Raw genomic sequence first — 56194 nt, forward strand, 5'->3', positions numbered from 1 at the left:
CACGTCCAGCACAGCGAGGAGCGTGTCTTCTACGCGCTGGAGCGCCTGTGGAAGGACTGCCCCGAGATCGAGCTCCCCGAGGACGCCAAGCTCACCATCGGCAAGGCCGAGGAGCACGCCAAGCTGCGCGAGGCGGCCGGCGACGACGAACTGGACGGTGATCTGTTCTGAGCACGAGCACCACGCGCACGACCAGCAGGAAGATCGTCCTCTGGCGGCACGGCCAGACCGCGTGGAACCTGGAGCGGCGCTTCCAGGGCTCCACGGACATCGAGCTGACCGAGACGGGTGTGGCGCAGGCGCGCCGCGCCGCTCGGCTGCTCGCCTCGCTCCAGCCGGACGCCATCGTGGCCTCCGACCTCCGGCGGGCCGCGAACACGGCGGCCGAGCTGGCGGCCGTCACGGGGCTGCCCGTCCAGCACGACGAGGCGCTGCGCGAGACCTACGCCGGCGAGTGGCAGGGCCTCACCCACGACGAGATCCTCGAGAAGTACGGCGAGCAGTACGCCGCGTGGAAGCGCGGCGAGCCCGTCCGCCGCGGCGGCGGTGAACTGGAGACCGAGGTCGCCGACCGCGCCGCACCGGTGGTGCTGGGTCACGCGGACCGGCTGCCCGAGGGCGGCACCCTCGTGGTCGTCAGCCACGGCGGGACCATCCGTACGACGATCGGCCGTCTGCTCGGCCTGGAGTCGTACTACTGGGAGGGCCTCGGCGGGCTCTCCAACTGCTGCTGGTCCGTCCTCGGTGAGGGCGCGCGCGGCTGGCGCCTGCTGGAGCACAACGCCGGCACGCTGCCGGAACCGGTGCTCGGCGACGACGACTGAGCCCCGTCCGAGCCCCGGCCGGAGGCCGGCCGGCGCGGGTCGAGCGCGCCGGGACGGGGGCTCCCACCCGGATTTCACTTTCCGGCTGGTCACAGGCTAGAGTTCTTCTTGTTCGCAGCGAAGAACACCGGAAACGGGGGGAACGCGGCGGAGAGCGGGGCTATAGCTCAGTTGGTAGAGCGCCTGCATGGCATGCAGGAGGTCAGGAGTTCAATTCTCCTTAGCTCCACAATCAGGATCCCGTCCCCAACAGGGGGCGGGATCCTTGCGTTTGTTCCTTTTGCGACGGCTGCCCCCGCCGGTACCGGCATGGCAGAATCGGACGGCCGGAGGGGGTCACGACGGCCCGACGCGGGAGGGAGTCGCTGACGGATGGGTGCACACCGGCGGCGGTGCGACTGGTGCGACAACGGCACGCCGATCGTGCGGGACATGGAACCGGTCAACCCCGACTACCAGTACTGGTGCGAGGAATGCGCGCGGGCGCTGATCATAAAGGGCGACCCGATCGAGACCTACCGGGAACTGGAGGGCGAACCGATCTACGGGCGGCTGCTCGACGAGCACTGCACGTTGAAGCGGTTCTACCAGTTCGCCCGCGCCTGACAGATCAGTAGCAATCCATCCCAAAACGGACATGGCCCGTGGTCGGCGGAAACCGATTTTTGGACCAGGGCCATGACCGTGTAATGTTTGGGACGTCGCCAAGGGGAACCGGCAAGGGACACCGAAGCGGCAAGCAGGGCAAGGGGCTATAGCTCAGTTGGTAGAGCGCCTGCATGGCATGCAGGAGGTCAGGAGTTCAATTCTCCTTAGCTCCACAGTGAAGAAGCGGACCACCCGGATCGGGTGGTCCGCTTCTCGTTGTGGCCCGCTTCCCGTGCTGTGCGGGTCCCCGCGGTGTGCGGGGCGACCACCGGTCGGAACGGTCGAGCGGCCGTGGGGGCCGCTGCGGTACCCTGACGCCATGCGTGCCGTACGCCTTCTGCTTACCGAGCCGCGCTGATCAGTACCGACCCTTCGAGATGGTCGGCATCGGCGCGGCGTCCCCTCCTGTGCGAGGGGTTTTTTCGTTTGGGCAGGCAGAGACGGCAGAGACGATCGATGGAGCTTCAGAAATCATGAGCGAGACGAACACCCCGGCCCCCGAGGCGGCCGAGGCGCACCGCTACACGGCTGCCATGGCCGCCGACATCGAGGCACGCTGGCAGGACGTTTGGGACGCCGAGGGCACCTACGAGGCCCCGAACCCGACCGGTGACCTGGCCGGAGACCCGGCGGTCGTCGCGCGGCCCAAGAAGTTCATCATGGACATGTTCCCGTACCCGTCCGGTGCCGGCCTGCACGTCGGGCACCCGCTCGGGTACATCGCCACCGACGTCTTCGCCCGTCACCAGCGGATGAGCGGCCACAACGTCCTGCACACCCTGGGCTTCGACGCCTTCGGCCTGCCGGCCGAGCAGTACGCCGTGCAGACCGGAACGCACCCGCGCGTGTCGACCGAGGCGAACATCGAGAACATGAAGGTCCAGCTGCGCCGCCTGGGCCTGGGCCACGACAAGCGCCGTTCGTTCGCCACGATCGACCCCGAGTACTACAAGTGGACCCAGTGGATCTTCCTGCAGATCTACAACTCCTTCTACGACGCGGACGCGCAGAAGGCCCGCCCGATCTCCGAGCTGGTCGCCGCCTTCGAGGACGGCAGCCGTGAGGTCCCCGGCGGCCGCGCCTGGGCCGGGCTGACCGCGGCCGAACGGGCCGACGTGCTGAACGGCTTCCGGCTGGCCTACGCCTCGGACGCGCCCGTCAACTGGTGCCCCGGGCTGGGCACCGTACTGGCCAACGAGGAGGTCACCGCGGACGGCCGCTCCGAGCGCGGCAACTTCCCGGTCTTCAAGGCCAAGCTGAGCCAGTGGAACATGCGGATCACCGCGTACGCCGACCGCCTGCTGGACGACCTGGACGCGCTGGACTGGCCCGAGGCCATCAAGCTGCAGCAGCGGAACTGGATCGGCCGCAGCGAGGGCGCGCGCGTCGACTTCGCCGTCGGCGACGCCGGTGCGATCACCGTCTTCACCACCCGCCCCGACACCCTGTTCGGCGCGACCTACATGGTGCTGGCGCCCGAGCACGAGCTGGTCGGCTCGATCGTCCCCGCGGCCTGGCCCGAGGGCACCCACTCGGTGTGGACCGGCGGCTACGCCACCCCGTCCGAGGCCGTCGACGAGTACCGCAAGCAGGCCGCATCGAAGTCCGACGTCGAGCGGCAGGCCGAGGCCAAGGACAAGACCGGCGTCTTCACCGGCGCGTACGCCACGAACCCCGTCAGCGGCGAGCAGGTCCCCGTCTTCATCGCCGACTACGTCCTGATGGGCTACGGGACCGGCGCGATCATGGCCGTTCCGGCGCACGACAGCCGCGACTTCGAGTTCGCCCGGGCCTTCGAACTGCCCATCCGCTGCGTCGTCCAGCCCACGGACGGCCGCAGCACCGACCCGGCCGAGTGGGACGCGGCGTTCGTCTCCTACGACGCCACCCTGATCAACTCCTCCGGCGAGGGCATCTCCCTGGACGGCCTGGGCGTCGTCGACGCCAAGGCCGCCATCACCGACTGGCTCGACGGGCGCGGCATCGGCGAGGGCACCGTCAACTTCCGCCTGCGCGACTGGCTGTTCAGCCGTCAGCGCTACTGGGGCGAGCCCTTCCCGATCGTCTACGACGAGGACGGCGTCGCACACGCCCTCCCCGCGTCGATGCTGCCGCTGGAACTGCCCGAGGTCGAGGACTACTCGCCGCGCACCTTCGAGCCGGACGACGCCGCCTCCCAGCCCGAGACCCCCCTGTCGCGCAACGAGGCATGGGTCAACGTGGAGCTGGACCTGGGCGACGGAGAAGGCGTCAAGCGCTACCGCCGCGAGACCAACACCATGCCGAACTGGGCCGGCTCCTGCTGGTACGAGCTGCGCTACCTGGACCCGAACAACGCGGACGCGCTGGTCGACCCGGAGATCGAGCAGTACTGGATGGGCCCGCGCGACGGCGCCCCGCACGGCGGCGTCGACCTGTACGTCGGCGGCGCCGAGCACGCGGTACTGCACCTGCTGTACGCCCGCTTCTGGTCGAAGGTGCTGTTCGACCTGGGCCACGTCTCCTCCGCCGAGCCGTTCCACAAGCTGTTCAACCAGGGCATGATCCAGGCGTACGCCTACACCGACGCGCGCGGTGTGTACGTCCCGGCGGCCGAGGTCGAGGAGCGCGACGGCGGGTACTTCCACCAGGGCGAGCCGGTCAAGCGTGAGCACGGCAAGATGGGCAAGTCCCTGAAGAACGCCGTCACCCCGGACGAGATCTGCGAGGAGTACGGCGCGGACACCCTGCGCCTGTACGAGATGGCGATGGGCCCGCTGGACGTCTCGCGTCCCTGGGACACCCGCGCCGTCGTCGGCCAGTACCGCCTGCTGCAGCGCCTGTGGCGCAACGTGGTGGACGAGGAGACCGGCGCGGTCACCGTCGTCGACGAAGAGCCCGGCGAGGACACCCTGCGCGCGCTGCACAAGGCGATCGACGGGGCCGGCGCGGACATGGCGGCCCTGCGGTTCAACACCGCCATCGCCAAGATCACCGAGCTGAACAACGCCCTGACGAAGGCGGGCCGCCCGCTGGAGCGCTCCGTCGCCGAGCGGCTGGTCCTGCTGGTCGCTCCGCTGGCCCCGCACATCGCGGAGGAGCTGTGGCACCGCCTGGGCCACACCGACTCGGTCGTCCACCAGGACTTCCCGGTCGCGGACCCGGCGTACGTCGTGGACGAGAGCGTCACGTGCGTCGTCCAGGTCAAGGGCAAGGTCAAGGCGCGCCTGGAGGTGCCGCCGTCGATCTCCGACGCGGACCTGGAGCAGCTGGCCGTCACCGACGCGGGCGTGGTCGCGGCGCTGGGCGGTGCCGAGATCCGCAAGGTGATCGTGCGGGCGCCGAAGCTGGTGAACATCGTCATCTGACGCCTTCGGCGCCTTCTGCGGGGAGGTGTCGCACGGGTCCGTTCCCGCGTAGGGGACATCCCGTACGGGCAGGTTGGGGGTTCATCGGGAACCCCCGACCTGCCCTTGGCGTTTACGGTGGAGGGGACGGATCCAGGCGGAGGAAGGGAACCTCATGGAGGTGGGCGCTTTGATCATCTTTGCCCTGTTGATGCTGTTCGCCTTCTTGGGGCTGGGCGCCTGGGCCACCGTGAAGGCGGTCGGCGCGGCGAAGCGCGGCGTGGACCGTACGATCACACAGGCCCGCAGGACGGTCGAGGACACCACCCTGAAGGCGAAGAGCTTCGGTCAGGTCGGAGTCACGGGGGCACTGGCACAGCTGCGGCTGGACCTGCGCAACTCCATGCGGGCCACGCAGCAGGCGCTGTACCAGGGGGTGCAGGTGGACAGCTCGCTGCGGGAGTCGATCGGCCTCTTCGAGCGGCTGAGCGCCCACGGCCACGAGCTGGACGACGAACTGAAGCGGCTGGAGCACGACCCGGACCGCAAGCGGATCGCGGACAACCTTCCCGACCTGCGGGAACGCACCGCCAAGATCACGAAGGCCGCGGACGCGCTGCGCTGGGCCGCGCGGGACCGTGCCCGTCGCTTCGCGGAAGACGAACTGGACGTGCTGTCGGCGCAGATCGAGGTGGAATCGACCGCGCTGCGGGACTGGTCCCCGGAATCCGTCGACGAGCTCGCGGCCGCCGCGGCCGCCTGGGACGCGCAGCAGACCGCCGCGCCGGGCCGGCCGGCCCCGGCCGCCCCCGCCCAGAGCCGGGCCCAGCAGGCGGCGGCGCCCGCCGCGCTGAACCCGCCCGCCCCCGAGGTGCGGTACCCCTGGCAGAAGGCCCCGAGGCCGGAAGCGACCACCTGAGGCGCCTCCCGGTCCCCCGGCCCTCGGTCGCCTGCGACCGGTGGAGGTCCGGCACGTCTGTCTTCGGCCGGTGTCGGGAGCTCCGTGTCTTCGGGCCCGGACCTGCCCTTTCGTGTGAGCGGAGGGGCCGGGCTGCCGGATCACCCCCGGTGGCGGTAACCTCCGGCTCATGTCCCGCCATGTCGCGATCATCACCGATTCCACGGCCTATCTGCCCCCACCGGCGATGGCGCGGCACGGGATCAGCTCAGTCCCCCTGACCGTGGTCCTGGGGGGCGAGGCCCTTGAGGAGGGCACCGAGATCTCGGCGCGCAGCCTGGCCGTCGCCCTCCAGAAGCGCCGCTCGGTCACCACGTCCCGGCCGGGCCCGGAGGAATTCGTACGGGCCTACCGGGCGGCCGCGGACGCCGGTGCGACCGGCATCGTCAGCCTGCACCTCTCCGCCGAGTTCTCCGGCACCTACGACGCCGCCGTGGTCGCGGCGCGGACGGCCCCCGTCCCGGTGCGCGTCGTCGACACCGGCATGGTCGCGATGGCCCTCGGCTTCTGTGCGCTCGCGGCCGCCGAAGCGGCCGACGCGGGCGGCTCCGTAGACGAGGCCGTGGCCGCCGCCGAGAAGCGGGCCGGGGACATGTCGGCGTACTTCTACGTGGACACCCTCGACTACCTCCGCCGCGGCGGCCGGATCGGGGCCGCGCAGGCGCTCCTCGGCTCGGCGCTGGCGGTCAAGCCGCTGCTGACGCTGGACGGCGGGCGGATCGAGATGCTGGAGAAGGTGCGTACGGCCTCCAAGGCCATCGCCCGCCTGGAGGAGCTGGCCGTCGAGCGCGCGGGTACGCGCAGCGTCGACGTCGCGGTGCACCACCTGGCGGCTCCCGAGCGGGCGGAGAAGCTCGCACAGCGGCTCCGGGAGCGCATCCCGGGGCTGGTCGAACTGCACGTCAGCGAAGTCGGCGCGGTCATCGGCGCGCACACCGGGCCGGGCCTGCTGGCGGCGGTCGTGTCGCCCCGGTAGGGAGGGGCGGGGTCGCGGAGGTGGGGGTCGAGGCGGTGGAGGCGGCGGAGGCCGAGGCCTAGGGCCTGTTCCGTCGGGCGGGTGGGCGGTCGGCGCCCGAGCCGGCTGGGCGGGGGCTCACCGGAACGGGTGGTGGGGTTGTCCACAACGGGCCTGGTATCCACCGGAATTGAAGGCTCCGAGCGGGGGGTCGGGATGCGCCCCTAGCGTCGGGGCATGACTCTGCGAACGCGCTCCGTGCGCCACTCCGAAGCCTCCGGTGCCACCAGCGGGCCCGGCCGGCGCCGCTGCTCCGACGGCCGCCTCCGCGACCGACGGCGCGCCCATCCCGACCCCGACCGGATGCGACGCCGCGCCGAGGCGCTGCTGGCCGGCGGCGTACCTCCGGCGGGGCGGGCGCCCGGGGCCCGGCGGGCGCCCGATCCACCGCCCGATGTCCGGGGCGTCCCGGGCGATTCGGGTGTCCCGGGCGTCCGCGAAGCTCCCGATGACTCCGGCGCGTACGACGGGCCCGGCCGTTCCGGCCTTCCCGATGTCGCCGGCGGTGCCGATGCGCCCGACGGGCCGGGCGCCGGGTCCTGGGGTCGGGGGCGAGCGGGGGCCGCGGGGGAGCAGGCCGGTGGGCTGAGCGGGCCGGTCGTGCGGCGGCTGGCCGTGCGGGAGCGGTTGCCGGTCTGGGTGCAGGCCCGCTGCGGGGTGGAGCCGCGCACGGTCGCCGCCGTCGCCGTCGTGCTGGCCGCGGCGGTGGGGTTCGCCGCCCAGCAGTACTGGTCGGCCCGGCCGCAGCCGGTGACCGCGCCCGCCGTGGTCACCCCGGCGCCCGCACCGGCTCCCGGCGCGGCGCCCGTGCCCGCTGCTGGAGCGGGGACCGGCGGGCCGGGCGGCCGCATCGTGGTGGACGTCGGCGGCAAGGTCCGCGACCCCGGCGTGCGCAGGCTGCCCGCCGGTTCGCGGGTGGAGGACGCACTGGCGGCCGCCGGGGGAGTGCGGCCCGGCACCGACACCACCGGGCTCAACCGGGCCCGGATCCTGGTGGACGGCGAACAGGTGGTGGTGGGCGCGCCCGCGCAGCCCGCCCCCGCCGTGGGCGCCCCCGGTACCGGGGCCGGGACGGGGTCCGCTGCCGGGCCGCTCAGCCTCGCCAGCGCGACCGTCGAGCAGTTGGACGGGCTGCCCGGAGTGGGTCCGGTGCTGGCCCGGCACATCGTCGACTTCCGCACCGCCCGGGGCGGGTTCCGGGCCGTGGAGGAACTCCGGCAGGTCAACGGCATCGGCGAGCGGCGGTTCGCCGACCTGCGCCCCCTGGTGCGGCCGTGAGCGGCACCGGCGGGCACGGCCCCGAGGGTCCCGGTCCGGTGGACCTGCGGCTCGCCGTACCGGCGCTGGCCGCCTGGGCTGCGGCCGCCCTCGCCCTCACGGCGCCGGGTGGCCGGACCGCCGCCGGGGCAGGGGCCGCGGTGGTCGCGGCGGGGGCCCTGCTGGCGGCCGGCTCCCGCAGGGCGCAGCCCCTGTGGCGGGTCGGGGTGGCCGCGGCCGCCACCCTGCTGTGCGCGGCCGCCGGGGCGGGGGTGGCCGGGCTGGAACGGGCCGAGGCGCGGGCCGGCCCCGTGCCCGGGCTCGCCCGGGACCACGCCCGGGTGCTGGCGGAGCTCACCGTCGGGTCCGACCCCCGGACCGCCCGCACCGGAACAGGGCCGCCGCTGCTGGTGCTGGACGCGGTGGTCACCCGGGTGACGGGCCCGGACGGGACGGGGAGCCTGGTCCGGACGCCGGTGCGGGTGCTGGCCGCGCATCCCGGATGGGCCCGGCTGCAGCCTTCGACCCGGATCACGGTGGTGGCCCGGCTCTCCCCGGCCCGGAGCGGGGAGCGGGCCGTGGCGCTGCTCCGCCCGGCGGCCGGCACGCCGCCCCGGGTGACGGGCGGCCCGGACACCGCGCAGCGCGTCGCCGGGAGCCTGCGGGCCGGCCTGAGGGAGGCCACCGACGGCCTCGCACCGGACGCCAGGGCCCTGCTGCCGGGCCTGGTGGTCGGTGACACCTCCCGGGTCCCGCCCGACCTGCACGACGCCTTCAGGGCCACCGACCTGTTGCACCTCCTCGCCGTCTCCGGGTCGAACCTGACGGTCGTGCTGTACCTGCTCATCGGGCCGCCGGCCCGCGCGCAGCACGCCGAGCGGCGGGGGCTCGCGCCCCGTCTGGGGCTGTCGCTGCGCGCCACCGCGCTGTGCGGGGCGGCGCTGACCCTGGCCTTCGTGGTGGTGTGCCGGCCGGAGCCGAGCGTGCTGCGCGCCGCCGCCTGCGGGGCGATCACCCTGCTGGCCCTCGCCACCGGGCGGCGACGCTCCCTGATCCCGGCCCTGGCCGGGGCCGTGCTGCTGCTGGTGCTGTACGACCCGTGGCTCGCCCGCAGCCCCGGGTTCCTGCTCTCGGTCCTGGCCACCGGGGCGCTGCTCACCCTCGGGCCCCGCTGGAGCGAAGCCCTCCAGCGGCGGGGGACGAGGCCGCGCCTCGCCGACGCACTGGGGGCCGCCGCCGCGGCGCAGGCCGTGTGCGCCCCCGTGGTGGTCGTGCTCTCCGCCCGGGTGAGCCTGGTCGCCGTGCCGTGCAACCTGCTGGCGGAGCTCGCGGCCGGCCCGGCCACGGTCCTCGGCTTCGCGGTCCTCGCCGCGGCCCCGCTGTGCATGCCCGTGGCGGAGGTGCTCGCCTGGTGTGCGGGCGTGCCCGCCGGGTGGATCGCCGCGGTGGCGCGGACCGGGGCGCGGCTGCCGGGGGCGGAACTGCCCTGGCCGGGCGGGCTCGGCGGAGCCCTGCTGCTGGTGGCCGCCACGCTCGCCCTCGTCGGACTCGGCGTCAGGTTCGGCCGGCGGCGCGGGGTCTGCGCGGCCGTCGCCGTGCTGCTGCTGATCGCCGTGCTGCGGCCGCCGCAGCTGATCCGTACGTTCACCGGCTGGCCGCCGCCCGACTGGAGCTACGTGCAGTGCGCCGTGGGCCAGGGGGACGCCGCAGTGCTCGCCGTCGGCCCGGGTGCCGCCGTCGTCGTGGACGCCGGGCCCGAACCGGGTCCGGTGGACGCCTGCCTGCGGACCCTGGGTGTGAATCGCGTCCCACTCCTGCTGCTGACGCACTTCCACGCCGACCACGTGGCCGGCCTCCCCGGGGTGCTGAAGGGCCGGTCCGTGGGTGTGATCCAAACCACCACCGTGCGCGAGCCTCCCGGGCAGGCGGCGTTCGTCAAGCGGGTCGCGTCGGCGGCCGGGGTGCCCGTCGTCCAGGCCGTGGCGGGGGAGCGGCGGCGGGCCGGGAGACTGGAGTGGCAGGTGCTGTGGCCGTCCGCCGCCGGGCCGCCGCCCGAGGGGGCCAACGACGCGAGCGTGGCCCTGCTGGTGCGCACCTCCGGGCTGACGTTCCTGCTGCTGGGAGACCTCGAACCACCTTCCCAGCAGGCCCTCTTGAGGGAACATCCGGAGCTGGGCCCGGTGGACGTGCTCAAGGTCGCCCACCACGGTTCGGCCCGTCAGGACCCGGCCCTCCACGACCGGGTGCGGCCGCGGATCGCGATCGTGCCGGTCGGTGCGGACAACCGGTACGGGCACCCCGCGGCGAGCGCGCTCGCACGGCTGCGGGCCTCCGGGACGACCGTCCTGCGCACCGACACCGACGGTTCCGTGGCGGTTTCGGGAAGCGGTCCGGGGCTGCGGGCGTTTCCCGCCGGACGCCGCCGGAACGGCTCCGGGCATACCGGGCGCGACCATTCTGTTTGCCCACAACCCGGCAGCATGATCGAATGCGTCTTCGCCAGAGCGGTCCAAGTCCACACAGCACGGGGGTGCGTCAGCCATGTTCGGTCGCCGACGGGGGATGGAGTCGGCCGGCAGTGTCGACTCGCAGAGATCCGCGACGCTCACGCTGCCGCCAACGGCGCGGCTGTTGAGCTGTCGGGTTCTCGACACGGTCCACCAGCCCATCCGGCAAGCGAAGTTCGAGGTCACCGACCCGATCGGCAGACGGGTCGTCAGCGGCGAGACGGATCCGTACGGAGGGTTCACCGCGGCCATGCCGGAGGGCGAGTACCGCCTCTCCGTCACCGCCGAGGGGTACGCGCCGTTCCACGGGGCGATGCTCGTGGGCGACCCGGCGCAGCTGGGCACCGCGGAGATCATCCTGGACGCGGTGGAGCCGCCGCGGCTGCCGCAGCCGGGGCACTGGGAGCTCGACCCGTCGCACTCCTCGATCGGCTTCACCGCCCGGCACATCGGCTTCGCCCGGATCCGCGGCCGTTTCAACACCTTCGCCGGCGCGGTACGGATCGCGGAGCGCATGGAGGACTCCTCGATGCACGTCATCATCGACGCGGCGAGCATCGACACCGGGATGCGGCTGCGGGACGACCACCTGCGGTCCGCGGACTTCCTGGACGCCGCCCGGCATCCGACGGTGGAGTTCTACAGCGAGCGGTTCATCCACCGCTCGGGCAGCCGCTGGGCGGTCGCCGGAGCCCTCACCCTCCACGGCGTCAGCCGCTCCGTCACCCTGGACACCCAGTACCTGGGCCACGGCACGGGGCTGGAGGGCGAACCGCGGGCCGCGTGCCGGGCCACGGCGGAACTGCACCGCGAGGACTTCGGCCTGAACTGGCAGTCGATGCTGGCGCAGGGCGTCGCGGCGATCGGTGCGAGCGTAGACGTGACGCTGGACGTACAGATCGTCCACAAGGCCTGAAGCCGTACGTCCCCCGCCCGGTGGGGACCGGGCCGGGGTCAGGGGGCTTCCAGCCAGCCCTCGTACTCGGCGGCGAGGTCGTCCAGGGCGCCGGCGTCGAGCCGTTCCCGCGGGTCCTCCACGACCACCAGCCACTGGGCGTCCTCGGCGTCGTCCTCGCCGGCGAGGGCGTCGCGCACCAGCTGGGGTTCTTCGGGCAGGCCGAAGCGGTCGACGGCCTCCTGGGCCACCTCTTCGGCGGCGTCGCGGTCCGGAAGGACCAGTACATGTCGCACGTTCACCCGACCATTCTCGGGTACCGGACGCGGGGGACTGTCGGTGCGTCGTGGGATGCTGGAGCCGATGGCCACCAGGAAGAACTCAACCGACGACCTGCTCGCCCCGTTCACCCTCGCGGTGGGGCAGGAGGACCTGCTGCTCGACCGCGTCGTGCGGGACGTCGTGACGGCGGCCCGCGCGGCCGACGCCGACACGGACGTGCGGGACCTCACCTCCGACCAGCTCCAGCCGGGCACCCTGGCCGAGCTGACCAGCCCCTCGCTCTTCTCCGAGCGCAAGGTCCTGATCGTGCGCAACGCGCAGGACCTGGGGGCGGACACGGTGAAGGAGGTCAAGGCGTACCTCGGCGCGCCCTACGAGGAGATCACCCTCGTCCTCCTCCACGCGGGAGGCGTCAAGGGCAAGGGCCTGCTCGACGCGGCGCGCAAGGCGGGCGCCCGGGAGGTCGCCTGCCCCAAGATGACCAAGGCGGCGGACCGGCTGTCGTTCGTCCGGGGAGAGTTCCGGATGCTGGGGCGCTCCGCCACCCCCGAGGCCTGCCAGACCCTGGTCGACGCGATCGGCAGCGACCTGCGCGAACTGGCGAGTGCGGCGGCGCAGCTGTGCGCGGACGTCGAGGGCACCATCGACGAGGCGGTGGTCGGCCGCTACTACACCGGCCGGGCCGAGGCCTCCAGCTTCACCGTCGCCGACCGCGCGGTGGAGGGGCGGGCCGCGGAAGCCCTCGAAGCCCTGCGCTGGTCCCTGTCGACCGGAGTGGCGCCGGTCCTGATCACGAGTGCGCTGGCCCAGGCGGTCCGGGCGATCGGCAAGCTGGCCTCCGCCCCGCGCGGGGCCCGCCCGGGCGACCTCGCCCGGGACCTCGGGATGCCGCCGTGGAAGATCGACCGGGTCCGGCAGCAGATGCGCGGCTGGTCGGCGGACGGGGTGGCGGACGCGCTGCGCGCGGTCGCCGCGGCCGACGCCGGGGTGAAGGGCGGCGGCGACGACCCCGAGTACGCGCTGGAGAAGGCCGTCGTGGCCGTGGCCCGAGCGGCCCGCCCCGCGCGCCGCTGAGCCGTCCCTTCCGGACCCCGGTCCTTCCCTAGCCCGCCCAGGCCTCAGCCCCCCAGACGTGTCGCGCCGCCTCGCCTCGCCGCCCGCGCGGGGGCCCGGGTGGTGGGTGTGTCCCGCGAGCCGCGGGGGAGGGGGCGGGCTGCCGGGATGCCGACCGGGTGGAGCGGGGCTCCGCCTGAGGGGAGGCCCCGCCGGGTTGAGCGGCCCGCTCAGGGGGCCGACGTAGAAGAGCGGAAGTGTCCGGGTCGGCGGCCGGGATCCCGGCGGGCCGCGCCCCGGGGGCGTTGGTGCCGTTCCCGGCACGCACCCCTGGACGGCGGGCGCCCGCACCCTGACCGGAGGCCGGGCCCTGCCGCCCAGGCCGGGACCGGGCCGGCCAGGGCGGACCCCTGCCGTCCTGGCCGGGCCCTTGCCGTACAGAGCGGGCCCCTGCCGTTCAGGGCGGGCCCCTGTCGGCCAAGGCGGGATCGGGGCGATTGGGACTGGTCGGGGTGCACGAAGGCCCCGGGCGCCGCCCTGGGGAAGGGTGGTGGCCGGGGCCTTCGTCTACTGCTTTGGTGTGCCGCACCCGCGTGGCGAACGCTTCGTGTGCGGCACGGGGTGCCGGTCAGGAGCGGGAGAGAGGGCCCGCTGGATCCCTACCCGGCGATCACATCAGAGCTCAGCCCTGGAGGGAGGCAACCTTGGTGGCCAGCGCCGACTTCTTGTTGGCGGCGGCGTTCTTGTGGATGACACCCTTCGAGACAGCCTTGTCGAGCGCACGCGCGGCAGCGCGAGAAGCCACGGTGGCCTTCTCGACGTCACCGGCGACGACGGCCTCGCGGGCCTTGCGGATCGCGGTCTTGAGCGAGGACTTGACGGCCTTGTTGCGCAGGCGCGCCTTCTCGTTCGTCTTGTTCCGCTTGATCTGGGACTTGATGTTCGCCACGAAAGAGCCTTTTCAGGTTCAGAGTTTTGTTCTTCGGATCGTGTCCCGACAGCTGAGAGGGCATACGAGACACAGCTGCCCAGGCTACCAGGCGCGCTCCGACCGGCCCAAACCGAGCGCACTGCCCCGTCCATGGGACCATGGGAGTCTGCGTACAGATCCCACATCGCGCCGCGAGGCGACGAGAGCCGAACTTCGCTTCAGACAACGCTTCCGACTGCGACCGAGAATCAGGACACTGCGTGCCCGCGATCCCCAGCCACGTGCCCGAGCCGAGCCGTACCGACCCGGCGCTGATCCGCAACTTCTGCATCATCGCGCACATCGACCACGGCAAGTCGACGCTCGCCGACCGGATGCTCCAGCTCACCGGTGTCGTCGACCAGCGGCAGATGCGCGCCCAGTACCTCGACCGCATGGACATCGAGCGTGAGCGCGGCATCACGATCAAGTCGCAGGCGGTCCGTCTGCCCTGGGCGCCCACGGAGGGCGAGGGCAAGGGCGCCACGCACATCCTGAACATGATCGACACCCCGGGTCACGTCGACTTCACGTACGAGGTCTCCCGCTCGCTCGCCGCGTGCGAGGGCACGGTCCTCCTCGTGGACGCCGCCCAGGGCATCGAGGCGCAGACCCTCGCCAACCTGTACCTCGCGATGGAGAACGACCTCGCGATCGTCCCGGTCCTGAACAAGATCGACCTGCCGGCGGCGCAGCCGGAGAAGTTCGCCGAGGAGCTCGCGAACCTGGTCGGCTGCCAGCCCGAGGACGTGCTGCGGGTCTCGGCGAAGACCGGTCTCGGCGTGGACGCGCTGCTCGACAAGGTCGTCGCCACGGTTCCGGCGCCGGTCGGCGTCAAGGACGCCCCCGCCCGCGCGATGATCTTCGACTCGGTCTACGACTCGTACCGCGGCGTCGTGACGTACGTGCGTGTGGTCGACGGCCAGCTCAACAAGCGCGAGCGCATCCGGATGATGTCCACCGGCGCCACGCACGAGCTGCTGGAGATCGGCGTCTCCTCCCCGGAGATGACCCCGGCCGACGGCATCGGCGTCGGCGAGGTGGGTTACATCATCACCGGCGTGAAGGACGTCCGTCAGTCCAAGGTCGGTGACACGATCACCAGCCTGCACAACGGCGCGACCGAGGCCCTCGGCGGCTACAAGGACCCGCGTCCGATGGTCTTCTCGGGCCTGTACCCGCTCGACGGCTCGGACTACCCGGACCTGCGCGAGGCCCTGGACAAGCTCCAGCTCAACGACGCCGCGCTCGTCTACGAGCCGGAGACCTCCGCGGCCCTCGGCTTCGGCTTCCGCGTCGGTTTCCTCGGCCTGCTGCACCTCGACGTGGTGCGCGAGCGCCTGGAGCGCGAGTTCGGCCTCGACCTGATCGCGACCGCGCCGAACGTGGTCTACCGGGTGGTCCTGGAGGACGGCAAGGAAGTCACCGTCACCAACCCGAGCGAGTTCCCCGAGGGCAAGATTTCGGACGTGTTCGAGCCGGTCGTACGGGCCACCGTGCTCGCGCCCACCGAGTTCATCGGCGCGATCATGGAGCTCTGCCAGACCCGCCGCGGCACGCTGCTCGGCATGGACTACCTCTCCGAGGACCGGGTCGAGATCCGCTACACCCTCCCCCTCGCGGAGATCGTCTTCGACTTCTTCGACCAGCTGAAGTCCAAGACGCGCGGCTACGCCTCCCTCGACTACGAGCCCACCGGCGAGCAGTCCGGCAGCCTCGTCAAGGTCGACATCCTGCTGCACGGCGACAAGGTCGACGCCTTCTCCGCCGTCACGCACAAGGACGCCGCCTACGCCTACGGCGTGCGCCTGGTCGCCAAGCTGCGCGAGCTGATCCCGCGGCAGGCCTTCGAGGTGCCGATCCAGGCCGCGGTCGGCTCCCGCGTCATCGCCCGCGAGACCATCCGCGCCATCCGCAAGGACGTCCTCGCCAAGTGCTACGGCGGTGACATCTCCCGTAAGCGGAAGCTGCTGGAGAAGCAGAAGGAAGGCAAGAAGCGCATGAAGATGGTCGGCTCCGTGGAGGTCCCGCAGGAGGCCTTCATCGCCGTCCTCTCCAGCGACGAGTCCGGCGGCAAGAAGAAGTAGCCGCGTCGGCGGCCGCCCCGGGCGGCGCCAAGGAAGCACCAAGGGCGGGTCAAGAACCGGCATCGCCCAAGTCGTGCGAAACGGGTCCACATGCGTACGCATGGGGGCCCGTTTCGTTATGAACCGGCCGCTCGCGGGCTCTTACGTGCCGGGCACGCGGCCCTTAGTCTGATCACTGCTCGATGGTTACTCGCCAGTTCTAACGCGCCAGTCGAACCGCCAGCCGTGCAGGTGGCGGCTGCACCCCGCCAGTCCCAAGCGCCCCACGCCCACGCCCTGCCGCGTGGACCCGGTCCGGAGGATGTCGTGAGCGACACACAGACCATGATCGAGAACCGTCCGCCCACCGTGGCGGCCCTCTTCCTTGACCGCGTCGCCGCCACGCCGAACGCGGAGGCCTACCGCTTCCCCGTGCCGGCGGCCGGCCCCGAGGGCGGACCCGACGACTGGAAGTCGCTCAGCTGGGGACAGGCCGCCGAGCGGGTCTTCGCCATCGCCGCCGGGCTGCTCGGCCTCGGCCTCCACCCGGAGAACCGGGTCGCCCTCGCCTCCAACACCCGGGTCGAGTGGATCCTCGCCGACCTCGGCGTGATGTGCGCGGGCGGCGCGGTCACCACGATCTACCCCAGCACCAACGCGGAGGAGTCGGCGTTCATCCTCGCCGACTCCGAGAGCCGGATCCTGATCGCCGAGGACGGCGCGCAGCTGGCGAAGGCGCGCGAGCGCCGCGCCGACCTGCCGCACCTCGAACACGTGGTGGTCATCGACACGGCCGACGCGGTCGCCGTCGAGGGCGACCCCGAGGGCTGGGTGCTCTCGCTCGCCGAGCTGGAGGAGCGCGGCGCGGAGTACCTCGCCAAGCACCCCGAGGCGGTCAGGCAGCGGATCGCGGCCATCACCGCCGACCAGCTCGCGACCCTCATCTACACCTCCGGCACCACCGGCCGCCCCAAGGGCGTACGGCTGCCGCACGACAACTGGTCGTACATGGCCAAGGCCACCGTCGCCACCGGCCTGATCACCAAGGACGACGTCCAGTACCTGTGGCTGCCGCTGGCGCACGTCTTCGGCAAGGTGCTCACCTCCGGCCAGATCGAGGTCGGGCACGTCACCGCCGTCGACGGACGCATCGACAAGATCATCGAGAACCTGCCGGTCGTCCAGCCGACCTACATGGCGGCCGTCCCGCGCATCTTCGAGAAGGTCTACAACGGGGTCGCGGCCAAGGCCCGGGCCGGCGGCGGCGCCAAGTACAAGATCTTCCAGTGGTCGGTCGGCGTCGCCCGCGAGTACGCCAAGGTCACCCAGGACAACTTCCGCCGCACGGGCCGGGCGACCGCGCCCTTCGGCCTCTCCACCAAGCACAAGGTCGCCGACGCTCTCGTCTACGCCAAGCTCCGCGAGGCCTTCGGCGGCAACCTCCGCGCCGCGGTCTCCGGCGCCTCGGCCCTCGCCCCCGAGATCGGCTACTTCTTCTCCGGCGCGGGCATCCACATCCTGGAGGGCTACGGCCTCACGGAGTCCAGCGCGGCCTCCTTCGTCAACCCCGGCGAGGCCTACCGCACCGGCACCGTCGGCAAGCCGCTGCCCGGCACCGAGGTCCGCATCGCCGACGACGGCGAGGTCATGCTCCGCGGCCCCGGCATCATGCAGGGCTACCACGGGCAGCCCGACAAGACCGCCGAGGTGCTGGAGTCCGACGGCTGGCTGCACACCGGGGACATCGGGGAGCTCTCGCCCGACGGCTACCTGCGCATCACCGACCGCAAGAAGGACCTGATCAAGACCTCCGGCGGCAAGTACGTCGCGCCGGCCGAGATCGAGGGCCAGTTCAAGGCCATCTGCCCCTACGTCTCCAGCATCGTCGTGCACGGCGCCGACCGGAACTTCTGCTCCGCGCTCATCGCCCTCGACGAGCCCTCGATCCTGGTGTGGGCCGCCGAGAACGGGCTGGAGGGCAAGACGTACGGGCAGGTCCTGGCCGCGCCGGAGACCAGCCGCCTGATCGAGACGTACGTCCAGACCCTGAACGAGGGCCTCCAGCGCTGGCAGACGGTCAAGAAGTTCCGCCTGCTGCCCCGCGACCTGGACGTCGAGCACGGAGACCTCACGCCCAGCCTCAAGCTGAAGCGCCCGGTCGTCGAGCGCGAGTTCAAGTACCTCATCGAGGAGATGTACGAGGGCTCCCGCGAGGCCTGACACCACCCCGGACGGCATCCGGGCGGCGGGGAGGGCCCCTCTCCGCGCCGCCCGGCCGGTCCCGCGCGCCGGTGTCGGCGGGCCCGTCCGGGCGGGCGGGGCCGCCGGGGCGACGGGTGCGGGACAATGGGGGTATGCCTTCCGCACTCCCCGACGGTGAACCCATGCCCGAAGACGGCTCGCTGCCGTCGCACGCCCTCGCGGGCGCCGGGGACCGGCCGCTCGGGTTCTACCTGCACGTCCCGTACTGCGCCACGCGCTGCGGCTACTGCGACTTCAACACCTACACGGCCACCGAGCTGCGGGGCACCGGCGGCGTCCTCGCCTCCCGGGAGAACTACGCCGACACCCTGATCGACGAGGTCCGCCTCGCCCGCAAGGTGCTCGGCGACGACCCGCGCGCCGTGCGGACCGTCTTCGTGGGCGGCGGCACGCCCACGCTGCTGCCCGCCGGGGACCTCGTACGGATGCTCGCGGCGATCCGCGACGAGTTCGGCCTGGCCGAGGACGCCGAGATCACCACCGAGGCCAATCCCGAATCGGTGAACCCCCAGTACCTGGCCGAACTGCGGGCCGGCGGCTTCAACCGGATCTCCTTCGGCATGCAGAGCGCCAAGCAGCACGTCCTGAAGGTCCTGGACCGCACCCACACGCCCGGCCGCCCCGAGGCCTGCGTCGCGGAGGCGCGGGAGGCCGGCTTCGAGCACGTCAACCTGGACCTGATCTACGGCACCCCGGGGGAGTCCGACGACGACTGGCGCGCCTCCCTGGAAGCCGCGCTGGGCGCCGGACCCGACCACGTCAGCGCCTACGCCCTGATCGTCGAGGAGGGCACCCAGCTCGCCCGGCGGATCCGCCGCGGCGAGGTCCCGATGACCGACGACGACGTGCACGCCGACCGGTACCTGATCGCGGACTCCGTGATGGCCGCGGCGGGGTACTCCTGGTACGAGGTGTCGAACTGGGCCACCTCGGAGGCCGGCCGCTGCCTGCACAACGAGCTGTACTGGCGGGGAGCCGACTGGTGGGGCGCCGGACCGGGAGCCCACTCGCACGTCGGCGGCGTCCGCTGGTGGAACGTCAAGCACCCCGGCGCCTACGCGGCCGCCCTCGCGGAGGGCCGCTCCCCCGGCGCGGGGCGCGAGCTCCTCTCGGCGGAGGACCGGCGCGTGGAGCGGATCCTGCTGGAGCTGCGCCTCGTGGACGGCGTCCCGCTGTCCCTCCTCGCCCCGGCCGGCCTCGCCGCGGCCGGCAAGGCCCTGGGCGACGGCCTCCTGGAGCCCGGCCCCTACGGGGCGGGACGGGCGGTGCTGACCCTGCGCGGGCGGCTGCTGGCCGACGCGGTGGTCCGGGACCTGGTCGACTGAGGACCCGGGCCCGGGCCGGCTCAGGGGGCGGTGACGAAGTCGATCAGCTCCTCGACGCGGCCCAGCAGGGCGGGCTCCAGGTCCCGGTACGAGGACACGCGCGACAGGATGTGCTGCCAGGCGGCGCCGGTGTTCTCCGGCCAGCCCAGGGCGCGGCAGACGCCCGTCTTCCAGTCCTGGCCGCGCGGCACCGTCGGCCACGCCGGAATGCCCAGCGCGGAGGGTTTCACCGCCTCCCAGACGTCCACGTACGGGTGGCCGACGACGAGCACGTCCGCGCCGGTCACCGCCGCCGCGATCCGGGACTCCTTCGAGCCCGGCACCAGGTGGTCCACCAGGACGCCCAGCCGGGCGTCCGGCGCCGGGCCGAACTCCGCGACGACGGCCGGCAGGTCGTCGACGCCCTCCAGGTACTCCACCACCACGCCCTCGATGCGCAGGTCGTCGCCCCAGACCCGCTCCACCAGCTCGGCGTCGTGCCGCCCCTCGACGTAGATCCGCCCGGCCCGGGCCACCCGCGCCCGGGCCCCGGGGACGGCCACCGAGCCCGAAGCCGTACGGGCGGGCGCGGCCGGCGCCCGCGCGGGACGGGTCAGGGTCACGGGGGCGCCCTCCAGCAGGAAGCCGGCCGGCTCCAGGGGGAAGACCCGGCGCTTGCCGAAGCGGTCCTCCAGGGTCACGGTGCCCGCCTCGCAGCCGGTCACCGCGCCGCAGAAGTCGGTGCCCGCCGCCTCGACCACCAGACCGGGGTCCGCCGGCACCTCGGGGACGGCCCGGGGGCGCTTCCACTGCGGGGTCAGGTCGGGGGAGTACTCGCGCATCCGGCCGAGGGTAGGAGAGCCGCGCCGCTCACGCCTCCGACACGCCGAACCGGTCCGCCAGTGTGGCGCGTTGCTCACGCACGAAGGCGGCCGTGACCAGCGCTCCGTGACCCGGCACGTACACGGCGTCGTCCCCGCCCAGGGACAGCAGCCGGTCCAGGGCGGCGGGCCACTGCCCGGGCACGGCGTCCGTCCCCGCCTGGGGCTCGCCCGACTCCTCGACGAGGTCCCCGCAGAACACCACCTCCCGCTCGCCCGGCACGAACACGGTCAGGTCGTGCTGCGAGTGCGCGGGCCCGAGGTTGGCCAGCAGCACCTGCACCCCGCCCAGCTCCAGCGTCCACTCGCCCGAGACCAGGTGCCCCGGCGCCCGCAGCAGCCCCGCGGCCTCGGCGGCCTCCGCCTCCGCCAGCCCGTGCCGGACCGCGCTCGCCCGCAGCTCCTCGCGGCCCTTGGCGGCCGACAGCATCCGGTCCAGGCCGACCGCACCGAAGACCTCGGCGTCCGGGAAGGCGGCCGCGCCCATCACATGGTCGAAATGTCCGTGTGTGAATGCGAGATGGGTCACGCCGCGGCCCGTGAGCCGCTCCACTTCGGCGCGCACCCGCGCACCCTCCGGCACGGACGAACCCGGGTCGATCAGGAGGACCGACTCGTCCCCCACCACCAGTCCCACCGTGCAGTCCCACACCGGAAGGCGGCGCCGGCCGGCCCGTCCGGTGAGCCTTTCCCAGCCCGCCTCTTCCCAACGTACGTCCATGCCGCGACGCTACCCTGGCGGGCCGCCCTTGCCCGTGGCGCACTACCCGGCCGTACACTGACCGGGGGATCTCTGGCACTCGGACGCCCAGAGTGCCAACGACGACCAGCAGGCGACCAGCCGACGACCGATCGACCGACCGCATCCGGAGGTGTGCGCGATGCTCAGTGAACGCAGGCTCGAGGTACTGCGCGCCATCGTCCAGGACTACGTCGGGACGGAGGAACCGGTCGGTTCCAAGGCGCTCACCGAGCGGCACCGCCTCGGCGTCTCCCCGGCCACCGTGCGCAACGACATGGCCGTGCTGGAGGAGGAGGGCTACATCGCCCAGCCCCACACCAGCGCCGGCCGGATCCCCACGGACAAGGGCTACCGCCTCTTCGTGGACAAGCTGGCGGGGGTCAAACCGCTGTCGACGCCCGAGCGCAGGGCCATCCAGAACTTCCTCGACGGCGCCGTCGACCTCGACGACGTGGTGGGCCGCACGGTGCGCCTGCTCGCCCAGCTCACCCGGCAGGTCGCCGTCGTCCAGTACCCCTCCCTGACCCGCTCCACCGTCCGGCACGTCGAGCTGCTGTCGCTGGCCCCGGCCCGGCTGATGCTCGTGGTGATCACGGACACCGGGCGGGTCGAGCAGCGCCTCGTGGACTGCCAGACGCCCTTCGGGGAGACCTCCCTGGCCGACCTGCGGGCGCGGCTGAACAGCCGGGTCGTCGGCCGTCGCTTCACCGACGTGCCGCAGCTCGTGCAGGACCTTCCGGAGTCGTTCGAGACCGAGGACCGGGCGACGGTCAAGGCCGTCCTCGCGACCCTCCTCGAAACGCTGGAGGAGGAGGCGGAGGAGCGGCTGATGATCGGCGGCACCGCCAACCTCACTCGCTTCGGACATGATTTTCCCTTGACGATCAGGCCGGTGCTGGAAGCGCTGGAGGAGCACGTCGTGCTCCTCAAGCTGCTGGGCGAGGCAGGGGAGTCGGGGATGGCGGTACGGATCGGTCACGAGAACGCCTACGAGGGACTCAACTCCACGTCGGTCGTCTCCGTCGGCTACGGTTCGGGCGGCGAGGCAGTCGCCAAACTCGGCGTGGTCGGACCGACCCGCATGGACTACCCCGGAACGATGGGAGCGGTACGCGCAGTGGCACGTTACGTCGGACAGATCCTGGCGGAGTCGTAAGTGGCCACGGACTACTACGCCGTACTCGGCGTGCGCCGCGACGCATCGCAGGACGAGATCAAGAAGGCCTTCCGGCGGCTCGCGCGCGAGCTGCACCCGGACGTCAATCCCGATCCCAAGACGCAAGAGCGCTTCAAGGAGATCAACGCCGCCTACGAGGTCCTCTCGGACCCGCAGAAGAAGCAGGTCTACGACCTCGGCGGCGACCCGCTGTCCTCCTCGGGCGGCGGCGGCGCGGGCGGCTTCGGCGCGGGCGGCTTCGGCAACTTCTCCGACATCATGGACGCCTTCTTCGGCCAGTCCCAGCAGCGCGGACCGCGCTCGCGGACCCGCCGCGGCCAGGACGCCATGATCCGCCTGGACCTGGAACTGGACGAGGCGGCCTTCGGGACGACCAAGGACATCCAGGTCGACACGGCGATCGTCTGCACCACCTGCTCCGGTGAGGGCGCCGCCCCCGGCACCTCCGCGCAGACCTGTGACATGTGCCGCGGCCGCGGTGAGGTCTCGCAGGTCACCCGGTCCTTCCTGGGCCAGGTCATGACCTCGCGCCCCTGCCCGCAGTGCCAGGGCTTCGGCACCGTGGTTCCGACCCCGTGCCCCGAGTGCGCGGGCGACGGCCGGGTCCGCTCCCGCCGCAGCCTCACGGTCAAGATCCCGGCCGGCGTCGAGAACGGCACCCGGATCCAGCTCGCGGGCGAGGGCGAGGTCGGCCCCGGCGGCGGCCCCGCCGGCGACCTGTACGTGGAGATCCACGAGCTGCCGCACCCCGTCTTCCAGCGGCGCGGCGACGACCTGCACTGCACGGTCACCATCCCGATGACCGCGGCCTCCCTCGGCACCAAGTGCCCGCTGGAGACCCTGGACGGCATGGAGGAGATCGACATCCGGCCCGGCACCCAGTCCGGCCAGTCGATCCCGCTGCACGGGCGCGGCGTCACCCACCTGCGCGGCGGCGGCCGCGGCGACCTGATCGTCCACGTCGAGGTCACCACCCCGAACAAGCTGGACGCCCAGCAGGAGGAGCTGCTGCGCCAGCTCGCCAAGCTGCGCGGCGAGGAGCGGCCCACGGGTCAGTTCGCGCCCGGCCAGCAGGGCCTGTTCAGCCGCCTGAAGGACGCGTTCAACGGCCGCTGAGCGGCCCGCGGAACCGCACCAGGAGCCCGGCCGGGGAACACCCCGGACCGGGCTCCGGCGCGTTCCGGGGAGCCCCTGAGGGCGCCGCGGGAAGCGGACTATGCCAGGCGAATGCCGTGATTCGGCCCGATGGGCGGGACGTGGCACGATGCAGTCCATGTCCTCCGCACCGAACGGTCTCTCCCCTTACCCGATCGTGCAGGCTCCCATGGCGGGCGGCGCCTCCTGCCCGCCCCTGACGGCCGCCGTGTGCGAGGCCGGCGGGCTGGGCTTCCTGGCCGGCGGCTACAAGACGGCCGACGGCATGTACCAGGAGATCAAACAGACGCGCGGGCTCACCCGCCGCCCCTTCGGCGTGAACCTCTTCATGCCGCAGACCGGCTACGTCGACCCGGCCGCCGTCGAGGCCTACCGCGGACAGCTCGCCGGCGAGGCCAGCTGGTACGAGGTCTCGCTCGCCGAGGAGGACATCATCGGCACCAGCGACGACGGCTACGACGCCAAGCTCGCCATCCTCCTCGAAGACCCCGTCGCCGTCGTCTCCTTCACCTTCGGCTGTCCGGCGCCCGCCGTGTTCACCCGCCTGCGCAAGGCCGGTACGTACGGCATCGTCACCGTGACCTCCGTCGACGAGGCCCGCGCCGCGCAGGAAGCCGGCGCCGACGCCCTCTGCGTCCAGGGCGTCGAGGCCGGCGGCCACCAGGGCACCTACCGCGACGACCCGCAGACCGACGGCACGGCCGGAGTCGGCCTGCTCGCCCTGGTCGCCCAGGTACGGGAAGCGGTCGCCCTCCCCCTCATCGCCTCGGGCGGCCTCATGCGGGGCGCGCAGATCGCGGCGCTCCTCGCGGCGGGCGCGGAGGCGGCCCAGCTCGGTACGGCCTTCCTCGCCTGCCCGGAGTCGGGCGCGCACCCCCTGCACAAGAAGGCCCTGACGGACCCGCTGTTCGCCCACACGGAACTCACCCGGGCCTTCTCGGGCCGCCCCGCACGGGGCCTGGTCAACCGCTTCATGCGGGAGCACGGACCGTACGCCCCGGCCGCCTACCCCCAGGTCCACCACATGACCTCGGGACTGCGCAAGGCGGCGGCCGCGGCCGGGGACCCGCAGGGCATGTCCCTGTGGGCCGGGCAGGGGCACCGGCTGGCGCGGGCGCTGCCCGCCGGGGAGCTGGTCGAGGTGCTGGCGGCCGAACTGGCCGAGGCCCAGAGCGCGTTGAAGGTGTTGCAGATGAGGAGAGCGTCATGACGGCCCCCGTGTTCGTGGTCGAAGAGGTCCCCGCGGGGCCGGAGTTCGTGCTGGACGGCCCCGAGGGCCGGCACGCGGTGTCCGTGAAGCGGCTGACACCGGGCGAGGAGGTCGTCCTCACCGACGGCCGCGGCCGCTGGGCCGAAGCCGTCGTGAAGGCGGCCGAGGGCAAGGACCGGCTGGTCGTCTCCGTCACCGAGGTGTCCGAGGAGGCCGAGCCGGCCGTCCGCATCACCGTCGTCCAGGCCCTGCCCAAGGGCGACCGCGGCGAGGTCGCCGTCGAGACGATGACCGAGACCGGCGTCGACGCGATCGTGCCCTGGCAGGCCTCGCGGTGCATCACCCAGTGGCGCGGCGAACGCGGGGCCAAGTCCCTCGCCAAGTGGCGTGCCACCGCCCGCGAGTCCGGCAAGCAGTCCCGACGGGTCCGCTTCCCCGAGGTGGCCGAGGCCCTGTCCACGAAGCAGGTCGCCGCGCTGCTCGCGGAAGCGGATCTGGCCGTGGTGCTCCACGAGGACCGCGACGCCGCCTCCGGCGCCCTCGCGAGCGCCCCGCTGCCGGAGAAGGGATCCGTCGTGCTGGTCGTCGGCCCCGAGGGCGGGGTCTCGCCCGAGGAGCTGGCGGCCTTCGCGCAGGCCGGAGCCCGCCCCTACCGGCTGGGTCGCAGCGTCCTGCGCACCTCCACCGCCGGCACGGCGGCGGCCGCGGTCCTGCTCGCGCGGACGGGCCGCTGGTCCTGAGGCCGGGGGCCGGCGCCTGAGGGCCGGTCCCGCGGCGGGCGGATCCCGGTGGACCTCCGCCGGACCGAGCCGGTCCCGGGGCACCCGGGCCGATACGATGCCCGGACCGATCAACATCACGGAAGGCGCAGCAATGGCCGGGGAACCGCAGGCGGACTGCCTGTTCTGCAAGATCGTCGCAGGGGGCATCCCGGCGACCGTGGTCCGGGAGACCGAGACGACCGTCGCCTTCCGGGACATCAACCCGCAGGCGCCGACGCACGTCCTCGTCATCCCCAAGGTCCACTACCCCGACGCCGCCTCCCTCGCGGCCGCCGAGCCGGGCATCGCGGCCGACGTGCTGCGCGAGGCCGGACAGGTCGCCGCCGACGAGAAGGTCGACGGCCACGGCTACCGGATCGTGCTGAACACCGGCGCGGGGGCCGGCCAGACCGTCTTCCACGCGCACGCGCACGTCCTCGGCGGCCGCGGCCTCGAATGGCCCCCGGGATAACACGTGTCCGTACGCGAGTTCGTGGTCCTCGGCACCGCCAGCCAGGTCCCCACCCGGCACCGCAACCACAACGGCTACCTGCTGCGCTGGGACGGCGAGGGCATCCTCTTCGACCCGGGCGAGGGCACGCAGCGCCAGATGCTGCGCGCCGGGGTCGCGGCGCACGACATCAACCGGATCTGCATCACGCACTTCCACGGTGACCACAGCCTCGGCCTGGCCGGGGTGATCCAGCGGATCAACCTGGACCAGGTCCCGCACCCGGTCACCGCGCACTACCCGGCCTCCGGGCAGAAGTTCTTCGACCGCCTCCGGTACGCGACCGCCTACCGGGAGACGGTCGCGCTCGCCCAGGAGCCGGTCGCCGGGGACGGGGTGCTCGCGCAGGGCCCCGCGTACGTCCTGGAAGCCCGGCTGCTCTCGCACCCGGTGGAGTCCTTCGGCTACCGGATCACGGAGCCGGACGGCCGCCGGATGGTGCCGGAGCTGCTCGCGCGGCACGGGATCAAGGGGCCCGACGTGGGCCGCATCCAGCGCGAGGGGCGGCTCGGCGAGGTCACCCTCGACGACGTCAGCGAGCACCGGGCGGGGCAGCGGTTCGCCTTCGTCATGGACACCCGGCTGTGCTCCGGGGTCGACGAACTGGCGCAGGGCTGCGACATGCTGGTCATCGAGTCGACGTTCCTGGAGCCCGACGAGCGGCTCGCCACCGACCACGGACACCTCACCGCCGGGCAGGCGGCGCGGGTCGCGCGGGACGCGGGCGTCCGGCACCTGGTGCTGACGCACTTCTCGCAGCGGTACTCCGACCCCTCCGCCTTCGAACGGGAGGCGCGGGCGGCGGGATTCGAGGGCGAGCTGACGATCGCGGCGGACCTGGTCACGGTGCCGGTGCCCAAGCGGGCGTAGGGGGTCACCCGGCTGCTTCCGGGAGATTTCACGGTGAGGTGCGTCACACTGGGTTTCGGTCCTGGCGGACAAGGGCAGGGCTGGCAGCTTTCCATCGAAAACCCGCAAGAAGAAACGACACTTCGCTCACCGGGGAGTACACCGTGACCAGTCGGGACAGCCGCATCAGCCGCCAGGGGAAACTGGACCCGCTGGGTCCGCTGCGTGATCCCCACGAGCCGGGCTGCGACGTCTTCCTGACCGGCACGGTCTTCCTCGACATCATCTTCACCGGCCTCGACTCCGCCCCGGTGCGCGGGACGGAGTCCTGGGCGCGCGGCATGGGCTCCAGCCCCGGCGGAGTCGCCAACATGGCCACCGCCCTGGCCCGGCTCGGCCTGCGCACCTCGCTCGCCGCCGCCTTCGGCGACGACCACTACGGCGAGTACTGCTGGGACGCCCTCGAACAGGGCGAGGGCATCGACCTGGCCATGTCCCGCACCATCCCCGGCTGGCACAGCCCCGTCACCGTCTCGATGGCCTACGAGGGCGAGCGCACGATGGTCTCCCACGGCCACGAGGCCCCGCCCCCCGCCCCCGGAGCCGTCCCCCGCTGCCCCCCGAAGGCCCGGGCCGCCGTCGCCTCGCTCGGCGACGGGCCGGGCGAGGACTGGATCGCCGAGGCCGCCCGCCGGGGCTCGCGGATCTTCGCGGACGTGGGCTGGGACGAGACCGGCCGATGGGACCTGGGCGCCCTGGCCGACCTGGAGCACTGCGAGGCCTTCCTGCCCAACGCGGGCGAGGCGATGCGCTACACCCGGACCGAGTGTCCGCGCGCCGCCGCCCGCGCCCTCGCCGAGAAGGTGCCGGTGGCGGTGGTGACGATGGGCGCGGAGGGCTCGTACGCGGTCGACGCCCGGACCGGGGAGACCGCGGAGGTGCCCGCCATCACCGTGGACGCCCTGGACCCGACCGGCGCGGGCGACGTGTACGTGGCGGGCTTCGTCACCGGCAGCCTGGCCGGGTGGCCGCTCGCCGACCGGCTGGCCTTCGCCGGCCTGACCGCCGCACTGTCCGTCCAGGAGTTCGGCGGCTCCCTCTCCGCCCCGGGATGGCCCGAGGTGGCCCACTGGTGGCGCACGGCCCCCGACTCCCTGCGGGGCCGCTACGGCTTCCTGGACGCCCTGGTGCCCCCCGGCGCGGCCCCCTCCCCGCGCCGCCGCGCCGTACCGACGATCGGCTTCAAGCACCCCGTGTGACCGCACGCCCGGCCCCCGGGGGGAGAGGTCCGGCGCCGGGCCGTAAATCCCCTCGGGGATGCGCCGGGGTGGACGTACCCTTGGTACTCCGGAGGTCGGCGATCCGCGCGACCCCTCAGCGGGAGGTATGCGCAGGCCACAGTGCCGGCCCATGACTCAGACACCGACAGCCCACACCCCCGCGCCGGGGCAGGCGCGCGCCCACTTCACCGTTCCGGCAACGCACCCGATGGTGACCGTGCTCGGCTCGGGTGACGCCCTGCTGCGCGTGATCGAGAAGGCCTTCCCGAGGGCCGACATCCACGTTCGGGGAAATCAGGTCAGCGCCATCGGGGAAGCGGCGGAAGTCGCCCTGATCCAGCGCCTGTTCGACGAGATGATGCTGGTGCTCCGCACCGGGCAGCCGATGACGGAGGACGCAGTGGAACGCTCGATCGCCATGCTCAAGGCGAACGGCTCGGGAGGCGGCGAGGCGGAGACGCCCGCCGAGGTGCTCACGCAGAACATCCTCTCCAGCCGCGGCCGCACCATCCGTCCCAAGACCCTCAACCAGAAGCGCTACGTCGACGCGATCGACAAGAACACGATCGTCTTCGGCATCGGCCCCGCGGGTACCGGCAAGACCTACCTCGCCATGGCGAAGGCGGTCCAGGCCCTGCAGTCCAAGCAGGTCAGCCGCATCATCCTGACCCGCCCCGCGGTCGAGGCGGGCGAACGCCTCGGCTTCCTCCCGGGCACCCTCTTCGACAAGATCGACCCGTACCTGCGCCCGCTCTACGACGCCCTGCACGACATGATCGACCCGGACTCCATCCCCCGCCTCATGGCCGCGGGCACCATCGAGGTGGCGCCCCTGGCCTACATGCGGGGCCGCACCCTCAACGAGGCCTTCGTCGTCCTCGACGAGGCGCAGAACACGACCACCGAGCAGATGAAGATGTTCCTGACCCGGCTCGGCTTCGATTCGAAGATCGTGGTCACCGGTGACGTGACACAGGTCGACCTGCCCGGTGGGGCCAAGAGCGGTCTGCGCCAGGTCCAGGACATCCTCGAAGGCGTGCCCGACATCCACTTCTCGCGGCTCACGTCCGAGGATGTCGTCCGCCACAAGCTGGTCGGCCGTATCGTCGACGCGTACGAGAAGTACGACGGCAACCAGCAGGCCCCGAACGGCCACCAGCGGAAGTAGAGCTCAGCGCACCATGTCGATCGACGTCAACAACGAGTCCGGAACCGAGGTCGACGAGCAGGCGATCCTCGACATCGCCCGCTACGCGCTCACCCGGATGCGGATCCACCCGCTGTCCGAGCTCTCCGTCATCGTCATCGACGAGGACGCCATGGAGCAGCTCCACATCCAGTGGATGGACCTGCCCGGTCCCACCGACGTCATGTCCTTCCCGATGGACGAGCTGCGTCCGCCGTCCAAGGACGACGAGGAGCCCCCGCAGGGGCTCCTCGGCGACATCGTGCTGTGCCCCGAGGTGGCCAAGAAGCAGGGCGAGGACGCGCCGACGCAGCACTCCATGGACGAGGAGCTCCAGCTCCTGACCGTCCACGGGGTGCTGCACCTGCTCGGGTACGACCACGAGGAGCCGGACGAGAAGGCCGAGATGTTCGGCCTCCAGGCGGCCATCGTCGACGGCTGGCGCGGTGAGCGCGGCATGACCGGCCCGTCCCCGGCCCCCACCGTCTCGTGACCGCTCCGCAGCTGATCACGGGGGCGGTCCTGCTGGTGGTGGTCGCCTGGTTCGCGGCGTGCGCCGAGTCCGGCATCGCCCGCGTCTCCAGCTTCCGCGCCGAGCAGGCCGTACGCGAGGGCCGGCGCGGCAGCGCGAAGCTCGCCCAGGTCGCCGGCGACCCCACCCGCTACGTCAACGTGGCCCTGCTGGTGCGCGTCACCTGCGAGATGGCGGCGGGGGTGCTCGTCACGTACGTCTGCCTCGACTCGTTCGGCGAGAACTGGACCGCGCTGCTCGTCGCCATCGCCGTCATGGTGCTGGTCTCGTACGTGGCGGTGGGCGTGTCCCCCCGTACGATCGGCCGCCAGCACCCGATGAACACCGCGACGGCGGCCGCGTACGTCCTCGTACCGCTCGCCCGCGTCATGGGGCCGATTCCGCAACTGCTGATCCTCCTCGGCAACGCGCTCACACCCGGCAAGGGCTTCCGCAAGGGGCCCTTCGCCTCCGAGGCCGAGCTGCGCGCGATGGTGGACCTCGCGGAGAAGGAATCGCTGATCGAGGACGACGAGCGCCGGATGGTGCACCAGGTCTTCGAGCTGGGGGACACGCTCGTGCGCGAGGTGATGGTGCCCCGCACCGACCTGGTGTGCATCGAGCGGTACAAGACGGTCCGGCAGGCCACGACGCTCGCCCTGCGGTCGGGCTTCTCGCGGATCCCCGTCACCGGGGAGAACGAGGACGACATCGTCGGGATCGTGTACCTGAAGGACCTCGTCCGCAAGACCCACATCAGCCGGGAGGCGGAGGCCGACCTGGTCTCGACGGCGATGCGGCCCGCCGTGTTCGTGCCCGACACGAAGAACGCGGGGGACCTGCTGCGCGAGATGCAGTCCGTGCGCAACCACGTGGCCGTCGTCATCGACGAGTACGGCGGCACGGCCGGGATCGTCACCATCGAGGACATCCTGGAGGAGATCGTCGGCGAGATCACCGACGAGTACGACCGCGAGCTGCCGCCCGTCGAGGAACTGGGCGACGACCGCTACCGGGTCACCGCGCGCCTGGACATCACCGACCTCGGCGAGCTGTTCAAGGTCGAGGCCTTCGACGACGAGGACGTGGAGACGGTCGGCGGGCTGCTGGCGAAGGCGCTCGGCCGGGTGCCGATCGCCGGCGCCTCGGCGATGGTCGACCTGCCGGACGGCCGCCCGCTGCGGCTGACCGCCGAATCCCCGGCGGGACGCCGGAACAAGATCGTGACGGTGCTCGTGGAGCCGGTGGCGGCGGTCGCGGCCGAAGGGGAGGAAGGCACATGACCCCCGCCGAACTGCGCGCGTTCTGCCTGGGCTTCAACGCGGCGGTCGAGGAGTTCCCCTTCACCCCCGAAACCTCGGTGTTCAAGGTGCTGGGCAAGGTGTTCGCGCTCACCGCGCTGGACGCGGAGCCGCTGAAGGTCAACCTCAAGTGCGAACCGGAGCTGGCGGTGCGGCTGCGCGAGGAGCACGCGGCGATCGTGCCGGGCTGGCACATGAACAAGCGGCACTGGAACACGGTGACCGTGGGCGGGCTGCCGGACGCGCTGGTGCGGGAGCTGGTCGAGGACTCGTACGACCTGGTGGTCGCGGGCCTGCCGAAGGCGGAGCGCCTGCGGCTCGACCGGCCCTGACGCGGGGCCGGCCTCCGGCGGGGCCGGTCGTACGGCCGCGCCGGGGCGCTCCCTATGCTTTCGCCATGACCGAGAGCACGGGGATCGACCCCGAGGACAGCAAGATCATCACGCTGGCGCGGAGCGCGCGGGCCCGCAACGGGGTGCCGGAGGGTGCGGCGGTGCGGGACGAGACCGGGCGCACGTACGTCGCCGGGACGGTGGCGCTGGACTCCCTGAAGCTGAGCGCGCTGCAGACCGCGGTCGCGATGGCGGTGGCGAGCGGGGCGCGGAGCCTGGAGGCGGCGGCCGTGGTGAGCGAAGCGGGGGCTCCTGCGGAGGCGGACCGGGCGGCGGTCGCGGACCTCGGCGGTCCGGACACCCCGGTCCTGCTGGCGGGCCCGGACGGCACGCTGAAGTCGGCGACGCCGGCCGGCCCCTGAGCCGACCGCTCCCCGCCCCCGTCCCCGCCTCCACGGCCGGCGGGGCCGGAGGTTGCCGGGCCGGCGCCGGGGTTGGCCGGTCGGGGTCGGTGTGTGCCCGGGGCGGGGGCGGGGGCGGGGTGGGGTGTCGGCCGGGACTCAAACGTGATTTGTTGGCGCCCTGTGCCGACCGGCAAGAGGGACCCGGAACAGGCGCCATAAATCATGCCCGTCCCGGACGACACCCCACCCCGCCCCCGCCCCACCCGCAGCCGCCCGCCAGAGCGCACGGCCCACCCGGCCCGCCGGGCCATGGGACCGGCCCCCACCCGCAGCCGCCGGGCACGGCACCCACCCCCCGACCCCCGCCCGGCCAGGGCAGCGGCCTCAGCGGGCCCCCGCCCGGCCAGGGCTGCGGCGGATTACCATCGCCATCAGCGCCGCCGCCGCGCACAGCGCGCCCGACGCGTACCAGACGAGGTCGTACGAGCCGAAGACGTCCCGGGCGACGCCGCCGAGGAAGGCGACCAGGGCCGCGCCCACCTGGTGCGAGGCCAGGACCCAGCCGAAGACGATCGCGCTGTCCTCCCCGTAGTGCTCCCGGCACAGGGCGATGGTCGGCGGGACGGTGGCGACCCAGTCCAGGCCGTAGAAGACGATGAAGAACACCATCGGCGGGTGCACGCTCGGCGCCAGCAGCATCGGCAGGAACAGGAGCGAGATCCCCCGCAGCGCGTAGTAGACCGCCAGCAGCCGCCGCGCCTCGAAGCGGTCCGTGAACCAGCCGGAGGCAATGGTGCCGACGACGTCGAACACCCCGATCACCGCCAGCAGCCCGGCGGCAGCCGTCACCGGCATGCCGTGGTCGTGCGCCGCCGGCACGAAGTGGGTCTTGACCAGGCCGTTCGTCGAGGCCCCGCAGATCGCGAAGGTACCGGCCAGCAGCCAGAAGGGCCCCGTACGGGCGGCCTTGGCCAGCACCGTCACCGCCCGCCGCGCCGCGCCCGGCACCGGCGCGGGCTTCTCCGCGTACGTGCCCCCGTACGGCGCGAGCCCCACGTCCGCGGGGTGGTCGCGCAGCAGCAGCCACACGAACGGCACGACGGACAGCGCCGCGAGCGACACGGTGACCGCCGCCGGGCGCCAGCCGTGGTGTTCGACCAGCCAGGACAGCAGCGGCAGGAAGACCAGCTGACCGGAGGCGCCCGCCGCGGTGAGGACGCCGGTGACGAGGCCGCGCCGGGCGGTGAACCAGCGGTTGGTGACGGTGGCCGCGAAGGCCAGGGCCATCGAGCCGCTGCCGAGGCCGACCAGGACGCCCCAGAACAGCACCAGCTGCCACGGCGCGGTCATCCACACCGTGGCCACGGAGCCGCCGGCTATGACGGTGAGGGCCAGGGCGACGACCTTGCGGATGCCGAAGCGGTCCATCAGCGCCGCGGCGAACGGCGCGGTGAGCCCGTAGAGGGCGAGGTTGACGGAGACGGCGAAGCCGATCGTGCCGCGCGACCAGTCGAACTCCTCGTGCAGCGGTTCGATGAGGAGTCCGGGCAGGGAGGCGAACGCGGCGGCGCCGATGATCGTCACGAAGGAGACGGCCGCGGCGTACCAGGCGCGGTGGATGCGGCCGGGCCGGCGGGGAGCCCGGGGGCCGCCGTCGGCGGGGGTGGTGGAGGTGGGTGCTGTCTGCGTCACGCCGACAGCTTCCGGCCTGCGGGGCACCCGCCGACAGTGGCCTGACCGTCATGCTTCGGTACGATCGGGCCATGGAGCGGAATCCTCGGGCCCACCACCCCCACCGCGTCGTCGTCCTCGCCCTCGCCGGGCTGCTGCCGTTCGAGCTCGGCATCCCGCACCGGATCTTCGGCCGGGCCAAGGATCCGTCCGGGCGGCCGCTCTACGAGATCCTCACCTGCGGACTCGCCCCCGGACCGGTGTCCACGGACGCCGACTTCGCCGTCCACGTCGAGCACGGCCCGCAGCTGCTGGCCACGGCCGACACCGTGGTGGTGCCCGCCTCGTACGAGCTGGGGGCGGTGCACGAGCACGGGGTGCTCACCGCGGAGCTCGCGGCGGCCCTCGCGCACGTCCGGCCCGGCACCCGGCTCGTCTCGATCTGCACGGGCGGCTACGTACTGGCCGCCGCCGGGTACCTGGACGGCCGTCCGGCCACCACCCACTGGGCCTCCGCCGAGCACTTCCAGCGGCTCTTCCCCGCCGTGAAGGTGGACCCTGGCGTGCTCTACACCGACGACGGGGACGTCCTCACCTCCGCGGGGGTCGCCGCCGGGATCGACCTGTGCCTGCACATCGTGCGCCGCGACCACGGAGCGGCCGTCGCCAACGAGGTGGCCCGGCGGACCGTCGTACCGCCCCACCGGGAGGGCGGACAGGCCCAGTTCATCGAGCGCCCGGTGCCCGAGCCGCAGCTGGCCAGCACCACGGCCGCGCGCGCCTGGGTGCTGGACCGGCTGCACGAACCGCTGCGGCTGAGCGATCTGGCCCGGCAGGAGGCCGTGTCGGTACGGACCTTCACGCGCCGGTTCCGCGAGGAGTCCGGGGTCAGCCCGGGGGAGTGGATCACCGGCCAGCGGGTGGAGCGGGCCCGGCGGCTGCTGGAGCGCACGGAGCTGCCGATGGAGCAGGTGGCGCGGGAGGCGGGCTTCGGGACGGCGCAGTCGCTGCGCAAGCACGTCCAGGCGGCGCTGGGGGTGAGCCCGACGGCCTACCGGCGCACCTTCCGCGCCTCCGGCAAGGGGATGGCTCCCGCCACCCTGCCAGCTCCTGATGGGCCATCAGACCCTGCCGGGTCCGTGCCTTGACTTCTCCCGCCGCCCGCTCGTGAATGGCCCCCTGTCGGGGCGGCGGAACGCGGGGGGCGGGCAGTGCGAACAGGCGCGCGCAGCAGGAGACGGTCGGCGGCCGTCGGCATGGCCGTACTCGCCGCGGTGACCGGGGGCGCGCTGAGCGCACCGGCCGCCGCCGTGGGGGAAACGCCCCCGGGGCAGGTCGAGTTCCCCACGCACTGCCTGCCGCCGCAGCAGGCCGGACTGCCGCCCGCGGACGGGCCCACGACGGCCCGGATCACCGTCGACGACCCGGCGCCGCGCGTCGGGGACACGGTGACGGTGACCTACCAGGTGGCCGCGACCCCGGCGGTGAACCCGCTCCCCTCCGAACTGCCCGCCGACGTGCTCACCCCCACCGGACGGGTCCTGCTCGGGGGCGCGCAGAGCGGCGCGGTCACCGTCACCGGCGCCAAGCGCAACGAGCCGGTCCAGCCCGGCGGGGCCCTGCCCGCCGTCACCATGACCGGCACCTTCACCGTCACCGCGCCCGGCCCGATCGCCCTGGCCCCCGGCCCCTACACCCTGCACACCGGCCACCTGCTGGACCTGGACACCGTCTGCACCCCGGCGACGGCGGCCCCGGTCTCCGAACGGCTGACCGCGGCCCCGCTCCCCACCGCCAACCTGCGCGGCGTCACCCTCGCGTCGGCCTACGGAACACCCGGCGCCCGCGTCAAGGTCACCGGAGCGGGCTTCGCCCCGGGCGCGGCCGTGACCGTGGCGGGCCGGGCGGGGGCCGCCGAGACCGCCGACCGGGTCGCGGCCACCGCCGACGCGCACGGGGCGGTGCTGGCGGAGCTGCCCCTGACGGACCGCGCGACGACCGGCGTGGTCGCGTACGAGGGCACGGCCTGGTCGGCGCAGCGGGGCACCGCCCCGGCGGCGTACACGGTCGTCGAGCCCGCCCCGCCGCCGCCCGCGCCCGAAGCCGCGGCCCAGAAGGTGACGGCCACCGTCGAACCGGGCACCCTCGCCATGACCCAGGCGGGCGAGTCGGTGACCCTGGGCGCGGTCCCGTACGGGGACGGCGGCGCGGCGCCGGGACGGATCGGCACCGTCACCGTCAAGGACGCCCGGGGCGGGCCCGCCGGCTGGTCACTGGTCGGCAAGGTCACCGACTTCACCGGGCCGGGCGACGTCCGCATCCCCGGGGCCTCACTGTCCTGGACCCCGTCCTGCACCGCCGCCGAGGGCAGCCCCGGCACCTGCGCGGCGGGCAGCGCGGGCGTGGTCGGCCCGGACGGGGCCGTACTGGCCTCCACGGCCGACGCCCCGCTGACCGGCGGCACCTTCACGGTGGACGCCGCCGTCACCCTCCGGGTGCCGCCCTACACCCCGCCGGGCGCGTACACGGCGGTCCTGACGCTGACCCTGTCGTGACGGCGGTCCGGGCCGTTCGGGTACGGGCCGTCCTGGCCGCGCCGGCCGTCCTGGCCGTGCTGGGCCTCGTCCTGCTCGGGTCCGCCGCCACGGCCGGACCGGCCGCCGCCGCGGACAACGGCCAGTGGTCCGTCCTCCCGGCCGCCACGACCGTCGGGCAGCGCCCCTACTTCTACCTCTCCGCCCCGCCGGGCGGTGAGCTCCGGGACACGGTCACCGTCGCCAACCGCACCGACCGGCCCCGCACCTTCCTCCTCTACGCCGCCGACGCCCACAACACCGCCCGCGACGGCGGTTTCGCCCTGCGCGGCCCCGACGAGCCGCGGCTCGGCGCCGCCGCCTGGACCCGGCTCGCGCGGGAGCGGATCACCGTACCGGCCGGCGGCACGGCGGACGTCGCCTTCACCGTCACCGTCCCCGAACGGGCCGCACCCGGCGACCACCCCGGAGCCGTCGTCGCCGTCGAGGACCTGCCCGCCGCCACCGCCCGGGGCATCGGCGTGCGGCAGGCCGTCGCCGCCCGGATGTACCTGCGGGTGACGGGACCCACCGCCCCCGCCCTCGCCGTCCAGGACGTCCGGGTCGCGGGCAGCGGGAGCGGCGCGGTGATCACGTACACCCTCCACAACCTCGGCAACGTCACCCTGCGCCCCCGCGCCACCCTCACCGCCGCCGGATTCCTCGGCCGGACCCTGCTCCGCCGCGAGCTCACCGGCCTGCCCGCCGAACTGCTGCCCGGCCGGCAGGTCACGCTCAGCGCCCACTGGGACGACCCGCCCGACCTGGAATGGAGCCGGCTGACGGTGGCGGCCGAGGCCGGGGGAGCCACCGCCCGGGGCGCCGCCGACCACACCGCGCACCCCCCGCTCACGACCGCACTGGCCCTCGCTTCGGTGCTCCTGGCGGTGGCCTGGTCGGCGCTGGGAGCCGCATCGGGGAGAATGGCCCGTATGAGCGATCGTTCCCCCGAGCCCACCGCCCCGCACCGCGCGGGCTTCGCCTGCTTCGTCGGCCGCCCCAACGCGGGCAAGTCGACCCTGACCAACGCGCTCGTGGGCACCAAGGTCGCGATCACCTCCAACCGGCCGCAGACCACCCGCCACACCGTGCGCGGCATCGTGCACCGCAAGGACGCGCAGCTCGTCCTGGTCGACACGCCCGGTCTCCACAAGCCGCGCACCCTGCTCGGCGAGCGCCTGAACGATGTCGTGCGGACCACCTGGGCCGAGGTCGATGTCATCGGTTTCTGCCTGCCCGCCGACCAGAAGCTCGGCCCCGGCGACAAGTTCATCGCCAAGGAGCTCGCGGGGATCAAGAAGACCCCCAAGATCGCCATCATCACCAAGACCGACCTGGTCGAGTCCAAGGCGCTCGCCGAACAGCTCCTCGCCGTGCACCAGCTCGGCGCCGAGCTCGGCTTCGAGTGGGCCGAGATCGTGCCCGTCTCGGCGGTCGGCGACAGCCAGGTCCAGCTGCTGGCCGACCTGATCGCGCCGCTGCTGCCGGAGAGCCCGCCCCTGTACCCGGAGGGCGACCTCACCGACGAGCCCGAGATGGTCATGGTCGCCGAGCTCATCCGCGAGGCCGCGCTGGAAGGCGTGCGCGACGAACTCCCGCACTCCATCGCCGTCGTGGTCGAGGAGATGATCCCGCGGGAGAACCGCCCGGCCGACCGCCCCCTGCTCGACATCCACGCCAACGTCTACATCGAGCGTCCGAGCCAGAAGGGCATCATCATCGGCCCGAAGGGCTCGCGCCTGAAGGAGGTCGGCATGAAGTCGCGCAAGCACATCGAGGCGCTGCTCGGCACGCCGGTCTTCCTCGACCTGCACGTGAAGGTCGCCAAGGACTGGCAGCGCGACCCCAAGCAGCTCCGCAAGCTCGGCTTCTGATCGCCTGACGACACGACCTGGGGCAGCCGCCGGACCTTCACCACGTGGTCGGGGCGGCCGCCGCAGGGCCGGGCCCCGTGCGGGGCCGGACTACGCCCGCGGCGGTTCCGCGATCAGGGCCGTTCCCACCCGGCGGAACCCGGCGCGGCCGTAGATCCGGGCCACGTCCTCGTCGCCGGCCGACAGGAACACCGTCCGCGCCCCGCGCTCGCGGGCCCGCGCCACCAGGGCAGCCGTCACCGCGAGGGCCAGCCCCTGCCGCCGGGCGGCGGGCAGCGTGCCCACGGCGACGACCTCGGCGACGTCCCCGACGGGGTTGTACATGCCCGAGCAGAGCACCACCCCGTCCCGCACGGCCGCCGCCATCGCCGTACGGGAGGCCGTGAGCAGCTCCGCGACCCGGGCGCGGCGCTGCTCGACCTCCGGGCCGGCCAGCGCCACGGCCAGCTCCGCGGGGCCCGCCTCGCCGAGTGCCGTGCCGGGCGCCGAGAAGGCCAGGGCCGGCACGGTCACGGCCGCCGCGAGCAACGGGTCCGCGGCGTCGAGGATCCGTACGTCGGGATGCGGGGCGAGGGGTTCCGCGTCCGCGTCGAGGGCCATCAGCGGGTGCGCGTGGACGTGGAGTCCGGCCGCTTCCACGGCGGCCCGCAGGGAGGGGCTGGTTTCGGCCACCCACTCGAAGGCCTCGGGAAGCTCCAGCTCGCGCTGCCGCTCCCGTACCCGCTCCACGTCCGCCGCCGTGGCGGCGGGGCCGCCGAGGGCGGGCCGCGCGTAGTACGGCCAGCCCGTGCCCTCCTGTACGAAGAGGGTCAGCGGTCCGAAGTCCTCGGCGCGGGCCCCGCCGTGCCGGGGGACGGTGTCGTAGTACCGCTCCAGCGCGTCCAAGATCGTGTTCGTCATCCGGTCATCCAAGCAAAGGGGGACCGGCCGGTCACCCGGGTTTCAGGCGCCCTCCTTCAGCACGCGCGCGATCAGGTTCCGCTGGGCCTCCGACAGGTGCGGGTCGTGGCAGGACACCGTCCGCCCGTCGACCGTGATCCGGTACGAGAACCCGTCGCGGACCCCGCCCGGGCCCGGCCGGCCCTGCGGGTCCGGCCGCAGGGCCAGCAGGGCCAGCGCCCGCCACTCGTCCTCGTCGGACCGGCCGGAGGTGTCCACCTCGGCCCGGCGTTCGATGCCCGCGAAACCGCCCGTTCTGACCACCTCGATGTGCATGGGGAGCGTCCTACCCCGCCAGCGGGACGCCTACCGCCGTCCAGGCCTTCTGCAGGGCCCGGTGCTCGGCGCCGCCGTCCCCGTACCGGGCGACGGCCGCGGCCTCCGACAGCCGGGCGAAGTCGGCGAAGTCCGCCTTCTCCGCCAGTTCGCCGCCGGTGAGGGTGTCGTACCAGATCTGTCCGGCCCGCTCCCAGGCCCGGCCGCCCAGTTCGGTCGCCGCGATGTAGAAGGCGTGGTTCGGGATGCCGGAGTTGATGTGGACGCCCCCGTTGTCGCGGGAGGTGGTCACGTAGTCGTCCATGGTCCCGGGCTGCGGGTCCTTGCCGAGCTCGTCGTCGTCGTACGCCGTCCCCGGCGCCTTCATGGAGCGCAGCGCGACGCCGGTGACGTTGGGGCCGAGGAGTCCGGCGCCGATCAGCCAGTCGGCCTCGTCGGCGTTCTGCCCGAGCGAGTACTGCTTGATCAGGGAGCCGAAGACGTCCGACATGGACTCGTTCAGCGCGCCCGACTGGCCGTGGTAGTCGAGGTTGGCCGTGTACTGGGTGACGCCGTGGGTCAGCTCGTGCCCGATGACGTCCACCGCCACCGTGAAGTCGAGGAACAGGTCGCCGTCGCCGTCGCCGAAGACCATCTGGCGGCCGTCCCAGAAGGCGTTGTTGTAGTCCTCGCCGTAGTGCACGGTCGCGTCCAGGGCCAGCCCGGAGTCGTCGATGGAGCGCCGCCCGAAGCCCTGCAGGAACAGCTCGAACGTCGCGCCGAGCCCGGCGTAGGCCCGGTTGACGGTGGCGTCCCGGCCCGGCTCGTCGCCCTCCCCGCGGACCTTCTTCCCGGGCAGCCGGGTGCGGTGCTGGGCGTCGTAGACGGTCCGCAGCGGGGTGTCGGCGGCGGGGACGGCGGCCGCGGGGGCGATGCCGCGGACGGTGCTGATCCGGCGCCGGGTGCGCAGGAAGGCGTCCTGCTCCAGCGTGCGCTGCGCGGCATCGGCCCGGCCGCTGTCGGCGGAGCGCGCGGCCTTGTCGAGCAGGTGCGGGGGCACGACGGTGCAGAAGACGGGGTGGTGGGTGTGGCCTGGGGAAAGGGAGGCGTCCATGACCGGCAATGTGGCAGTGGGTGATGACTCTGTCACTACCCGCGAGCATGATTCATTCTCTTGTCTGAAAGCCGTCATGCCGCGTTGACGGATCGACCGGACCTCGCGCCGACCTCGCGCCCGGAAAAGGGAATACCTCACAAAGGGTGTAAATCGGACCCCTGGGTCTTGCATACTGAAACAGGTCCTCGCGTTACGGCGCGGCTCGGCTAGGCTCGGCCCATCATGCGTATCGGGCTGCTTCTCCTTAGCTGCCGCGGCGAGGGTCTGTAGTCGTAGGCCGACCCCCTCCCCGCGGAGTTTGGTGTTGCGGTTTTTACGACCGCCCGTCGGCCGTCCCAGCGAACTACACGCGGACACGCGAGGAGCCCAACGCCATGAGCCAGCAGCCTTTTGTCGGTCGCCCCACGCCCATCACCAACGCGACCCACACCCAGCAGCCCTCCGGTATGCCGATCCACAAGTACGGCTTCTACGAGCAGGTCGAGATCCCGGACCGCACCTGGCCGGACGCCCGCGTCACCAAGGCTCCCCGCTGGCTCTCCACCGACCTGCGCGACGGCAACCAGTCGCTGATCGACCCGATGACCCCCGCCCGCAAGCGCGAGATGTTCGACCTGCTGGTGCGCATGGGCTACAAGGAGATCGAGGTCGGCTTCCCCTCCTCCGGCGAGACCGACTTCGCCTTCGTGCGCTCCATCATCGAAGAGGGCGCGATCCCGGACGACGTCACCATCTCCGTACTGACCCAGGCCCGCGAGGACCTGATCGAGCGGACCGTGGAGTCCCTGGTCGGCGCCAAGCGCGCCACCGTCCACCTGTACAACGCGACCGCCCCCACCTTCCGCCGCGTGGTCTTCCGCGGCTCGAAGGAGCAGATCAAGCAGATCGCCGTCGACGGCACCCGCCTGGTCATGGAGTACGCCGAGAAGCTGCTGGGCCCCGAGACGACCTTCGGCTACCAGTACAGCCCGGAGATCTTCACCGACACCGAGCTGGACTTCGCCCTGGAGGTCTGCGAGGCCGTCTGTGACGTCTGGCAGCCCGCCGAGGGCCGCGAGATCATCCTGAACCTGCCCGCCACCGTGGAGCGCTCGACGCCCTCCACCCACGCGGACCGCTTCGAGTGGATGGCCCGCAACCTGACCCGTCGCGAGCACATCTGCATCTCCGTGCACCCGCACAACGACCGAGGCACCGCCGTCGCCGCCGCCGAGCTGGCCCTGATGGCCGGCGCCGACCGTATCGAGGGCTGCCTGTTCGGGCAGGGCGAGCGCACCGGCAACGTCGACCTGATCACGCTGGGCATGAACCTGTTCTCGCAGGGCATCGACCCGCAGATCGACTTCTCGCAGATCGACGAGATCCGTCGCACGAGCGAGTACTGCAACCAGATGGAAGTGCACCCGCGCCACCCCTACGCGGGCGATCTGGTCTACACGGCCTTCTCCGGCTCCCACCAGGACGCCATCAAGAAGGGCTTCGACGCCATGGAGGCCGACGCGGCCGCCGCGGGCAAGACCGTCGACGACATCGAGTGGGCCGTTCCGTACCTGCCCATCGACCCCAAGGACGTCGGCCGTTCCTACGAGGCCGTCATCCGGGTCAACTCGCAGTCCGGCAAGGGCGGCATCGCGTACGTCCTGAAGAACGACCACAAGCTGGACCTGCCGCGCCGCATGCAGATCGAGTTCTCCCGGATCATCCAGGCCAAGACCGACGCCGAGGGCGGCGAGGTCACGCCGAAGGCCATCTGGGACGTCTTCTCGGACGAGTACCTGCCCAACCCGCAGAACCCGTGGGGACGTATCCAGCTGCGCTCCGGCTCGACGGCCACCGACAAGGACGGCACGGACACGCTGACCGTCGAGGCGGTCGTGGACGGGGTGGAGGCCGTACTGACCGGCACCGGCAACGGTCCGATCTCGGCCTTCTTCGACGCCCTGGCCGGCATCGGCATCGACGCCCGCCTGCTGGACTACACCGAGCACACCATGAGCGAGGGCGCCTCCGCCGTGGCCGCCTCGTACATCGAGTGCGCGATCGACGGCCGCGTCCTGTGGGGCATCGGCATCGACGCCAACACCACCCGCGCCTCCCTGAAGGCGGTCATCTCCGCCGTCAACCGCGCGGGCCGCTGAACCACCCGCCGGAGCCCCGTCCCCATCCCGCCCGCGCGGGGGAGGGGCGGGGCTCCGCCGCACCCCGTCCCGGCCGGGGCGGGCCGCCGGGTACGAGGGCCGCGGAGGGGGCGCAGACCGGCCAAGTACGCCCCCTCGCGCGAGGTTGTCTTGTCACACGGCTGACGCATCCTCACCGATGTGGCTAACATCACGCCAACCCGGCGATGTTGCCGGAAGGTTACGGAGGTGCGACGTGCTGCCAGTTCGGGGTGGGGACGGCCGGAAGCTGACGGCCTGGGGCATCCGCACCACCTGGAGCACCGTGGGAGACGGGGAGTTCTTCTGCCCCGGCTGCGGCGGTGACCGCAACTACCGCAGGCGCACCGGGCGCCGCCGGTTCACGGTGCTCGGCGTTCCGCTGCTGCCGCGGGGCCAGGCCGGTCCCGTCGTCGAATGCCACTCCTGCAAGGAGCGCTTCGACACCGACGTACTGGACCACCTCACCACCACCCGCTTCTCCGCCCTGCTGCGGGACGCGGTGCACACCGTGACCCTGGCGGTCCTCGCCGCGGGCGGTACGGCCTCCCGCAGCGCCCTGGAGGCCTCCGTGTCGGCCGTACGGGCCGCCGGGTTCCAGGACTGCACTGAGGAGCAGCTGGAGTCCATGGTGGAGGCGCTGGCCACGGACGAGGGCCGGCTCGGGCTGTACGACGGCCCGGAGTGCTGCGGGGCCGCCCTGTCGATAGAGCTGCACGAGGCGCTGGAGCCCCTCGCCCCGCACCTGGCCGGTCCGGGCCGCGCGTCGATCCTGCTCCAGGGCGCCCGGATCGCGCTCGCGGACGGGCCGTACATCCCCGCCGAGCGTGAGGTGCTGGCCACCGTGGGCGCGGCCCTGCGCATGGACGCGGACGAGGTGGCGCGGCTGCTGTCCGCGGTACGCGCGCCGTAGCGCCGCCCGGCCCTTCGTACACGAGGGGTGCGCGGCGCACACGGCTCCGGGCCCGGCGGGATCCCCCGCCGGGCCCGTTCGCGTGTCCGGGCGGGCACGGACGGTGGCGCGAACGTCCGAAACGGGCCCGGAGAGGGTAACGATCCGGCCTCGTGAGCGTGAACCGGCCGTCCCCGCGCCCCGTGCAAGGGGGTGGACGGCTCTCCTCCGCGCCCGGCCATCCACGCCTTGGACGGCCGGAACCGCATGTCTCGATTTGCCCGTCCTCCGGGCCCGCGGAACGCGTCCGGGCACGTCGGGGCGGGTGCGGGGTACGTCCGCTTCGCATGCGCGCAGCCGGAACGGCTCCTCTGAGGGCGCGTCGGGCATACGCCCGTACGGCGATCGGCGCCACTGGAGAAACCTATAGATCGAACGTCCTGAGGCTTCCACAGTTTGTAGAAGTCGACGATATCTGTGAGCCCTCCCACAGGCGTTCAATTCCGGTCACACGACGAGACACCGCCGGAAACACAGCGGGGCTTCGATCTACGTGTTCTCACTGACAACCCCGGCGGACCAACGGGTTAGCGACCCACTCCGGCCAGGGACAACCAGATTCCTCTCGTTCACCTACCTCTTTGAAGGGCAAGGCAGAGATGGCACGTGTCGCCGCCCGGCTTTCCGTCAAGGGAGAGCAGAGCACGCACCCGGTCGACGAGGTGCTCCCCCTCCCCAAGCTCGCGCTGTACGGCTTCCAGCACGTACTCGCCTTCTACGCCGGCGCGGTGATCGTCCCGATCATCGTCGGCAACGCGCTGAAGCTGAGCCCTGAGCAGCTGGTCTACCTGATCAACGCGGACCTGTTCACCTGCGGCATCGCCTCGATCATCCAGGCCTGGGGCATCGGCCGGGTCGGCGCGCGCCTGCCGCTGATCCAGGGCGTGACCTTCACGGCCGTCTCCCCGATGATCGCCATCGGCCTCGGCGCCGGCGGCGGCACCGCCGCCCTGCTCGTCATCTACGGCGCGGTGATCACCGCCGGCATCGCGACCTTCGCCTTCGCCTGGCTGCCCGCCAAGGCGTTCCGCACGGTCATGAGGCTGTTCCCGCCGGTCGTCACCGGCACCGTCATCACCGTGCTCGGCATCGTCCTGATCCCCGTCGGCCTCAACGACGCGGCCGGCGGCGTCGGCAGCCCCGACTTCGGCGACCCCAAGCACTTCGCCTACGCCGGCGGCACGATGCTCTTCATCCTCGTCCTGATGAAGATCGGCAAGCCCTTCCTCTCCAGCATCTCCATCCTCCTCGGCCTGGTCGGCGGCACCGCGGTCGCCTTCCTCCTCGGCGACGCCAAGTTCGGCGACGTCGGGAACTCCGGCTGGATCGGCGTCACCACCCCCTTCCACTTCGGCGCCCCGAAGTTCGAGTGGTTCCCGATCCTCCTGATGCTCATCGTCATGCTGATCACCATGGTCGAGACGACCGGCGACACCTACGCCGTCGGCGAGATCGTCGAGAAGGACATCGACAGCGAGACCGTGGCCCGCGCCCTGCGCGCCGACGGCGCCGCGACCGCCCTCGGCGGCATCCTCAACTCCTTCCCGTACGTGGCCTTCGCCGAGAACGTCGGCCTCGTGCGGATGACGAAGGTCAAGAGCCGCTTCGTGGTCGTCGCCGCCGGTGTCTTCATGATCGTCCTGGGGCTGCTGCCCAAGGCCGCTGCCGTCGTCGCCGCCGTCCCGCACGGCGTCCTCGGCGGCGCCGCGACCGTCATGTTCGGCATGGTCGCCCTGGCCGGCATCCAGACCCTCGGCAAGGTCGACCTCAAGGAGGAGAAGAACGCCCTGATCGTCGGCGTCTCCCTCGCCTTCGCCCTGCTCCCCGCGACCGTCCCGGTCTTCTTCACCAAGCACATGGACGCGGACCTGTCCTCGCTCCTCAACAGCGGCGTCACCCTCGGCGCCACGGCCGCCATCGTCCTCAACCTGATCTTCAACGGCCTGGCCAAGGACACGGCACCGGCCGCCGTCGTCCCGGTCGACCTCCCCGTCCAGGCGGCGGCCGCCCCGGCGGGCGCGGAGAAGACCCCGGCCGCGGCGGACGAGTCCCCGGCCGCGGCGGACGAGTCCCCGGCCGCGGCGGACGAGTCCCCGGCCGCGGCGGACGAGTCCCCGGCGGACGCGGACAAGACCCCGGCGGGCGCCGCGCAGGCCCCCGCCGGCGCGGAGCGGGCCGACGACGCGGGAACCCCCGCGTCCTGATCCTCCCAAGGGGTGCCGACCCCCCGCCCGGACCCCGGTCCGGGCGGGGGGTCCGCGCTGTCAGCGCAGCCGTCCCCGTACAGGTCCCCGTACGGGTTCCCGTACAGGCGACAATGGGCGCATGAGTCTGTTCCGCGACGACGGCATCGTGCTGCGCACCCAGAAGCTGGGTGAGGCGGACCGCATCATCACGCTGCTCACCCGCGGCCACGGCCGCGTCCGCGCCGTCGCCCGCGGGGTCCGCCGCACGAAGTCCAAGTTCGGCGCCGGGCTGGAACCTTTCTCCCACGCCGACGTGCAGTTCTTCGCGCGCGGCAACGAGTTGATCGGCCGCAGCCTGCCGCTCTGCACACAGACCCAGATCATCGCCCCGTACGGCAACGGCATCGTCACCGACTACGCCCGCTACACCGCCGGCACCGCGATGCTGGAGACCGCCGAGCGGTTCACCGACCACGAGGGCGAGCCCGCCGTGCAGCAGTACCTCCTGCTCGTCGGCGCCCTGCGGACCCTCTCGCGCGCCGAGCACGCGCCGAACCTCATCCTCGACGCCTTCCTCCTGCGCTCCCTCGCCGTCAACGGCTACGCGCCCAGCTTCGACGACTGCGCGAAATGCGGCATCCACGGCCCCAACCGGCACTTCTCCGTCGCCGCGGGCGGGGTGATATGCGGGGACTGCCGCGTCCCCGGCTCCGTCGTACCCTCGTCGGAGGCCATCGCTCTGCTCAGCGCCCTGCTGACGGGCGACTGGGGTCACGCGGACGCCTGCGAGGCGCGTCACGTGCGGGAGGGCAGCGGGCTGGTCTCGGCCTATTTGCACTGGCATCTGGAGCGCGGGCTACGCTCCCTGCGATACGTCGAGAAATAGGAGCTGGGCACATGGCACGACGCGGGATTCTGGGACGCTCTCGCCGCGAGTACAAGGTTCCCGAGCCGCACCCGTCCGGTGCGCGCCCCCCGAAGATCCCCGGCGAGCTGGTCCCGAACCACGTCGCCGTCGTCATGGACGGCAACGGCCGCTGGGCCAAGGAACGCGGCCTCCCGCGCACCGAGGGCCACAAGGTCGGCGAGGGCGTCGTCCTGGACGTCCTCAAGGGCTGCCTGGAGATGGGCGTCAAGAACCTCTCCCTCTACGCCTTCTCGACGGAGAACTGGAAGCGCTCGCCCGACGAGGTCCGCTTCCTGATGAACTTCAACCGGGACGTCATCCGCCGCCGCCGCGACGAGATGAACGAGCTGGGCATCCGGATCCGCTGGGTCGGCCGCATGCCGAAGATGTGGAAGTCGGTCGTCCAGGAGCTCCAGGTCGCCCAGGAGCAGACCGTCGACAACGACGCGATGACCCTCTACTTCTGCGTGAACTACGGCGGCCGCGCCGAGATCGCGGACGCCGCGCAGGCCATCGCCCGGGACGTCGCCTCGGGCCGGCTCGACCCGTCGAAGGTCAACGAGAAGACCTTCGCGAAGTACATGTACTACCCGGACATGCCGGACGTGGACCTCTTCCTGCGCCCCAGCGGCGAGCAGCGGACCTCGAACTACCTGCTGTGGCAGAGTGCGTACGCCGAGATGGTCTTCCAGGACGTGCTGTGGCCGGACTTCGACCGCCGCAACCTCTGGGCGGCGTGCCTGGAGTACGCCCAGCGCGACCGCCGCTTCGGCGGCGCGGTCCCGAACCAGTCCGAGGCCCCCCAGGCCTGACCACGCCGGTACGCTCTGCCGTCATGGACACGGCAGAGCAGGTGGAGCTGAGCTACCGCTCGGCACGCGCCGACGTACGGGAGGCGCTGCGGTGGCGCGCCCTCGCGGCCCCCGGGGGCCGTCGTGAGCTGCTGCTCTGGCTGGTGCTGGTGCCGCTCGTGGCACCCGTGATCATCGTGCTCCGGGCCGGCCGGGCCACGGACCCGGCCGGTCTGGCCGTCGCGGCCGGGGCGGGGGTCCTGTGCGGCGCCCTCGGCCTGCTGCTCGACCGGTGGCGGGCGGCGCGCCGGCTGTACGCCCGGGCCTCGGAACGCGGGTACCGGTGCGTCGTCACGGAGCTGGGAATGAGCAGCCACCGGCCCGACGGAACGGTGGTGGCCCACCGCTGGGCCCAGTACACGGGCTGGGCCGAGACCCGGAACCTGTTCGTCTTCGTCTACTGCAACGGTCACGTGGGCTGGCTCCCGAAGAGGGCCGCCGCGGCCCCCGGCGACATCGACCGGATCCGGGCGGTTCTTGACCGGAACCTGGCCAGGATCTAGGGCCGTGCCGGGCGTCGCGACCCGGTGGACCTTTCCGGTCACGGCACTAGGCGGCGTCGGCGGCGCAGTCGGCGCAGGTGCCGAAGATCTCCACCGTGTGGGCGACGTTCACGTAGCCGTGTTCGGCCGCGATGGACTCGGCCCACTTCTCCACGGCCGGGCCCTCCACCTCGACGGCCTTGCCGCACTTGCGGCAGACCAGGTGGTGGTGGTGGTCCCCGGTGGAGCAGCGCCGGTAGACGGACTCGCCGTCACTGGTGCGCAGCACGTCGACCTCGCCGGCGTCCGCGAGGGACTGGAGCGTGCGGTACACGGTGGTCAGGCCCACGGAGTCGCCGCGGTGCTTGAGCATGTCGTGCAGCTCCTGGGCGCTGCGGAACTCGTCCACCTCGTCCAGCGCCGCCGCCACGGCGGCCCGCTGCCGGGTGGACCGTCCTCGTACCGGCGCGGTGTTCGTCTCGCCAGGCGCAGTCGCCACCGGTTCCTCCTCGTTTCGGCCTCGGCCCATTGTGCCAGGCGGCCGGCCTTACTGGACCTTGACGTCGTCGCGGGTGCAGACCTCCTCGGCCGCGCGGGCCGCCTTCGCCCGCCGCCGGGCCAGCGGAGTGGACAGGGCCGTCATGACCATGAAGACGGCGATCGCGAGCAGCACGATGGTGCCGCCGGACGGGGCGTCGAGGTAGTACGTGGTGGCCGTGCCGGTCAGCGAGACCAGCACGCCGATCACCATGGCCACCGACAGCGTCGCGGTGAACCCGCGGGTGACGCGCTGGGCGGCGGCCACGGGGATCACCATCATGGCGCTGACCAGCAGCAGGCCCACGATGCGCATCGCGACGGTCACGGTCACGGCGGCGGTGACGGCGATCAGCAGGTTCAGCGCGCGCACCGGCAGGCCGGTGACCCGGGCGAACTCCTCGTCCTGGCAGACGGCGAACAGCTGGCGGCGCAGCCCGATGGTGACGACGGCGACGAACGCGGCGAGGACGACCACTGCGGTGATGTCCTCGGCGGAGACGGTGGTGATGGAGCCGAAGAGGTAGCCGGTCAGGTTCGTGGTGGAACCGCCCGGAGCCAGGTTGATGATCATGACGCCGCCGGCCAGGCCGCCGTAGAAGAGCATGGCGAGCGCGATGTCGCCGCTGGTCTTGCCGCGGGAGCGGATCAGTTCCATGCCGACCGCGCCGACGACCGCGACGAGCGTGGCCGTCCACACCGGGCTGGTGTTCAGGAGGAAGCCGAGCGCGACGCCGGTCATGGCGACGTGGCCGATGCCGTCGCCCATGACGGCCTGCCGGCGCTGGACCAGGTACGTGCCGATCGCGGGGGCCGTCAGGCCGACGAGGGTGGCCGCGAGCAGGGCACGCTGCATGAAGGCGTAGTCGAGGATTTCCATCAGCTCAGCAGTCCCGTCCGCAGGGGCTCGGCGCCCGGCGCCGCGTGGGGGTGTACGTGGTCGTGGCCCGGCAGCGCGTGCTGGCCCACGGCCTCCGGGGGCGGGCCGTCGTGGACGACGCAGCCGTCGCGCAGGACGACGGCCCGGTCGATCAGGGGCTCCAGCGGGCCCAGCTCGTGCAGGACCAGCAGGACGGTGGAACCGGCGGCGACCTGCTCGCGCAGGGCGTTCGCGAGGACCTCCTGGTTGGCGAGGTCCACGCCCGCCATGGGCTCGTCCATGATCAGCAGCTCGGGCTCGACGGCGAGGGCCCGGGCGATGAGCACGCGCTGGTGCTGGCCGCCGGAGAGGGCGTTCACCGACGCGTCGGCGTACGCCTCCATGTCGACGAGGGCCAGGGCGCGGGCCACGGCCTCCTTGTCGGCCCTGCGCAGGATCCCGAAGCGGGAGCGGGCCAGGCGGCCCGAGGAGACGACTTCGCGGACGGTGGCCGGGACGCCGCTGGCGGCGGTGGTGCGCTGCGGTACGTAGCCGATCCGCGACCACTGCCGGAAGCGCTTGAACTCGGTGCCGAAGAGGGCGAGCGCGCCGTCGGTCAGCGGGACCTGTCCGACGACGGCGCGCACGGCCGTGGATTTGCCGGATCCGTTGGCGCCGAGGAGGGCGACGACCTCGCCGCGGCGGACGGTGAGGTCGACCCCGCGCAGCACGGGGCGCGAGCCGAGCGAGGCCGTCGCTCCGCGCAGGGATATGACGGGCTGGTCGTCCTCTGCCGTGCGGGGCGTGGACTGCATGGCTCGCACCTCCGTGACTGCTGGTGTCATTACTTGGCTCCGAGTGCCTTCTGGAGGTTCTTCAGGTTGGACCGCATGACCTCGAAGTAGTCACTGCCCTGGGACTTGTCGGTGATGCCCTCGAGCGGGTCGAGGACGTCCGTGGTCAGGCCCGTGTCCTTGGCGAGGCTCTTGGCGGTCTTGTCGCTGGCCAGCGTCTCGAAGAACACCGTGGTGACGTTGTCCTTCTTCGCCACGGACTGGAGTTCCTTCATCCGGGCCGGGCTGGGCTCGGCCTCGGGGTCGACGCCGGAGATGCCCTCCTGGTCGAGGCCGTAGCGCTCGGCGAGGTAGCCGAAGGCGGAGTGGGTGGTGATGAAGGTCTTGGAGGCCTTGTTCTTCAGGCCGTCCTCGAACTCGGTGTCCAGGGCGTTCAGTTGGGCGACGAGCTCGGAGGTGTTCTTCCGGTAGTCGGCCGCGTGGCCGGGGTCGGCCTTCTCCATGGCGGCGCCGAAGCCCGTGGCGATCTCCGCGTACTTGGTCGGGTCGAGCCAGACGTGCGGGTCCTCGCCGGCCTCGCCGTGCTCGTGGCCGTCGCCCTCGGCGTGGCCGCCGGCGTGCTCGTCGCCGTCGGTGTGCTCGTGGCCCGCCTCGCCGTGGCCCGGGCCGCCGTGCGCCTCCAGCTTGGTGAGGGTGGTGGCGTCGACGACGTTCTCCAGGCCGGAGTGGGCGACGGCCTGGGCGACGGCCTTGTCCACGGCGGGCTGGAGGGTCCGGAGGTAGAGGACCACGTCGGCCTCGGCCAGCTGCCCGGTCTGCTTCGGGGTGATCTCCAGGTCGTGCGGTTCGACGCCCGGCTTGGTCAGGGTGTCGACCTTCACGTGGTCCCGGCCGATCCGCTCGGCGATGAACTGCATCGGATAGAACGACGCCACCACGTGGACCTTGCCGTCCTGGCCGGCTGCCGCGTCGGCGGCTCCGGAGCAGGCGGTCAGGGCCGTGGCCGCGAGGGCGACGGCACCGGCGAGGGCGGCCGTGGGTATGAGGCGTCGTACGTTCATGACATCCATTTTCATCAAAGATGGAAACGATTGTCAAAAACCCAGGTCGGAGGGCTGGGCGGTATGCGTAGAAGGGGATCCCGATTTGAATACGGGGGTGCGGGCGCCGGTAACCTGAAGCCTTCGCCGTTCGTCCTCGTAATGAAGAGAGCACCGTGGCCGCCGACAAGATCGAAACCATCGTCAGCCTGAGCAAGCGCCGTGGCTTCGTTTTCCCGTGCAGTGAGATCTACGGCGGCTCCAGGGCTGCCTGGGACTACGGCCCGCTCGGTGTCGAGCTCAAGGAGAACATCAAGCGTCAGTGGTGGAAGGCCATGGTCACCGGGCGTGAGGACATCGTCGGTATCGACTCCTCCGTCATCCTGGCCCCCGAGGTCTGGGTGGCCTCCGGCCACGTCGCGACCTTCTCGGACCCGCTGACCGAGTGCACCGCCTGTCACAAGCGTCACCGCGCGGACCACCTGGAAGAGGCGTACGAGGCCAAGCACGGCCGTGTGCCCGCCAATGGTCTTGCCGACATCAACTGCCCCCACTGCGGTGTGAAGGGCCAGTTCACCGAGCCCAAGCAGTTCTCCGGCATGCTGGAGACCCACCTCGGCCCGACCCAGGACACCGGTTCCAAGGCGTTCCTGCGGCCCGAGACCGCCCAGGGCATCTTCACCAACTTCGCCCAGGTGCAGACCACTTCGCGCAAGAAGCCTCCCTTCGGCATCGCGCAGATGGGCAAGTCCTTCCGCAACGAGATCACGCCGGGCAACTTCATCTTCCGCACCCGCGAGTTCGAGCAGATGGAGATGGAGTTCTTCGTCAAGCCGGGCGAGGACGAGCAGTGGCAGGAGTACTGGATGGCCGAGCGGTGGAACTGGTACCGCGACCTCGGCATCCGCGAGGAGAACATCCGCTGGTACGAGCACCCGAAGGAGAAGCTGTCCCACTACTCGAAGCGCACCGCCGACATCGAGTACCGCTTCAACTTCGGCGGCAACGAGTTCTCCGAGCTCGAGGGCGTGGCCAACCGCACCGACTTCGACCTCAAGGCCCACTCCGCCGCCTCCGGCCAGGACCTCTCCTACTTCGACCAGGAGGCCGGTGAGCGCTACACCCCGTACGTCATCGAGCCCGCGGCCGGCGTGAACCGCGCCATGCTCGCCTTCATGCTCGACGCGTTCAACGAGGACGAGGCCCCGAACGCCAAGGGCGTCATGGAGAAGCGCACCGTGATGCGCTTCGACCCGCGCCTGGCTCCGATCAAGGTCGCCGTCCTGCCGCTGTCCCGCAACGCGCAGCTCTCGCCGAAGGCCAAGGGCCTCGCCGCCGACCTGCGCAAGAACTGGAACATCGAGTTCGACGACGCGGGCGCCATCGGCCGCCGCTACCGCCGCCAGGACGAGATCGGTACGCCGTTCTGCATCACCGTCGACTTCGACACCCTGGACGACAACGCGGTGACCGTGCGCGAGCGCGACACCATGAAGCAGGAGCGCGTCTCCCTGGACCAGATCCAGAGCTACCTCGGCAGCCGTCTGCTCGGCTGCTGACCCCGCTCCGGGTCCTGCCCGGAACGGCTTGAAACGACCGGTGGCCCGGTGCGCGATCCGCGCACCGGGCCACCGTCGTGTACCGCCCCTACGCGGCGTTCGCCGCGTCCTTCTCCTCGGCGGCCGCCGCCTCGGCCGCACGCCGCTCGCCCTCGGCCTGGGAGCGCTTGCCGTACCAGGCCGTCCAGAAGCCGAGGCCGGCCAGTACCCCGTAGACCATGACGGGGCTGACGGTCACCATGGTCTTGGTGTCCACGAGGTACGCCAGGACGACGCGGATCAGCGACTCGACGACGTAGGCCACGCCCCAGACCAGGGTCATGCGGCGCATGGTGGTCCGGAAGCCCTCGTACTCCCACAGGCCGTTCCACCAGGCGGTGCTCTCGGGCGTGCCGTCGGTGGCGAACTTCCGGCCGAAGTAGAACATCAGCGGGCGCGAGGCGGCCAGGGTCGCCAGGCAGAGCAGCCCGAACAGCCCCGTCACGGCCGAGTCCTTGATCAGCAGGGTCCGGGCCGAGTGGCCGCCGACGAGGGAGGTCACCGCGGTGATGACGATGAACACCAGGGTGACCACGGCGAATTCGTCGAGCTTGCGACGCCAGGCGATGTGGATCGCGCTGTCGAGCACGGGCCACGCGCTGCTGAGCAGCAGGGCCGAGAACTGGCTCCAGCCCCGGTCCCCGGTCAGGATGTTGTACGTGAGGATCGGCGCGACCACGTTGAGCAGGATGGTCAGGATCCAGCCGAGGGCGGTGGCGGCACCGGACCGGGCGGGCGCTGCGGGTCGTGCTACTTGGGCGGGCATGGTTCCCCTCGTTGTGCCGTGACGTGCGGTACAGGGGACCGTAGGCAGGGGTCATGGCATGGACAAGGCAAGCGTGCCCAAAATGATCGTCAAGCTGTCCGGACCATCGAATTCCGGACAACTTGCCCGGAGGGCGGCCCTCAGGCGCGCAGGCCCCGGATGACGAGCGCGGTGACCGCCTCGAATTCCGTGAGGATCGTCGGGGAGAGCCAGTCCGCTGCGTACTGCGGGTCGTGGAAACGGCCGGTGGCGTGGAAGACCGCGCGGGCGGCGGCCGGTACGTCCGGCGCGGCCAGGGTGCCGGCCTCGACGCCCTCGGCGATGATCCCGGCCAGCTGGTCGATCAGCTCGGTGAGGTGGGCGTCGACCGTGCCGCTGTTCTCGGCGAGCAGCACCGTGTAGGTCGCGAACAGTTCGGGGTCGTCACCGGCCTTGTGCCGCTTGGCCTCGAAGAGCGCCTCCAGCCACGCCTCCAGCTTCGAGGGGGCGGGCTCGGCAGGAGCCGAGGCGATCTTCTCCAGCATCACGACGCTCTTGGACAGCCACCGGTCCGTCACCGCCTCGCGCAGCGCCGCCTTCGAGGGGAAGTGCCGGTACACGCTGCCGTGGCTGACTCCCAGGGCGCGGGCCACGTCGACCACGGTCGCCTTGGTGGGGCCGAAGCGGCGCAGCACCTCCTCGGTGGTTTCGAGGATGCGCTCGGGGGTCAGGGGCTCGGCGGCAGCGGGGGGCATGGGTACGACCGTACAGCCGCTTCAGTGCTCGCTGTCGAGGTGGGCCATCTGCGCCGCCGGGTACCGCTCGCCGGCCGCGGCCCCCGCGGGTACCGCCTCTTCGATGGCCGCGAGGTCGGCCCCGCTCAGCTCCACCCGCATGGCACCCAGTGCCTCGTCCAGCCGGTCCCGGCGGCGGGCGCCGATCAGCGGCACGATGTCCTCGCCGCGCGAGAGCACCCAGGCGATCGCGATCTGGGCGACGCTCACGCCCTTCTCCTCGGCGACCTTGCGCAGGGCCTCGACCAGGTCGAGGTTGCGGTCCAGGTTGTCGCCCTGGAAGCGGGGGCTCATGCCCCGGAAGTCGCCCGGGGCCAGTTCCCGCTCACGGGTGAAGTGGCCGCTGATCAGCCCCCGGGACAGCACCCCGTACGCCGTGACGCCGATGCCGAGCTCGCGGGCGGCCGGCAGGATCTCCGCCTCGATGCCCCGGGAGATCAGCGAGTACTCGATCTGGAGGTCGGAGATCGGGGCCACCGCGGCGGCCCGGCGCAGGGTGTCCGCGCCGACCTCGGACAGGCCGATGTGCCGGACGTGACCGGCCTGGACGGCCTCGGAGATCGCCCCGACCGTCTCCTCGATCGGCACGTCCGGGTCCACGCGGGCGATCCGGTAGACGTCGACGTGGTCCCGGCCGAGCCGCTGGAGGGAGTAGGCGAGGAAGTTCCGGACGGCCTCCGGCCGGCCGTCGTACCCGGAGAAGCCGCCCTCGACCGTCCGCAGGGCGCCGAACTTGACGCTGGTCAGGGCCCGGTCCCGGGCCGCGGCGGGAGCCGTGCGCAGGGCTTCGTTGATGAGGAGCTCGTTGTGGCCCATCCCGTAGAAGTCGCCGGTGTCGAGCAGGGCGTCCGTGCCCTCGGGGACGGCTTCGAGGTAGGCGTGGAGCGTGGCGATCGACTCGGCGCGGTCGGCCTCGCCGTAGAGGGCGGACATGCCCATGCAGCCCAGTCCCAGCGGGAAGACGGCGGGGCCGGTCGTGCCGAGCGTGCGACGGCGGTTCGGGGTGCTCTGGTTCGTGGTCATGGAACGAGAATGGCATGACGGGTGACAGATTTCAATATCTGTCACCCGTCAGTGTGGCCGAGCGCCCGCCGGCACGGACGGGAAAAGGGGCAGGGGGCGGGGCCAGGCGGTTACGGGCGCGGGGCGCCGACGGGGGTGCCGTGTCCGGGCGGGCCGGGCTCCAGGGCCTCGGCGGTGCGCAGGGCGGTCTCGCGGGCCCAGCGGCCGTTGGTGGCGGCGCCGACGACCAGGACGAGCAGCCCGCAGACCGTGATGATCCACCAGGCGGGCCGGGCCGCCGCCGTGAACTCCCCGCCACCGGCCGTCCCGGCGGCCAGCACGGCGCCGATCACCGCGACCCCGAGCGTCCCGCCGGTCTGCCGGCTGGTCGCGGCCACCGCGGCGGCCACCCCCGCCTGGGAGCGCGGCATGCCGGACACGGCCGTATTGGTGATCGGGGCGTTGACCATGCCGAAGCCCAGGCCGAAGAGCATGAACCCGGCGAACATCAGGGGCGTGGAGGTCTCCGCCGAGAAGGCCGCGAACAGCAGCCCGCTCGCCCCCATCGCGCCCCCCGCGATCAGCAGCGGGAGCCGCGGCCCCCGGCTGCCGGTCAGCCGCCCCGACAGCGGCGCGAACAGGAGGGTCAGCCCGGCCATCGGCACCATGTACAGCCCGGCGTGCAGGGCGCTGAGCCCCCGTACGTCCTGGAGGTACAGGGTGTTCAGGAACAGGAACCCGGACAGCGCGGCGAAGGCGCTGACGGCGCACACGGTCGCCCCGCTGAAGGGGGCACTGCGGAAGAACCGCAGGTCGATCAGGGGCTCCTCGCGCCGGGGCTCGTACAGCAGCAGCCCCACCAGCGAGGCGACGGCCACCACGGCGCAGCCCAGGATCAGGGGGGAGCGCAGGCCGGCGGCCGGAGCCTCGATGATCCCGTACGTCACCGAGCCCAGCAGGCCCATGATCAGCAGCTGCCCCACCGGGTCCGGCCGGCGCGCGTGCGCGGCCCGGGAGTCGGGGACGTGCCGCAGGGTCAGCCAGAGGGCCACGAGGCCGATCGGCAGGTTCACCCAGAAGATGGACCGCCAGCCCACCGAGTCCACCAGCACGCCGCCGATCACGGGGCCCGCCGCCATGGAGAGGCCGGCGACCGCACCCCAGATGCCGATGGCCCGGGCCCGCTCGGCCGGAT

The 56194-nt window shown here is 72.5% G+C and carries 50 protein-coding genes, 2 tRNA genes and 2 pseudogenes (2 of these 54 only partly in view); 38 read left to right on the forward strand and 16 right to left on the reverse strand.

Features of this window, described 5'->3' with window-relative positions:
• From rsfS to ABZZ17_RS10050, 11 genes and pseudogenes are all read left to right on the forward strand, one after another.
• Positions 1-171, forward strand: the 3' portion of a protein-coding gene (gene rsfS, locus ABZZ17_RS10000; protein WP_030008628.1) for a ribosome silencing factor. Its footprint begins 276 nt before the window's first position; the window shows 171 of its 447 coding nt (coding positions 277-447); its start codon lies off the left edge, out of view; it ends in the stop codon at positions 169-171.
• Complete coding sequence (locus tag ABZZ17_RS10005; RefSeq protein ID WP_356874159.1) at positions 168-824, forward strand: histidine phosphatase family protein; 657 nt, start codon at positions 168-170, stop codon at positions 822-824. The genes rsfS and ABZZ17_RS10005 overlap by 4 nt, the downstream gene beginning before the upstream one ends.
• A 156-nt stretch (positions 825-980) precedes the next feature.
• Positions 981-1053: transfer RNA gene (locus ABZZ17_RS10010), tRNA-Ala, on the forward strand.
• Between the two features lie 143 nt (positions 1054-1196).
• Entirely contained in the window at positions 1197-1430 is a 234-nt protein-coding gene (locus ABZZ17_RS10015; protein WP_266577344.1) for a hypothetical protein, read from the forward strand.
• Positions 1431-1572: 142 nt separating this feature from the next.
• Positions 1573-1645 (forward strand) — tRNA-Ala (locus ABZZ17_RS10020).
• A gap of 300 nt (positions 1646-1945) precedes the next feature.
• Positions 1946-4819, forward strand: coding sequence for a leucine--tRNA ligase (gene leuS, locus ABZZ17_RS10025; protein ID WP_356874002.1), 2874 nt, complete (start codon positions 1946-1948; stop codon positions 4817-4819).
• Between the two features lie 154 nt (positions 4820-4973).
• Positions 4974-5717 (forward strand): hypothetical protein, encoded by a 744-nt coding sequence (locus ABZZ17_RS10030; protein WP_356874004.1) that lies wholly within the window; start codon positions 4974-4976, stop codon positions 5715-5717.
• 169 nt (positions 5718-5886) lie between these two features.
• Positions 5887-6732 (forward strand): DegV family protein, encoded by an 846-nt coding sequence (locus tag ABZZ17_RS10035; protein ID WP_356874006.1) that lies wholly within the window; start codon positions 5887-5889, stop codon positions 6730-6732.
• A 216-nt stretch (positions 6733-6948) separates the two neighbouring features.
• Positions 6949-8049, forward strand: coding sequence for a ComEA family DNA-binding protein (locus ABZZ17_RS10040; protein ID WP_356874008.1), 1101 nt, complete (start codon positions 6949-6951; stop codon positions 8047-8049).
• Positions 8046-10433: pseudogene (locus ABZZ17_RS10045) on the forward strand (ComEC/Rec2 family competence protein); the annotation flags it as partial. The gene ABZZ17_RS10040 and the pseudogene ABZZ17_RS10045, both read left to right, overlap by 4 nt.
• 157 nt (positions 10434-10590) lie before the next feature.
• Positions 10591-11451: a YceI family protein gene (locus ABZZ17_RS10050; RefSeq protein ID WP_356874161.1), complete on the forward strand. Its 861-nt coding sequence runs from the start codon at positions 10591-10593 to the stop codon at positions 11449-11451.
• 38 nt (positions 11452-11489) lie between these two features.
• Here the strand turns inward: ABZZ17_RS10050 and ABZZ17_RS10055 are convergent, their stop codons facing one another.
• Positions 11490-11732: a hypothetical protein gene (locus ABZZ17_RS10055; RefSeq protein WP_030649865.1), complete on the reverse strand. Its 243-nt coding sequence runs from the start codon at positions 11730-11732 to the stop codon at positions 11490-11492.
• 61 nt (positions 11733-11793) lie between these two features.
• Between ABZZ17_RS10055 and holA the strand changes: the two genes are divergently transcribed.
• Positions 11794-12786, forward strand: a complete 993-nt coding sequence (gene holA / locus ABZZ17_RS10060) for a DNA polymerase III subunit delta (protein ID WP_356874010.1) — start codon at positions 11794-11796, stop codon at positions 12784-12786.
• 661 nt (positions 12787-13447) lie between these two features.
• Here the strand turns inward: holA and rpsT are convergent.
• Entirely contained in the window at positions 13448-13714 is a 267-nt protein-coding gene (rpsT, locus tag ABZZ17_RS10065; RefSeq protein WP_030384651.1) for a 30S ribosomal protein S20, read from the reverse strand.
• 242 nt (positions 13715-13956) lie between these two features.
• Between rpsT and lepA the strand changes: the two genes are divergently transcribed.
• The 3 genes from lepA (at position 13957) to hemW (ending at position 19388) form a co-directional block, all read left to right on the forward strand.
• Positions 13957-15822: a translation elongation factor 4 gene (gene lepA, locus ABZZ17_RS10070; RefSeq protein ID WP_356874012.1), complete on the forward strand. Its 1866-nt coding sequence runs from the start codon at positions 13957-13959 to the stop codon at positions 15820-15822.
• Positions 15823-16128: 306 nt separating this feature from the next.
• Positions 16129-18021 (forward strand): AMP-dependent synthetase/ligase, encoded by a 1893-nt coding sequence (locus tag ABZZ17_RS10075; protein WP_356874014.1) that lies wholly within the window; start codon positions 16129-16131, stop codon positions 18019-18021.
• 134 nt (positions 18022-18155) lie between these two features.
• The gene (gene hemW / locus ABZZ17_RS10080) at positions 18156-19388 is read left to right on the forward strand and encodes a radical SAM family heme chaperone HemW (RefSeq protein ID WP_356874016.1); all 1233 of its coding nucleotides are present in this window, start codon (positions 18156-18158) and stop codon (positions 19386-19388) included.
• 20 nt (positions 19389-19408) lie between these two features.
• Here hemW and ABZZ17_RS10085 read toward each other — a convergent pair whose 3' ends face one another.
• Together ABZZ17_RS10085 and ABZZ17_RS10090 are read right to left on the reverse strand one after the other, a co-directional pair.
• The gene (locus ABZZ17_RS10085) at positions 19409-20209 is read right to left on the reverse strand and encodes a DUF3097 domain-containing protein (protein WP_356874018.1); all 801 of its coding nucleotides are present in this window, start codon (positions 20207-20209) and stop codon (positions 19409-19411) included.
• A 28-nt stretch (positions 20210-20237) separates the two neighbouring features.
• Positions 20238-20969 carry an MBL fold metallo-hydrolase gene (locus ABZZ17_RS10090; RefSeq protein WP_356874020.1) on the reverse strand — a complete coding sequence of 244 codons (732 nt, stop codon included), beginning with the start codon at positions 20967-20969 and terminating at the stop codon, positions 20238-20240.
• 160 nt (positions 20970-21129) lie between these two features.
• On the opposite strand from ABZZ17_RS10090, the gene hrcA reads away from it, so the two are divergent.
• From hrcA to ABZZ17_RS10150, 12 genes are all read left to right on the forward strand, one after another.
• The gene (gene hrcA, locus ABZZ17_RS10095; protein WP_356874022.1) at positions 21130-22146 is read left to right on the forward strand and encodes a heat-inducible transcriptional repressor HrcA; all 1017 of its coding nucleotides are present in this window, start codon (positions 21130-21132) and stop codon (positions 22144-22146) included.
• Positions 22147-23283 carry a molecular chaperone DnaJ gene (gene dnaJ, locus ABZZ17_RS10100; protein ID WP_356874024.1) on the forward strand — a complete coding sequence of 379 codons (1137 nt, stop codon included), beginning with the start codon at positions 22147-22149 and terminating at the stop codon, positions 23281-23283.
• A 157-nt stretch (positions 23284-23440) separates the two neighbouring features.
• Positions 23441-24532 (forward strand): nitronate monooxygenase, encoded by a 1092-nt coding sequence (locus ABZZ17_RS10105; RefSeq protein WP_356874026.1) that lies wholly within the window; start codon positions 23441-23443, stop codon positions 24530-24532.
• Positions 24529-25272 (forward strand): 16S rRNA (uracil(1498)-N(3))-methyltransferase, encoded by a 744-nt coding sequence (locus ABZZ17_RS10110; protein WP_356874028.1) that lies wholly within the window; start codon positions 24529-24531, stop codon positions 25270-25272. The genes ABZZ17_RS10105 and ABZZ17_RS10110 overlap by 4 nt, the downstream gene beginning before the upstream one ends.
• Before the next feature lie 133 nt (positions 25273-25405).
• Positions 25406-25765 (forward strand): histidine triad nucleotide-binding protein, encoded by a 360-nt coding sequence (locus tag ABZZ17_RS10115; protein ID WP_356874030.1) that lies wholly within the window; start codon positions 25406-25408, stop codon positions 25763-25765.
• A gap of 3 nt (positions 25766-25768) precedes the next feature.
• The gene (locus tag ABZZ17_RS10120; protein WP_356874032.1) at positions 25769-26674 is read left to right on the forward strand and encodes a ribonuclease Z; all 906 of its coding nucleotides are present in this window, start codon (positions 25769-25771) and stop codon (positions 26672-26674) included.
• A 143-nt stretch (positions 26675-26817) separates the two neighbouring features.
• Complete coding sequence (locus ABZZ17_RS10125; protein ID WP_356874034.1) at positions 26818-27912, forward strand: PfkB family carbohydrate kinase; 1095 nt, start codon at positions 26818-26820, stop codon at positions 27910-27912.
• A gap of 151 nt (positions 27913-28063) precedes the next feature.
• Positions 28064-29101 carry a PhoH family protein gene (locus tag ABZZ17_RS10130; RefSeq protein ID WP_356874036.1) on the forward strand — a complete coding sequence of 346 codons (1038 nt, stop codon included), beginning with the start codon at positions 28064-28066 and terminating at the stop codon, positions 29099-29101.
• 13 nt (positions 29102-29114) lie between these two features.
• A complete protein-coding gene (ybeY, locus tag ABZZ17_RS10135; RefSeq protein ID WP_356210774.1) occupies positions 29115-29612 on the forward strand; it encodes an rRNA maturation RNase YbeY in 498 nt (165 codons plus the stop codon).
• Positions 29609-30913 carry a hemolysin family protein gene (locus ABZZ17_RS10140; protein WP_356874039.1) on the forward strand — a complete coding sequence of 435 codons (1305 nt, stop codon included), beginning with the start codon at positions 29609-29611 and terminating at the stop codon, positions 30911-30913. Before ybeY ends, ABZZ17_RS10140 begins: the two co-directional genes overlap by 4 nt.
• Entirely contained in the window at positions 30910-31263 is a 354-nt protein-coding gene (locus ABZZ17_RS10145) for an MmcQ/YjbR family DNA-binding protein (RefSeq protein WP_356874041.1), read from the forward strand. The genes ABZZ17_RS10140 and ABZZ17_RS10145 overlap by 4 nt, the downstream gene beginning before the upstream one ends.
• 65 nt (positions 31264-31328) lie before the next feature.
• Complete coding sequence (locus ABZZ17_RS10150; RefSeq protein WP_356874043.1) at positions 31329-31685, forward strand: cytidine deaminase; 357 nt, start codon at positions 31329-31331, stop codon at positions 31683-31685.
• Positions 31686-32051: 366 nt separating this feature from the next.
• Here ABZZ17_RS10150 and ABZZ17_RS10155 read toward each other — a convergent pair whose 3' ends face one another.
• A complete protein-coding gene (locus ABZZ17_RS10155) occupies positions 32052-33359 on the reverse strand; it encodes an MFS transporter (RefSeq protein ID WP_356874045.1) in 1308 nt (435 codons plus the stop codon).
• A 71-nt stretch (positions 33360-33430) separates the two neighbouring features.
• Between ABZZ17_RS10155 and ABZZ17_RS10160 the strand changes: the two genes are divergently transcribed.
• From ABZZ17_RS10160 to era, 4 genes and pseudogenes are all read left to right on the forward strand, one after another.
• Positions 33431-34486, forward strand: coding sequence for a helix-turn-helix domain-containing protein (locus ABZZ17_RS10160; protein WP_356874047.1), 1056 nt, complete (start codon positions 33431-33433; stop codon positions 34484-34486).
• A gap of 108 nt (positions 34487-34594) precedes the next feature.
• Positions 34595-35893 carry a beta-xylosidase gene (locus ABZZ17_RS10165; RefSeq protein ID WP_356874163.1) on the forward strand — a complete coding sequence of 433 codons (1299 nt, stop codon included), beginning with the start codon at positions 34595-34597 and terminating at the stop codon, positions 35891-35893.
• A gap of 56 nt (positions 35894-35949) precedes the next feature.
• Positions 35950-36336 (forward strand): annotated as a pseudogene (locus ABZZ17_RS10170) (DUF916 domain-containing protein); the annotation flags it as partial.
• 498 nt (positions 36337-36834) lie between these two features.
• On the forward strand, positions 36835-37785 hold the full coding sequence (gene era / locus ABZZ17_RS10175; protein WP_356874165.1) for a GTPase Era: 951 nt from the start codon (positions 36835-36837) through the stop codon (positions 37783-37785).
• A 90-nt stretch (positions 37786-37875) separates the two neighbouring features.
• On the opposite strand, the gene ABZZ17_RS10180 is transcribed toward era, so the two are convergent.
• The 3 genes from ABZZ17_RS10180 to ABZZ17_RS10190 are packed head-to-tail and all read right to left on the reverse strand — an operon-like array spanning position 37876 to position 40093.
• The gene (locus ABZZ17_RS10180) at positions 37876-38685 is read right to left on the reverse strand and encodes a GNAT family N-acetyltransferase (RefSeq protein WP_356874049.1); all 810 of its coding nucleotides are present in this window, start codon (positions 38683-38685) and stop codon (positions 37876-37878) included.
• Positions 38686-38727: 42 nt separating this feature from the next.
• Positions 38728-39000 (reverse strand): protealysin inhibitor emfourin, encoded by a 273-nt coding sequence (locus ABZZ17_RS10185; RefSeq protein ID WP_356874051.1) that lies wholly within the window; start codon positions 38998-39000, stop codon positions 38728-38730.
• 10 nt (positions 39001-39010) lie between these two features.
• Positions 39011-40093, reverse strand: a complete 1083-nt coding sequence (locus ABZZ17_RS10190) for a M4 family metallopeptidase (protein ID WP_356874053.1) — start codon at positions 40091-40093, stop codon at positions 39011-39013.
• Positions 40094-40470: 377 nt separating this feature from the next.
• On the opposite strand from ABZZ17_RS10190, the gene leuA reads away from it, so the two are divergent.
• The 6 genes from leuA to ABZZ17_RS10220 all read left to right on the forward strand — a co-directional run bounded on the left by leuA (position 40471) and on the right by ABZZ17_RS10220 (position 47651).
• A complete protein-coding gene (leuA, locus tag ABZZ17_RS10195; protein ID WP_356874055.1) occupies positions 40471-42234 on the forward strand; it encodes a 2-isopropylmalate synthase in 1764 nt (587 codons plus the stop codon).
• Positions 42235-42469: 235 nt separating this feature from the next.
• Positions 42470-43165, forward strand: a complete 696-nt coding sequence (locus tag ABZZ17_RS10200; protein ID WP_356874057.1) for a TerB family tellurite resistance protein — start codon at positions 42470-42472, stop codon at positions 43163-43165.
• Between the two features lie 638 nt (positions 43166-43803).
• On the forward strand, positions 43804-45408 hold the full coding sequence (locus tag ABZZ17_RS10205; protein ID WP_356874059.1) for a nucleobase:cation symporter-2 family protein: 1605 nt from the start codon (positions 43804-43806) through the stop codon (positions 45406-45408).
• Positions 45409-45529: 121 nt separating this feature from the next.
• Positions 45530-46276 (forward strand): DNA repair protein RecO, encoded by a 747-nt coding sequence (gene recO, locus ABZZ17_RS10210; protein ID WP_356874061.1) that lies wholly within the window; start codon positions 45530-45532, stop codon positions 46274-46276.
• 11 nt (positions 46277-46287) lie between these two features.
• Positions 46288-47109: an isoprenyl transferase gene (locus ABZZ17_RS10215; protein ID WP_356874063.1), complete on the forward strand. Its 822-nt coding sequence runs from the start codon at positions 46288-46290 to the stop codon at positions 47107-47109.
• A 23-nt stretch (positions 47110-47132) separates the two neighbouring features.
• Positions 47133-47651 carry a YcxB family protein gene (locus tag ABZZ17_RS10220; RefSeq protein WP_356874065.1) on the forward strand — a complete coding sequence of 173 codons (519 nt, stop codon included), beginning with the start codon at positions 47133-47135 and terminating at the stop codon, positions 47649-47651.
• 46 nt (positions 47652-47697) lie between these two features.
• Here the strand turns inward: ABZZ17_RS10220 and ABZZ17_RS10225 are convergent, their stop codons facing one another.
• The 4 genes from ABZZ17_RS10225 to ABZZ17_RS10240 are packed head-to-tail and all read right to left on the reverse strand — an operon-like array spanning position 47698 to position 50881.
• Positions 47698-48129 carry a transcriptional repressor gene (locus ABZZ17_RS10225; protein ID WP_356874067.1) on the reverse strand — a complete coding sequence of 144 codons (432 nt, stop codon included), beginning with the start codon at positions 48127-48129 and terminating at the stop codon, positions 47698-47700.
• Positions 48130-48177: 48 nt separating this feature from the next.
• Complete coding sequence (locus ABZZ17_RS10230; protein ID WP_356874069.1) at positions 48178-49047, reverse strand: metal ABC transporter permease; 870 nt, start codon at positions 49045-49047, stop codon at positions 48178-48180.
• Positions 49047-49841: a metal ABC transporter ATP-binding protein gene (locus tag ABZZ17_RS10235; protein WP_356874071.1), complete on the reverse strand. Its 795-nt coding sequence runs from the start codon at positions 49839-49841 to the stop codon at positions 49047-49049. Before ABZZ17_RS10235 ends, ABZZ17_RS10230 begins: the two co-directional genes overlap by 1 nt.
• Positions 49842-49870: 29 nt before the next feature.
• Positions 49871-50881, reverse strand: coding sequence for a metal ABC transporter substrate-binding protein (locus tag ABZZ17_RS10240; RefSeq protein WP_356874073.1), 1011 nt, complete (start codon positions 50879-50881; stop codon positions 49871-49873).
• 155 nt (positions 50882-51036) lie between these two features.
• Between ABZZ17_RS10240 and ABZZ17_RS10245 the strand changes: the two genes are divergently transcribed.
• Entirely contained in the window at positions 51037-52419 is a 1383-nt protein-coding gene (locus tag ABZZ17_RS10245; protein ID WP_356874076.1) for a glycine--tRNA ligase, read from the forward strand.
• Between the two features lie 88 nt (positions 52420-52507).
• On the opposite strand, the gene ABZZ17_RS10250 is transcribed toward ABZZ17_RS10245, so the two are convergent.
• From ABZZ17_RS10250 to ABZZ17_RS10265, 4 genes are all read right to left on the reverse strand, one after another.
• Complete coding sequence (locus ABZZ17_RS10250) at positions 52508-53224, reverse strand: VC0807 family protein (RefSeq protein WP_356874078.1); 717 nt, start codon at positions 53222-53224, stop codon at positions 52508-52510.
• 140 nt (positions 53225-53364) lie between these two features.
• Positions 53365-53958 carry a TetR family transcriptional regulator gene (locus ABZZ17_RS10255; RefSeq protein ID WP_356874080.1) on the reverse strand — a complete coding sequence of 198 codons (594 nt, stop codon included), beginning with the start codon at positions 53956-53958 and terminating at the stop codon, positions 53365-53367.
• A 21-nt stretch (positions 53959-53979) separates the two neighbouring features.
• A complete protein-coding gene (locus tag ABZZ17_RS10260) occupies positions 53980-55020 on the reverse strand; it encodes an aldo/keto reductase (protein ID WP_356874082.1) in 1041 nt (346 codons plus the stop codon).
• A 110-nt stretch (positions 55021-55130) separates the two neighbouring features.
• Positions 55131-56194: the 3' portion of an MFS transporter gene (locus tag ABZZ17_RS10265; RefSeq protein WP_356874084.1), read on the reverse strand. 388 nt of this gene lie beyond the right edge of the window; 1064 of the gene's 1452 nt are visible here — the last part of the coding sequence; its start codon lies beyond the right edge, outside the window; the stop codon is at positions 55131-55133.

It is taken from the genome of Streptomyces sp. NPDC006512 (genome assembly GCF_040611935.1).
Lineage (GTDB): Bacteria > Actinomycetota > Actinomycetes > Streptomycetales > Streptomycetaceae > Streptomyces.

What these genes read in the sequence shown, in the direction of transcription:
- ABZZ17_RS10185 (WP_356874051.1), bottom strand. Translation starts at nt 39,000, where the DNA reads ATGCACATCGAGGTGGTCAGAACGGGCGGTTTCGCGGGCATCGAACGC.
- ABZZ17_RS10090 (WP_356874020.1), bottom strand. Translation starts at nt 20,969, where the DNA reads ATGGACGTACGTTGGGAAGAGGCGGGCTGGGAAAGGCTCACCGGACGG.
- holA (WP_356874010.1), top strand. Translation starts at nt 11,794, where the DNA reads ATGGCCACCAGGAAGAACTCAACCGACGACCTGCTCGCCCCGTTCACC.
- ABZZ17_RS10215 (WP_356874063.1), top strand. Translation starts at nt 46,288, where the DNA reads ATGGCACGACGCGGGATTCTGGGACGCTCTCGCCGCGAGTACAAGGTT.
- ABZZ17_RS10105 (WP_356874026.1), top strand. Translation starts at nt 23,441, where the DNA reads ATGTCCTCCGCACCGAACGGTCTCTCCCCTTACCCGATCGTGCAGGCT.
- ABZZ17_RS10240 (WP_356874073.1), bottom strand. Translation starts at nt 50,881, where the DNA reads ATGAACGTACGACGCCTCATACCCACGGCCGCCCTCGCCGGTGCCGTC.
- ABZZ17_RS10190 (WP_356874053.1), bottom strand. Translation starts at nt 40,093, where the DNA reads ATGGACGCCTCCCTTTCCCCAGGCCACACCCACCACCCCGTCTTCTGC.
- ABZZ17_RS10130 (WP_356874036.1), top strand. Translation starts at nt 28,064, where the DNA reads ATGACTCAGACACCGACAGCCCACACCCCCGCGCCGGGGCAGGCGCGC.
- hrcA (WP_356874022.1), top strand. Translation starts at nt 21,130, where the DNA reads ATGCTCAGTGAACGCAGGCTCGAGGTACTGCGCGCCATCGTCCAGGAC.
- ABZZ17_RS10110 (WP_356874028.1), top strand. Translation starts at nt 24,529, where the DNA reads ATGACGGCCCCCGTGTTCGTGGTCGAAGAGGTCCCCGCGGGGCCGGAG.
- era (WP_356874165.1), top strand. Translation starts at nt 36,835, where the DNA reads ATGGCCCGTATGAGCGATCGTTCCCCCGAGCCCACCGCCCCGCACCGC.
- leuS (WP_356874002.1), top strand. Translation starts at nt 1,946, where the DNA reads ATGAGCGAGACGAACACCCCGGCCCCCGAGGCGGCCGAGGCGCACCGC.
- ABZZ17_RS10030 (WP_356874004.1), top strand. Translation starts at nt 4,974, where the DNA reads ATGGAGGTGGGCGCTTTGATCATCTTTGCCCTGTTGATGCTGTTCGCC.
- ABZZ17_RS10050 (WP_356874161.1), top strand. Translation starts at nt 10,591, where the DNA reads ATGGAGTCGGCCGGCAGTGTCGACTCGCAGAGATCCGCGACGCTCACG.
- hemW (WP_356874016.1), top strand. Translation starts at nt 18,156, where the DNA reads ATGCCTTCCGCACTCCCCGACGGTGAACCCATGCCCGAAGACGGCTCG.
- ABZZ17_RS10160 (WP_356874047.1), top strand. Translation starts at nt 33,431, where the DNA reads ATGGAGCGGAATCCTCGGGCCCACCACCCCCACCGCGTCGTCGTCCTC.
- ABZZ17_RS10115 (WP_356874030.1), top strand. Translation starts at nt 25,406, where the DNA reads ATGGCCGGGGAACCGCAGGCGGACTGCCTGTTCTGCAAGATCGTCGCA.
- ybeY (WP_356210774.1), top strand. Translation starts at nt 29,115, where the DNA reads ATGTCGATCGACGTCAACAACGAGTCCGGAACCGAGGTCGACGAGCAG.
- ABZZ17_RS10165 (WP_356874163.1), top strand. Translation starts at nt 34,595, where the DNA reads ATGGCCGTACTCGCCGCGGTGACCGGGGGCGCGCTGAGCGCACCGGCC.
- ABZZ17_RS10260 (WP_356874082.1), bottom strand. Translation starts at nt 55,020, where the DNA reads ATGACCACGAACCAGAGCACCCCGAACCGCCGTCGCACGCTCGGCACG.
- ABZZ17_RS10150 (WP_356874043.1), top strand. Translation starts at nt 31,329, where the DNA reads ATGACCGAGAGCACGGGGATCGACCCCGAGGACAGCAAGATCATCACG.
- ABZZ17_RS10230 (WP_356874069.1), bottom strand. Translation starts at nt 49,047, where the DNA reads ATGGAAATCCTCGACTACGCCTTCATGCAGCGTGCCCTGCTCGCGGCC.
- ABZZ17_RS10255 (WP_356874080.1), bottom strand. Translation starts at nt 53,958, where the DNA reads ATGCCCCCCGCTGCCGCCGAGCCCCTGACCCCCGAGCGCATCCTCGAA.
- ABZZ17_RS10035 (WP_356874006.1), top strand. Translation starts at nt 5,887, where the DNA reads ATGTCCCGCCATGTCGCGATCATCACCGATTCCACGGCCTATCTGCCC.
- ABZZ17_RS10145 (WP_356874041.1), top strand. Translation starts at nt 30,910, where the DNA reads ATGACCCCCGCCGAACTGCGCGCGTTCTGCCTGGGCTTCAACGCGGCG.
- ABZZ17_RS10235 (WP_356874071.1), bottom strand. Translation starts at nt 49,841, where the DNA reads ATGCAGTCCACGCCCCGCACGGCAGAGGACGACCAGCCCGTCATATCC.
- ABZZ17_RS10205 (WP_356874059.1), top strand. Translation starts at nt 43,804, where the DNA reads ATGGCACGTGTCGCCGCCCGGCTTTCCGTCAAGGGAGAGCAGAGCACG.
- leuA (WP_356874055.1), top strand. Translation starts at nt 40,471, where the DNA reads ATGAGCCAGCAGCCTTTTGTCGGTCGCCCCACGCCCATCACCAACGCG.
- ABZZ17_RS10220 (WP_356874065.1), top strand. Translation starts at nt 47,133, where the DNA reads ATGGACACGGCAGAGCAGGTGGAGCTGAGCTACCGCTCGGCACGCGCC.
- ABZZ17_RS10040 (WP_356874008.1), top strand. Translation starts at nt 6,949, where the DNA reads ATGACTCTGCGAACGCGCTCCGTGCGCCACTCCGAAGCCTCCGGTGCC.
- recO (WP_356874061.1), top strand. Translation starts at nt 45,530, where the DNA reads ATGAGTCTGTTCCGCGACGACGGCATCGTGCTGCGCACCCAGAAGCTG.
- ABZZ17_RS10085 (WP_356874018.1), bottom strand. Translation starts at nt 20,209, where the DNA reads ATGCGCGAGTACTCCCCCGACCTGACCCCGCAGTGGAAGCGCCCCCGG.
- ABZZ17_RS10180 (WP_356874049.1), bottom strand. Translation starts at nt 38,685, where the DNA reads ATGACGAACACGATCTTGGACGCGCTGGAGCGGTACTACGACACCGTC.
- ABZZ17_RS10250 (WP_356874078.1), bottom strand. Translation starts at nt 53,224, where the DNA reads ATGCCCGCCCAAGTAGCACGACCCGCAGCGCCCGCCCGGTCCGGTGCC.
- ABZZ17_RS10015 (WP_266577344.1), top strand. Translation starts at nt 1,197, where the DNA reads ATGGGTGCACACCGGCGGCGGTGCGACTGGTGCGACAACGGCACGCCG.